A 57,151-nucleotide genomic window follows, 5' to 3' on the forward strand; every position below is an offset into this window, starting at 1 on the left:
ACGGAACCCCGGTCACGGTGGCCGGTCGCAGCCGGGGAGGGCGCGGCCGGCCACCGTCGTGAACCCGGGACAGCGGCGATCCGGCAGCCCCGCGTCCCCGGGCTGCGGCGCCGGTCCGGTACGGGCCGGCGCCGCTGCGCGGACCGGACGTCAGCCCTTCTCCCATGGGCTAGGCACCGGGAAGTAGGTGTCCAGGAAGGGCGTGAGGACCGACAACTGTGCGGCCAGGTCCTCCTCCGTGGAGAACGCGTCGTTGAGACAGAACACGTGCCGGTCCCGCTTCGCGAGCAGATGCGCCAGGCGCGCGGGCGTGTCCGGGTTCGACAGCTCGGCGATGGTGTAGTCCAGCTCGCCCGGCACTGCCCGGCCGGTGTGGAACGCGTAGTAGTGGTGCAGCGACGACGCGACCGAGATGTCCGTGACGCTGCGGAACTGGCTGCCGGCGGTCGTCCGGTGCTGTGCCGCGAAGCTCTCCTCGATCTCGTACAGCACGCTGCGCCGCAACACGTGCGGCATGTGCTTCATCTTCTGCGTCAGCACCGTGCCGAACCGCTCGGCGATCAGCGCCCGGTTGTTCTTGCCGGCCGCGGACGCCGGGATGTCGTCGGCCGCGGGCGGGCCCGGCGGCACCAGCGCGGGCGACGGAAAGAACTTGGTGATGCCGTTGGCCAGGAAGAAGTCCCGGGCAGTGACGTCCCGGCCGAGGAAAACGTCGTCGTTGAAGTAGAGGAAGTGCTCCGACAGCCCGTCGATGTGGTGCAGCTGACTCTCGATGGCGTGCGAGTTGAACGTCGGCAGCACCGACGGGTCGCGGAAGATCTCCCGGTGGCTGACCACCCGCAGCCCGGGGGCCGACAGGTCGAGCCAGGCCGGCACCTGGTCGTCGGTGACCAGGTACACGGTCCGCACCCAGGGCGCGTAGGTGTGCAGGGACCGCAGTGAGTAGCGCAGCTCGTCCCGGCTGAGGAACCGGGCCGCGCTCGCCGACTCCGCGTGGTACGGCGTCCCCGCCACCTCGGCGCGCCGGCGCAGCCACGCCGGATCCGTGCCGTCGACCCAGGTGTAGACGACGTCGACCGGAAACGTCACGTCGTCCGGGCGCCGGATCGCGAACTCCGGCCGGGTTCGGACGGTCACCGTCGGGGTCGCCGGCCCGAGGGCGGTGAACAGGTCGGCGGGCGCGTGGACCACCGGGCCGACCGCCGGCAGTTCCTGCGCCACCAGGTTCCGCCGCGGGGCGACCAGCCGGTCCTCCCGTCGGGTCCAGAACTCCACCTCGCAGCCGTACGGCACACCGAGCACCAGGCGGTGGCGGGGATCCGTCCAGTACCAGGTCAGCCGGAGCACGTCGGCCTCCCGCAACCGCCGCCACGCCTGCGGCTCGAAGCCCGGCAGGGACGACCGCGGCCGACCGTCGGCGACCGCGGCGACGTATCCGGGCGCCCGCCGGCACGCCTCGGCTAGCGCGGCGTGCACCCGCCCCCGATCGGCGGCGTCGACGGCGACCACCGCGTTGCGGTCGGAGCCTCCGCGTACGCAGAAGTGCTCGACCCCGGCCTCGGCGAGCGCCGTGGTGACCGCGGCCAGGTTGCCGGTCCGGGCCGACCAGGGCGATACGTCCGGGCGGACCAGGGCGACGCGCGACCGGCGGTCCACCGTGACCAGGGCACGGTCCGAACCGGCCAGGAGCTCCGGCTGACGGCGGGCGAGTCGGGCGTTCGTCCGCTGGCCGCCGGCCACCTGGGCGACCCACTGCTTCACCTGGTGGCGGGTCTGCGGGCTCAGCCGCCGGGCGATCGCCCGACGGGCCTGCGGGCTGAGCACCCGGCGATAGGTGTCGACGAGCCTCGTCGGCTCGGCGAGGGCCCGGGGCGGGTCCGGCTGCCCTTGCCTCAGGTCGCTCACTTCTGTCCCCTCTTCCCGGACGACTACGGCCGGTCGACGACCACGATCGAGAGTTCGCCGTCGATCGTGTAGTAGGGCCGCACCCGCAGCATCGGCGCCGGATCCTCCTCGACCAGGTCCAGCTCCACCTCCTGGGCCAGGTGGATCTCCGGATAGTTGTAGGTGCGCTTCTTGTCGACCACGTCGTCGAGGAACCGCCCCAGCCGGACCTCGTCGAGGCCGCCGCGCTGCCGGAGGAGGATGTCCCAGTCCTCGTAGCGGCCCAGTCGGAGGTCGGTCAGCGGCGCCAGCGGCACCACCATGGTCAGGGTCCCGTCGGTCGCCGACGCGACCGGCACGGTGAGCGAGTCCGGCCGGTCACCCCGGCGACGGAGCACCGCGCCGTCCGGAGTGCCCGGCCCGTGCCAGGTGAACGCGATCGTGATGCTCTCGCCGTCGAGAGTGATCCCGCGTACCTCGCCGTGGGCGGTGCGTACCCAACTGCGGACCGCGAGGTAACCGTCGGTGGTGCGATAGGGCACATGCGCCCGCACCCCGGACCGCTCCCCGGTGAGGCCGCCGTCCGACCCGCCGGCGAGGACGCGACTGTCGAGGCGCCGCGGCCGTACCCGGTGCCGCGCCCCCTTCCCGTCCGCCAGGTGGACGTTCCACCGGCCCTCCCCGAGGCCGGCCGCGTCGAGCGTGGCGACGTACCGGAGACCGTCGAGCGACGGGGCCAGCGCGACCTGCACGACCTCCCGGGTGTCGCGGTTGCGCAGCACGACCGACGCGTCGGGCGAACAGGCCGCGGCGTCGAGCGACAGTCGCAGCCCGAGGTCCGGCAGTACCAGGCAGTCGACGACCGGGCTGTCGGCCGGGGCGGAGACCCGCCGGCGAATCGCCTGCTGCAGCCGGGTACTGGTGCCACGGGCCCGCCGGACCCGGGCCAGCCGCACGAGAGCCCCCATGCTGGCCCGCCGGGCGAAATCGTGCCCCGCGATCCCGCGCAGCACCGGATCGGCCAGCGCTCGGACCAGGTCCGGCTCCCGGAGCAGCCCGCCACCTCGGGCGAGGACGGACCGGGTGAGGGCGGTCCTCGGGGTGCGGGGTCGGACCCGCCGGGGCCGGGGCGTATCGCCGCGCCGGCGGGCCAGCACCTCGGCGCAGTGGCGGGCGAACTGGGCGGCCAGGTGGGCCGGATCGAAACGGGCGGAGTTGGCCAGGGCCATCTTGGCCATCCGGACGCGCAGGTCGTCGTCCCGCATCAGCGCGCGCAGCGCGACGACGTACGCGTCGAGGTCGTCACTGGGGACCAGCAGGCCGTCCTCGCGGTCGTCGATGATCTCGCGCGGGCCCACCGGGCAGTCGGTGCTCACCACGGGCAGGCCGAGCCGCATGGCCTCGACGATCGTCATGCCGAACGACTCACGCGCGGAGGAGACGGCGGCGATGCTGCCCTTCACCCACTCGGTCGACATGTCGTCCCGGCGACCCATCAGCTGGACCTGGCCGTAGACGCCAAGCTCCCGGATCAGCGCGGCGAGCGCCGACCGCTGCTCCCCGTCACCGTAGATCCGCAACTCCCAGCCGGGGCAGTCCGCCGCCGCCCGGGCGAAGGCGGTGATCAGCCGGTCGTACCGTTTGATCGGGTCGAGCCGGCCGGCCGCCACCACGATCCGACTCCGTCCGTCAGCGGGCGGCACCCCGGGTGGGGGCGAGCTGTTGGGCAGCACCTCGATCCGGGTGTTCGGCACCGGGTTGCCGGAGTGGAAGGCCGCCGCGTCCGCACTCGTCACCGTGTACGCCAGGTCGATCCGCGAGTAGCACCTGCTGATCTCGGCCTTCAGCTCGTCGTCGATCAGGTCCTGCGTCATGTGCTCCTGCGCGACGCGCACGGCGTGCTCCGGGCCGTGCATGGCCACCGCGAGGTTGAGCCCCGGGCGGGTCCCCACGACGACATCGGCGTCGGTGGACCGGAGGTAGGCGACGATCCGCTCATCGGTCAACCGGCTGTAGTGCAGGTGGAACTCCTCGCTCGCCGGGATGAGTGTCGAGGGCTCCCGGTGCGCCGGATGCGACCGGTCGGGCCGCCGTGGCCTGGTGTCGACCAGCGGTACGACGGTGATCCGGTCGTCGACGTCGAACATGGTCCGGTCGAGCCGGCGGAAGACCGAGGCGACCTCGACCTCGTGACCGTCCTCCACCAGGGCGGTGGCCAGGTTCAGTACCGCTCGGTTCGTGCCACCCACACCGTAGAAATTGTGGATGAGGAAGGAGAACTTCACGGCCGGCCTGCCGACTCGTACGGGCTGGGCACCGGGAAGTACGCCTCGAGGAACGGCTCCAGGATGGCCATCTGTTGCTGGAGCTGCTCGTACGTGGAGAAGGCGTCGTTGATGCAGAAGGTGTCCCAGTCCCGCCGGGCCTCGGCGCGCTTCAGCCGCGCGACGAGATCCGGCACCGCGAGCTGGACGTAGCCGTAGTTGACGTGACCGGGCAGGGCGCGCCCGGTCAGGAATGCGTAGTAGTGGTGCAGGGAGTAGGTGATGGTGAGGTCGGTGGCGCTGCGGAACCTGCTGTGCACCGTCGCGGCGTGCTCCGCGGGGAACTCGCGCTCGATCTCCGCGAGGATGCTACGTCGCAGCGGGTAGGGCACGTGCTGGCTGCCCTGGGTCAGGGTCCGCCCGAACCGCTCCTCGATCAGCCGCCGGTTGTTCTTGATCATCGCGTCGACCGGGCTGTCGAGATCGGTGATCGGGCCGATCGGGATCCGGTTCTGGGACAGGAAGAACTTGGTGTTGCCGTTGGAGAGGAAGAAGGTCTGCGGTGCCAGCGGACGACCGAAGAACATGTCGTCGTTCAGGTAGAGGAAATGCTCGGCGAGGCCGTCGATGTTGTGCAGCTGACTCTCGATGGCGCAGGAGTTGTACGTCGGCAGCGCGCTCCGGTCGGTGAAGATCTCCTCGTGGTTGACCAGGAAGATGTTCCCGGCGCTCAGGTCGAGCCAGGGCGGACACTGCCGGTCGGTGACGATGTAGATGTTGCGGACCCAGGGCGCGTTGAGGTGCAGCGACCGCAGCGAGTACTTCAGCTCGTCCCGGTTGATGTACCGCGACTCGCTGGCGGCCTCGGCGTGGAACGCCTCGCCCTTGACCTCGGCCCGGCGGCGCTGCCACTCCGGGTCCGCGCCGTCCACCCAGGTGTACACGACGTCGATCGGGAAGTCGATGTCGTCCGGGAGGGAGTGGTCGAACTCCGGCCGGGTCCGGAAGCGGCGTCCGGGCTTCGCCGCCGAGGCCAGCCGGGTGAACCGGTGCTCGCCGGTGTCCACCGGCACACCGGCCATCGAGACCGCGGGCACCATCCGGTTGCGCCGCGGCCCGCGGAGCACGCCGGCCTTCCGGTCCGGCCGCCAGAACTCGACCTCGCAGCCGTACGCGGCGCCGAGGACCAGCTTCCCCGCCGGGTCGACCCGGAACCAGGTCAGCTTGAGCGCCCGAGCCGTGTGCAGGTCCGCCCAGGCGATCGGGTCGGCGGCATCCCGCAGGGCACTCACGATCGGCGGTTTCGGCAGCACCTGGCTCACATAACAGGGGCCGGTGGCGCCGAGCTTCTCGAGCGCGCCGAGGGCGGCGACCCGGTCCTCCTCGCTGACCCCAACCACCGGCGTCCGGTCATCCATGCCGCGGACCAGGAAGTGGTCCACGCCGTGCGCCTCCAGCGCCGCCGTCACCGCGGCGACGTTCAACTGACGGGCGAGCAGCGGGGTGAGGTTCGCCTGGACGTGCGCCTGCCGGCGCCCCCCGTCCAGCAGCACCTCGCGGACGTCATCGGTCCCGCCCGGGGGGACGGACGGGTCCAACAGCGGCTCAACGGCCGGGGGCGTGGGGCTCACGGTACTTCCTTCATCGACGTGACCGACGACGCCGAGTGCTTCAGCCGAAGCCTGAGCAGTCCGCCACCGGCGGAGACCGCCAGCACCAGCGGCAGTCCGGCGGAGTCGATCGACAGGGCATGGCTGCCGGCGACCGGGGTGGGCTCCCGCAGCCAGGCGCCGCGCGCCCGGCCGTCGAGCCCCACCCAGTTCACGCTCGTCGCCGACTCGTCGTCGCGGACGGCGACCAGCACCGCACCGGCGTCCGGCACGAAGCGGGCGGCGATCGGGCCCGGCCCGCCGTGGCCGCCGAGGTCGACCAGGCTCGACGGGTCCCACGTCCGGCCGTCGCCGCTGGCGCGGAACGACACGACCGAGGCGGAGTCCCGGCACCGGCAGAACAGCATCCGGCTGCCGTCGGGCAGCCGTACCACCGTGGGTGGGCCGGCGGGCGCCTCGGTGGGCACCACCGAGAACTCGGCGGTGAGTTCCGCGGTGGAGACCAGCCAGCGGGCGATCCCGGCGCGTCCCGCGGCGAGCACCTCGACCGACCCGTCATCCAACGCAACCGCGGTCAGGCCGTCCTGGGTGTCCCGACCGCCGAGGTCCCGCCACGGCGTCCAGGACGAGCCGTCGTACAGCCGCCCGCTCAGCCCCTTGCCGGCGTTCCTGACAAGCACCAGCAGCCGGCCGCCGGGTAGCGGGACGGCCTGCGGCATCCCGATGTTCCGCAGCTTCGCCCGGCCGCTGCGCGCGTTGGGGTTGCCCAGCGATTCCCACTTGACGTCCCGGTAGTCGCCGGAGGCCGGCAACAGGATGGTCCAGAGGTCCCGCACGTGCCGGTCGGGGTCGGCGGTCAGGCCCTGCCGCACGGCGAAGAGACGCCATCCCCCGTCCGCGGTCGGCACGACGTCCACGTGCGGCAGCAGCTTGCGCCCCGGCACCTTCCGGCTCGCGGCGAACTCGCCGGGACGGCCCTCCTGCCAGTGCACGACCTGCCCGCCGCGCACGGCGAAGGCCGAGAGCCTACCGTCGACCCCGGGGCCGGCCCAGGACCGCGAGCCGGGATAGCGCAGCGTGGTGCCGGAGGCGTTGCCACGGCCGATCAGGTCCCCGCTGACCTTTCGGTCGCCGAGGCCGGCGGGATCGCCGCTCGGGCGGCTGTCGGCCCAGCCGTACACGTCCTTGTAGCGCTGCTTGCGGGCGCGCCCTTCGGGGCTGAGGTTGGACGGCCAACGCCGCACGTAGTAGCCGCGGAAGGCCTCGACCGACGTGCGGGCGCCTCCCCCGCGGGCGAACCACCGGGTGGCCGCCTCGTGCGCGAACAGACCGGTGACCGTGTGGGAGATGTGATCCGAGTGGTCCCCCGAGTCCGCGTACCGCGGGTTGGCCCCGTCGTGCACCTGCAGGTCCGGGTCCGGGTCCATCGTCCAGAGCAGGGTCGGGGAGAAGCGCTCCAGCAGCAGCACGAGCGACTCGATCAGGCTCTCCCGGGTGTAGCTGTGCACGCCGGACACCGGCGAGCCGAGCGGGATCATGGTCGGGTTCGACTCCGCCTGCCCGGACCACAGGTGGTGCAGCGCACCGGCGCCGGGGGCGGCGCCCGCCGGGGGCGCGCACCACAGGTTGAGCGACACCAGCCGGATGTGCGGGGCGTCGACCAGGATCGACACGTCCGCTTCGGCGCCATCGGCCAGAACGGTCACCTCGCGGCGCCACTTGGCGTCCCGGTCACCCAGCACCATGTCCGCGTACGCGCTGCGCAGCCCGTTGAAGCGGGCGGCCGCGAAGGCTTCGAAGTTCACGGGGGCGGCGTCGTGTTCCCGGGTGCCACCCGGCGCGTTACGGCCATCGGCCTCACCCGCCGTCAGGCAGACCGTCAGGTGTTCCTCGCTGCTGCGCAGCTGGCTCACCAGCAGCGGGTTGAGGAAGTAGAGGTCGTCGTCCTGGTGCGCCATGATCGCCATCGACCGCGGCGCGCTGGCGCGCTCCGCCCGCCTCATGACGTCGCGCGGAAGGCGGACGGCGCGACGGCGGAGCGCGAGCAGCGACTCGGCCCAGTCGGGGCGATCAGGCATCTGGCGCCTCTCCTAACGTGGCAGCGGTTCCGGTCCCGCGTGGTGGGCCGCCCTCGTCGCCGGCGGCCCGGGCGGCCGCGATGCGGACCGAGGGCAGGGTAGGCGCATCCAGCCGGGGGCTGACCCGCAGGCTGGGCGCGGCCGCCCCGTCCGTCTGCACGCCGACCCGGAGCGACGGCGTCGTCGCCGCGTCCACCTGGTTCCGGTTCCGGTCGGCGCCGCGCGCCCGCCGCCACAGCACCGAGGCCCCGATCCTCCGGCGCTCGGCGACCACGTCGTCGGTCAACTCGAACGGCGCGGGGAAGGGCAGGTAGCGCGGCAGGAAGTCGGCCAGCATCCGCTCCTGCTCCGCGAAGGCCCCCGGATCGGAGTCGGTGTCGTTGAGGCAGAACACGTCACGGTGCCGGCGGGCCAGCAGCTCGGCGAGGCGGGCGGGTGTCGACGGGTGGCCGAGGTCCGCGTACTCGTACTCGATCTCGCCCGGCACCGCCTGCCCGGTGAGGTAGGCCCAGTACTGGTGCAGCGAGGAGGGGATCGACAGGTCACCCTGGTGGCGGAACAGGTGTCCGGCCGTCTCCGTCACCTCCGCCTGGAGCACCTGCTCGATCTGGTACATGATGCTGCGCCGCAGCGCGAACGGCGTGTGCTTCATCTTCTGTGTGATGGTCACACCGAACTGCCGCTGGATGTGCCGGCGGTTGTTCTTGCCGGCGGCGTTCACCGGCGGGTCGCTCGGCCGCGCCTCGCCCAGCCCGAACTGGGCCGGGGAGAGAAAGAACTTGGCGATCCCGTTGGCGTGGAAGAAGTGCGTCGGCAGTAGCGGCCGACCCAGGAAGACGTCGTCGTTGAAATAGAGGAAGTGCTCGGCGAGCCCCGGAATCCGGTGCAGCCGGGACTCGATGGCGTGCGAGTTGAACGACGACCGAACGCCGAGGTCGGCGAAGAGGTCGGCGTGAGTCACCACGGTGACCATGGGGTGGGTCGGGTCGAGCCAACTCGGCAGCTGGCTGTCGGTGACCAGGAAGATCTTCCGCAGCCAGGGCGCGAAGCTGTGCAGCGATCGCATCGCGTACCGCAACTCGTCACGATTGTGGTACCGCGAGGAGTTGGCGGCGACCGCGTGCCGCGCCTCGGGCATGGCCAGCGCACCCATCTTGCGGCGCAGCCATTCCGGATCCGAGCCGTCCACCCAGGTGAAGACGGCGTCGATCGGAAAGCCCACCCGGTCCGGCGCGCGCATGGTGAGATCCCGACGGGTGCGGTACGTGTGGTCGTCCGCCTCCGGAACGAAGTGGCTGATCAGCGCCGCCGCCACGCGCACCGGTTCCGCCCGTGCCGGCGCCTCGTCGACCACCGCGTTGTGTCGAGGCGCGCGAACCACGTCCCCCACCCGCGACCAGAACTCGATCTCGCAGGCGAACTGGGCGCCCAGGACCACGGCCGCCCGGACATCGGTCACCGGAAACCACACCTGGATGACCTCGGTGGGCGCGAGGTCGGGCTGGTTCCGCCCGGGCCGCACCTCGACCACCCGGACGTGCGCGCCGGCGAGCACCGGTGCGGAGCGAACCAGGCGGAGCACCTCGGCCCGCCGGTCCTCCAGCACCGCCACCGAGCTGCGCAGGTAGTCGTCGTTGCGCAGGCAGTGGTGGTCGATGCCGGCTGCGGCGAGGGCCGCGGTGACCGCGGTCAGGTTGCGGTGCCACATCTGCAGCGGCGTCGCCGCGGGCACGACCTCGGCCCGGGTCCGTGCGCCGCCGTCGCTGACGGTCACGAAAGAGCCGACCGGGTGCACGGTGTCACCGCCGCCCGGCAGGGTGAGGCTGCGCACGAGGCTGAGCCGCCGCTCCTGGGGCAGCAGCTTGATCAGTCGGCGCCGCGCTCCCTGCGGTAGGGTGCGGTACAGCTTGAGCGCGATCATAGGAGCGGACCGTCAACGCCGACGGCCGCGGCCTTCGCCGCCACGGTTCAGGACCGGTCAGGTGATGTGGGCAAGGTCCGAGTCGTTGCCCGGACAGACACCGGATCAGCACTCATCGCTGACAGCCTTTCTCATTTCTTCCCCGTTGGCCGCCGGAAAGATCCAGGGTCCAGCACGCGATATGGCGCGGAACCGAGACGTCATCACGGCAGCAAAGCGGGACATTAGCAGTCGTTCACGTCTGGAACATCCACTGTTCATCTTTTTCCCGGCAGCATCCGAACCCTTATGCGGCATTTGGTTGCCCGGCAGACGGTTCACGTTCGGCAAGTAGGCCGTTATGGATGACGGGCCGGTGCCGGATCGGCTGATATCCCGTCCGGGCCGTCCGCGTCCGTCCGGCCACTCCACCCGAGCCGCGGCAGTGGCCCCGCCGTACACCTGGCAGAGTGGCGGGGTGACCTCCCCCGCCGCCCGCCGGACGCTGCGTCCCCCGGCCGGCTACCGACTGGCCGCCTCGGTCCGGGCCCTCACCTTCAGCCCGTACGACCCGTGCGCCCGGATCGCCGCCGGCAGCTTCTGGTGGGCCACGCGCACCCCGGCCGGTCCGGCCACCCTCGCGCTGCGCCCCGCCGCGGGTGAGCTGCTCGCCGAGGGCTACGGCCCCGGGGCGGACTGGGTGATGGAGCGGGCCGACGCGGTGGCCGGGCTCCGCGACGACCTGACCGGGTTCGCCGCGCTGGCCGGCGCGCACCCGCTGGTCGCCCGGCTGGCTCGCGAGCACCACGGGCTGCGGATGCCCGCCACCGGCCAGGTCTTCCCCCGGCTGCTGCGCGCCGTCTTCGAGCAGAAGGTCACCGGCAAGGAGGCGTACCGGGCGTACGCGGCGACCGTGCGGCACTTCCGGGAGCCGGCGCCGGGGCCGCTGCAACCGCTGCTGCTGCCGCCCGAGGCCGCCGCGGTGGCGGCCACGCCGTACTGGGTCTTCCACCCGTTCGGGGTGGAGCAGCGGCGGGCCGACACGCTGCGCCGGGCGGCCGCGGTCGCCGACCGGCTGGAACGCTGCGCCGACGCCGCCGAGGCCACCCGCCGGCTCACCGCGATCGCCGGCATCGGGCCGTGGACCGCCGCCGAGGTGGTCCGGATCGCGTACGGGGACCCGGACGCGGTCAGCGTCGGCGACTACCACGTCCCCAACACGGTGGCCTGGGCCCTGGCCGGGGAGCCGCGCGGCGACGACGCCCGGATGCTGGCCCTGCTGGAGCCGTTCCGGGGGCACCGGGGGCGGGTCTGCGTCCTGCTGGAGGCCGCCGGCATCCAGGCCCCGAAGTACGGGCCGCGCGCCCCGATCCGCTCCTTCGCCGGCTACTGACCGGACGTCGCCGGCGACCGGCCGGTGCAGAGCCGGCGCAGGGTCTGCCCCAGCCACCAGGCGTACGCCTGCTGGACGGCCCGGGCGACCGGCCCGGCGGCGCGCGCGTACCACCGGCCCGGCCGGCTGAACGCGGTCACCTCGAACCAGACCCCGCCGGCGGTCCGGGTGACCAGGAACGCCTCCTCGCCGACCTCCGGGTGCCCGGGCAGGGTGCCGTAGCCGAACCCGGCCCGGTCCGGCTCGTCCACCGTCCAGACCACCTCGGCCGGGCCCCAGATCCGCAGCGGGCCGACGCCGAGCCCGGGGGTGACCCGCACGCCCGCGGCGGCGCGGGGCGCGTCGGTGCGCATGACCACACACGCGGCCCGGTGCAGCCGCCAGCCGAGCACCGCGTCGGCGGCGGTCGGGAAGGCGCCGTCGGGCAGCCGGACCCGGTGGCGCAGGTGGTGGTAGCCGGCCGGCAGGCGTCCGTCGCGGGTCGCCCCCACCTCGGGGTACGTCAGCTCGGGCACGTCGGCCTCCTCCTCGCGGGACACCGCCAGGGTACGGCCGGGCCGGGTGGCCCGCCCGGCGCCGGCCCGCCGGGCTGTGGTGGGCTTGCCGGGTGACCGACGAGCTGATCCTCGCCCCGGCCGGTGTCGCGGACGCCGGCGAGATCCTCACCGTGCAGCGCGCCGCGTACCTGGTGGAGGCGCAGCGCTACCGGGACGTGTTCCTGCCCCCGCTGACCGAGACGCTGGAGGAGGTCCGCGCCGCCCTGGCCGGCCCGACCGTGGTGCTGGCCGCGCGGCTCGGGCCCCGCCTCGTCGGCTCGGTACGCGCCCGGATCGACGGCGACACGGCCCACGTCGGCCGGCTCTCGGTCGCCCCGGACCAGCAGGGGCGCGGCATCGGTGGCCGGCTGCTCACCGCGGTGGAGGCCGCCTGCGCCGGCCGGGTGACCCGGTTCGCCCTGTTCACCGGCGCGGAGAGCGCCGAGAACCTGGGCCTGTACGCGCGGCGCGGCTACCGGGTGGTGGCGCACCGGCCGGACGAGAACGGCAACCGCCTGGCGGTGCTGGAGAAGACGGTCGAGCCGGCGGGCGGGGACGCCTGAGCGGTACCCGGGGCGCGCCGGCGGTCAGCCCCGCTCGCAGCGGCGCCGGAGCCCGTCGGCCTCCTGCCGCAGGTAGCGGCGGATGGTCCGGCCGAGGAGCAGCCCGACCGGCCCGGCCAGCGGCCCGGTCTGCGCCATGACCAGCTCGGCGCGGACCCGCCCGTCGTCCAGCGGGACCAGCCGGTGCTCGCCCCGGCTGTGCACGCCCGGGCTGTCGGACTCCCAGACGAAGGCGTACGGCGGGTCGATCTCGGTGACCCGCCAGACCGCCGGGCGCAGCCGGGGCTGCTCCAGCCGGGCCGACGAGCCGAGGGTGACCGGCCCGGGCGCCAGCCAGCGGGCGGACGTGACCGAGGGCGTCCACTCCGGCCAGCGCTCGACGTCGGTCTGCACGGCCCAGACCCGGTCGACGTCGGCGGCGATCTCGACGGACTCCACGAACCGCATGTCGCATTCCCTCCCCGGCACGATCAGGGTCAGGCTACGCCCGGGATCGACGGCGGGTGATCCCGCTCAGGCCGCCTCGCGGAGGTCGGCCAGGCCGACCGGGGCGTACCGCCGGAGCAGCAGCTCCAGCTCGGCCACCGAGGCCACCTCGCCGACGACGTTGGCGCCGCCGCCGTGCTCGGCCGGGTAGCGGTGCACGAGCCGGTAGCGGTAACGCCCGCGGATCAGTTCCACGCTGACCCGCCAGCGCCCGCAGCATCCGCAGCTCCACTCCGGCACGCCGGGAACCGTAGCGCTGACCTGCGGTTTCATCATCCGGTCGCGGGTGACGAAGGGGCCCGGGACGGGACACGCCGCCCGCCGCCGCCGGTGATCTGCCTCACGACCGTCGGTGGGGTCTGATTGACTGGTCGCCGTGGACCTGCCGATCAATCCGCCGGTCGAGCCGATGCTGGCGAAGAGCGTGCCCCAACTGCCCACCGATCCCGGCCTGACCTACGAACCCAAGTGGGACGGCTTCCGCTGCATCATCTTCCGCGACGGCGACGAGGTCGAGTTGGCCAGCCGCGGCGGCAAGACGATGACCCGCTACTTCCCGGAGGTGGTGGAGCAGGCACGCCGCCAGCTCCCGGAGCGGTGCGCGGTCGACGGCGAGCTGATCGTGATCCGCCGGGACGGCCCCTCGGGCCAGCCGCGGCTCGACTTCGAGCTGCTGGCCCAGCGGATCCACCCGGCCGCGTCCCGGGTGAAGCTGCTCGCCGAGACCACCCCGGCCGACTTCGTCGCCTTCGACCTGCTCGCCCTCGACGACGAGCTGCTCACCGACCAGCCCTACCCGGAGCGCCGGGGCCGGCTGGAGAAGGCGCTGGCCAAGGTCCGGCCGCCGGTGCACGTCACCCAGGTGACCACCGACCCGGCGACGGCCCGGCGCTGGTTCGACGTGTTCGAGGGCGCCGGGCTGGACGGGCTCATCGTCAAGCCGGCCGACCTGCCCTACGAGCCGGGCAAGCGGCTCATGTTCAAGGTCAAGCACGCGCGCACCGCCGACGCGGTGGTGGCCGGCTTCCGTTGGCACAAGTCCGGGCCGGTGGTCGGCTCGCTGCTGCTCGGCCTCTACGACGACGCCGGGGTGCTGCACCACATCGGGGTCAGCTCCTCGTTCACGGCGGCCCGGCGCAAGGAGCTGCTCGACGAGCTGGAGCCCTACCGGGAGGTCGGCGGCGACCACCCGTGGGTGCACGGCGACCACGAGCGGGGGCAGCGCATCCCGGGCGGGGTGAGCCGGTGGACCGGCGGCAAGAACCTGGAGTGGGAGCCGCTGCGCCCGGAGCTGGTGGTCGAGGTGGGCTACGACGCCATGGAGGGCGACCGGCTGCGGCACACCGCCCAGTTCGTCCGCTGGCGCCCCGACCGCGATCCGCGCTCCTGCACCTACGACCAGCTGGAGCGCCCGATCCGCTACGACGTCGACCAGGTGCTGCGCGGGGATCCAGCGGCCGTCGGCGACGAGCGCGGCCCGGCGTAGCCTGGCGGTCCACACGATCATGAAGGGCTCCCACGTGACCCGCTTCTCCGACCGGATCCGCCGCCGGCCCACCCTGGCCGGGTTCGTCGCGGCGCTGGTGCTCACCGCCGGCTGCACGCTCCCGGCGTTCGCGCCGCGGGCCGAGAGCGAGGGCGAGGCGGCCGCCCCGGGCACCGCGCCGACCTGGCGCGCCTGCCCGGAGGTGCCGGACGAGCTGGTCGGGCGGGGCGCGGCGGGCATGCGCTACGACTGCGCCCGGATCGCCGTACCCCGCAACTGGGGCACCGGGGCGGCGACCGGCGCGACCGCCGGGCCGGGCGCCGGGGAGACCTTCGAGATCGCGCTGATCCGGATCCGGTCGAACAAACAGCGCGACCGGATCGGGTCGCTGGTGGTGAACCCGGGCGGTCCCGGCGCGTCCGGCGTGGACACCGCCGTCTACCTCTCCTTCGGGCCGGCGTTCGGCGGGCTGCCGGCCGAGGTGACCGACCGGTTCGACATCGTCGGCTTCGACCCGCGCGGGGTGTCCCGGTCCAGCCCGGTGAAGTGCATCCCCGACGCCGACCTGGACGCCAGCTTCGGCTACGACCCCGACCCGGAGAGCCAGGCGTCCTTCGACGGCTTCGTCGCCCTCAACCGGCGGGTCGGCCAGCGGTGCGGCGAGAAGTACGGCGACCAGCTCCCGCTCTACGGCACCGAGCAGGCCGCGCGGGACATGGACGCGGTACGGGCGGCCGTCGGCGACGAGAAGCTGACCTACCTCGGCTACTCCTACGGCACCCTGCTGGGTGCCACGTACGCCCAGCTCTACCCCCAGCGGGTGCGGGCGCTGGTGCTCGACGGCGCGGTGGACCCGCAACAGAAGCTCATGGCCGGCTCGGAGAGCCAGGCGAAGGGCTTCGAGCGGGCGTTCGACAACTTCTCCCGCTGGTGCGCGGCGAACGCGGGCCGTTGCCCGATCGCGCCGGACGCCCGGGCCGCGGTGACCACCGCCATCGACAAGGCCCGGGTCTCGCCGGTGCGCGGCAGGGACGGCCGGGAGGCTACCGCCGGCTGGGTGTTCTACGCGGTGATCTCCTCCCTCTACACGGAGCAGGGCTGGCAGGAGCTGGCCCGGGCGGTCGACGCGTTGCAGGGCGGTGACCCGACCGGCGTGTTCAAGCTCGCCGACGCGTACGCGGGCCGCGAGGACGACGGGCACTACTCCAACCTGTTCGACGCGAACATGGCGGTGAACTGCGCCGACGAGAGCGAGAAGCCGACCCGGGAGCAGATCCGGTCGCTCCAGTCGCAGTGGCGGCAGAAGTACCCGCTGTTCGGCCCGGCGCTGGCGGTCGGGATGCTCGGCTGCGTGGAGTGGCCCGGCGGGCGGGACCCGTACCCGACCGGTAAGGCGGCCGGCGCGCCGCCGATCCTGGTGGTTGGCACCACCGGCGACCCGGCCACGCCGTACGAGCAGACCGCCGCGCTCGCCTCGATGCTGGGCGTCGGCCGGGTGCTCACCTGGGAGGGCGAGGGGCACACGGCCTACCCGCAGACCGCCTGCGTGACGGCCGCAGTTGACGCCTACCTGATCTCGCTGACGGTTCCCGGAGTGGGGCTGCGCTGCCCGGCCCGCTGAACGGCTGACGGATTCGAGCGATGGGCGTCAACGGAACCGGTCGTACTAGCATGAGCCGGGCCGCGGCGCGCCACGCCAGCGCATGATCACCGTCGGCTGCCAGTCGCTGCCGTGCCGTCCCGCCTCGCCGCCCTACTCGTGAAAGCTCCGCCATGCCAGTCGCAGAGTTGCCCCGCCAAGCCGCCCCGAACGATGGCGGCGCCAGTTCCAGGCCCTCCCGGGACGCCTACTTCGACAACGCGAAGCTCCTGGCCACAGCCCTGGTCGTCCTCGGCCACACCTGGGGCCCGCTCGTCGGCTCCCCGACCGAGATGCGCGGCGTGCGGACCCTCTATCTGCTGGTGTACGCCTTTCACATGCCGCTCTTCGTCATGATCAGCGGCTACTTCTCCCGCTCCTTCGCCCAGGACGCCTCCCATCCCGGCCGGCTGCGCAGGCTCCTCACCAGCACCCTGGTCCCCTACCTGATCTTCGCCACCGCATACCAGCTGTACGACAACTACCGCCGGGACGAGTCCAACCCCATTGACCTGGTCACGCCCTTCTACCTGACCTGGTTCCTGGTGGCCCTGTTCGTCTGGCGGATCTCCGCCCCGCTCTGGCTCAACCTGCGCGCACCGGTCACGGTGGCCACGGGCGTCATGCTCGCCTCGGGCGCCGCCTCACTCTCCGGAGAACTGGACCTGGCCCGCATCCTGCAGTTCCTGCCGTTCTTCGTGCTGGGCCTCACCGTCCGGCGCGAACACCTGGAACGGATCCGCGACACCCGGTGGCTGCGCCCCGTCGCCGTCCTGGTGTTCGCCGCAGCCCTGATCGCCGTTTACCGCTACGCCCCGCAGCTGCCCGCCGGTTGGTTCTATCGTCACAACGGGCACGCACAACTGGATGTCAGCTGGGGCACCTGGGCCATCGGAGCACTCGGCTTGGCGGCGGTCGCACTCGTGCTCAGTGTCGCCTTTCTCGCTCTGGTGCCGGCGAAGCGCAATCTGTTCACCCCGCTCGCCACCGGCACCCAGTACACCTACCTGTTGCACGGATTCATCGTTCAGGTCGCGCTCGCCTACAAGTTTCAGAACTCGCCGTTCGTCAACTCCGTCGCCGGACTACTGACCATCAGTGCTCTCGCCGTCCTCGCGACCGGAATCCTGGCCTCCCCTCCCGTCCGGCGGCTGCTCGGTTGGGCCGTGGAACCGAGGATGGGCTGGGCCTTCACCGACGTGCCGGCGGAGAAGTCCGCCGACACCCGACGCGCGGCGGCCGACGGTACAGCGGCACCCTCACCGGCGTCGTCGGCGCTTACCTGATCTCACTGACCGTTCCCAGGGCGGCGCCGCGCTGCCCGGTCCGCTGACCGGCTCGGGGCGGTCCAGCTCGGGCAGCACGATGCCCTGGCGGGTGGCCATCTCCTCGACCAGCGCCCGCAGCCGCCGTACGTCCGCCTTCAGCTCCTCCTGCTCGGCGTGCTCGAAGGCGTCGTCGTCCACGATCAGCCGGCTGGCGAAGTGCGCGGTGATCAGCGGGATGACCAGCAGCACCATGGTGGAGATCAGCAGCGCGGCGAGGAACCGCCCGGCGAAGGAGGTCGGGGAGATGTCGCCGTAGCCCACGGTGGAGGCGGTCACCACGGCCCACCAGACCGAGTCCGCGGCGCTCTTGTGCTCGGCGTGGCTGTACAGCACGCCGGCCACCACGATCATCAGCAGGTACGAAATGATCAACGTGCGCGGCGAGTTGGCGAACCAGACCAGACCGCGGTAGATCCAGCGGAACGGCAACAGCAGGACGTCCATGGCGCACATGCTGCCCGGTGCCGGCAACCGACGCGTGGGCATCGCCCGGCGTGACTGTGGGAAGCTGCCCGGCGTGACCGATGTGATCTTCCGGGAGGCGGTCCGGGCCGACCTGCCCGCCGTCATCGCCCTGCTCGCCGACGACGTGCTGGGCAAGGCCCGCGACTTCACCGAGGTGGACGAGGCGTACGAGCGGGCGTTCGCCGCCATCGACGCCGATCCGCGCAACCATCTCATCGTCGCGGAGACCGGCGGTGAGCTGGTCGGGTGCCTGCAGATCACGTACATCCCGGGGCTGGGCCGGCACGGCGCCGAGCGGTCGCTGGTCGAGTCGGTCCGGGTCCGCTCCGACCTGCGCGGCCGGGGGCTGGGCCGGCAGATGATGACCTGGGTGATCGACCAGGCCCGGCAGCGGGGCTGCGCGCTGGTGCAGCTCACCACCGACAAGAGCCGCGCCGACGCGCACCGCTTCTACCTGGACCTCGGCTTCGTGGCCAGCCACGAGGGCATGAAGCTGGCGCTCTGACGGGGTAGCTTGACGGCGATGGCCGCATCCGGTGCCCCACTGTCCCGCCGACGGCGGGTCGGGGTCGCCGTGCTCGGCGCCGGCGTGCTCGCCATCCTCACCGCGGCGGCGCTGCCGGCCTGGCGCACCGTCTACCCGGACCGGGTCGCCCTGCGGTCAGGCCGGGAGTTGCTGTGGGTCGTGCTGCCGTGGGCGCTGGTGTGCGGCCTGGTCGCCGTGGTCGCACTGGCCCGGGTCGGCCCGTCCCGCTGGCTGTGGCGTGATGTCAGCCGCGGGCTCCTGATCTCGACCGTGCTCGCCGGCGCCGCCGTCACCGCCACCTGGTGGTTGTTCTCCGCCACCGACGCGTACGCGCGGGAGGACGGGATGGTGTCGACCGGCCCCGGCCCGGGGAGGTGGCTGGCGCTGCTCGGCTGCCTGCTCGTCCCGCTGGCGGGAGCGCTGCCGGACGATCCCTCCCCCGGCCGGGGGAGCTGACTCCCCGCTCGCGGGGAGGACCCGGGCCGGGCCGCTCGGCAGGCTGGAGGCAGTTTTCCAGCACCGGGGAGGCCAGATGACCACCGTCACCGTCCACCGTCGCGCCGGCCGTCCCGCGCCGGCCTGGGCGGTCCGCGTCGCCCACCTGATCCCGCTCGTCGTCCTGCCGTCCGGGCTGTGGCGGCTCGCCTTGGTCGCCGGCCTGCCGATCGGCGCGTCGGCGTACGGCGCCCCGGTCGATCCGGGCCTCGGCGAGAGCGTCTACATCGTCTCGCTGAGCCTCGTCTCGGAAGGGCTGGCGCTGCTCGCGCTCGGCCTGGTCCGCCCGTGGGGCGAGGTGTTCGCGGGCTGGCTGCCGCTGGTCGGCGGCCGGCCGGTACCGCCCCGGTTCGCGGTCACCGCCGCCACCACCGGCGCCGTCGCGCTCACCCTGATCTGGGGGTACGCCGCCTGGGGCGTGGTCGTGGACGGCAACGACCTGGCCTTCTCCCCGCCCGGCTTCGCCCTCCTGCTGGCCTGCTACGCCCCCCTCCTCCTCTGGGGCCCCCTGCTCCTCCTGCTCGCGTTCTCCTACCACCAGCGCCACCGACCCGCCCGCCCCGGCGCGGTCGATCATGAAGTTGTCGCCACCCGGCACCGCGTGTCGTGACGACAACCTCATGATCAACGGGGGCGGGGCGGGAGGGCGGAGGGGTCAGTCGGTCACCAGGCGGCCGTCGCGAAGGGTCAGGGTGCGGTCGGCCATGTCGAGCAGGGCGGGGTCGTGGGTGGCGACCAGGGCGGTCATGCCGCGGGCGTGCACCACGGCGCGGAGCAGGTCCATGATGGAGCGGCCGGTCTCCGAGTCGAGCTGGCCGGTCGGCTCGTCGGCGATGAGCAGGTCCGGCTCGTTGGCCAGGGCCCGGGCCACCGCCACCCGCTGCTGCTGGCCGCCGGACAGCTCGTACGGGCGCTGCGCGGCGTGCCCGCCCAGGCCGACCAGCTCCAGCAGCACGGCCACCCGCTGCTCCCGTTCGGCGGCCGGCACCTTGGCCAGCCGCAGCGGCACCCCGACGTTCTCCGCCGCGGACAGGATCGGCACCAGGCCGAAGGTCTGGAAGACGAACCCGACCGTGCCCCGGCGCAGCGCCAGCAGCTCCCGCTCGCTCGCCGCCGTCACCTCGTGCCCGGCCACCCGCACCCGCCCGCTGTCCGGCCGGTCCAGCCCGCCGACCAGGTTCAGCAGGGTGGTCTTGCCGGCCCCGGAGCGGCCCCGCACCGCGACCAGTTCGCCCCGCCCGGCCGTGAAGGAGACGTCCCGCACGGCGTGCACCGCGTGCTCGCCCCTGCCGAAGGTGCGGCTCACCCCCTCGACCCGGACCACCTCGTCGACGGCGACGCGGGCCGGCGGCGCGGTCAGCTGCTCGGTCATCACTCACTCTCCTCGGCGTGCGCCCGGTCGCCCGGCCGCACCTCGACGTGGTCGGGTTCCAGGTTGAGCCGGACCCGGTCGCGCAGGGACAGGGCGTCCACGAAGGACGCCGGCAGCTGCATCCGGCCGGTCCGGTCGAGCACCGCGTACTCCTCGCTGACCAGTTCGGTGCTGCCGTCGGCGGCGACCCGGGCGGTGCGGCGTACCTCGGAGGAGGTCCGGCCGTCGCGGATCGCGACGGTCCGGCGGACCTGGCCGGCCACGGCGTGGTCGTGGGTGACCACCACGATGGTGACGCCCAGTTCGGCGTTGATGGTGCGCAGCGCGGCGAAGACCTCGGCGCCGGTGGCCTCGTCCAGCTCACCGGTCGGCTCGTCGGCGAAGAGCACCTCCGGGTCGTTGGCCACCGACACGGCCACCGCGCAGCGCTGCTGCTCGCCGCCGCTCATCTGGCCGGGGCGGCGGTCCGCGCAGTAGCCCACCCCGACCAGGTCCAGCAGCTGGCGGGCCCGTTCCCGCCGGGCCCGCCGGGAGCGGCCGCCGGCCAGCTTCATGGGCAGCTCGACGTTCTCCAGCGCGGTCAGGTACGGCAGCAGGTTCCGGCCGGTCTGCTGCCAGACGAAGCCGACCACCTGGCGGCGGTAGGCGAGGCGGCGCCGGCTCGACAGGGCGAGCAGGTCGTAGTCGGCGACCCGGGCGATGCCGGCGGTCGGGGTGTCCAGCCCCGAGAGGATGTTCAGCAGGGTCGACTTGCCGGACCCGGAGGCGCCGACGATCGCCACCAGCTCGCCCCGGTCGATGACCAGGTCGAGGCCCTGGAGGGCGACCACCTCCACCCCCTCGGTCTTGAAGATGCGGACCAGCCCGTCGCAGACGATGTGCCCGCGCAGCCGGTCCCGGCCGCCGGCCCGTTCGGCGGCGCGCTCCGCCGCGCGCTGCTGAAGGGCGGCCAGGTCCGGTACGGCGGACGCCTCGGCGATCGCGGTCATCTCAGCTCTCCTCTCCGAGCCGGAGCACCTCGCCGAGGCGCATCCGACGGTTGTTCAGGGCCTCGACGGCGACGGCGAAGCCGAGGGCCAGCACGGCGAGGCCCAGCACCCCGGCCACCAGGCCGGGTTCGAAACGCGCCCGCACGGCCACCCCGCCGGTGAACGCGGGCAGGCCGAGCACCGGGGTGAGCAGCACCGGCAGCAGCGCGCCGACCACCGCACCGGTGAGCACGGAGACCAGCACCAGCGGGGTCAGCTCCACCAGCAGCAGCCCCCGCCACTGCCGGCGGGACAGGCCCATGGTGCGCAGCCGGGACAGCACCTGCCCGCGGCCGCGCGCCCCGGCCAGCACGGCGAAGGCCAGCGCGAGCAGGCCCAGCACGCCGCCGCCGACCGCGCCGATGGCGAAGCCGAAGACCAGCAGCCCGTTCACCCCGCTGCCGCCCAGCTCGGCGCGGACCGCCGAGCGGGTGGTCACCGTGGGCTGGCGGGGCCGCTCCCCGCCGCTGACCGTCCCGGCGCGCTGGTAGCGCTGCTGCCCCTCGTCGACCACCCGGCTCACCGCGGCCGGGTCGACCCGGTCCCCGGCGAGCAGGAAGCCGGTGGGGGCGAGCGGGTGCGGGGCGTCCGCCGGGAGGGCCGGCCAGGGCAGCACCACGAACCGGGTCACGTCGCGGTCGACCAGCGGGAACTCCTCGACGGTGGCGGCGGTGCGCATCGGCAGCCGGTTGCCCTGCACGTCCAGCCAGGCGGGACGCCGGCCGGCCGGGTCGGCCAGCCCGGCGTCCGCGAACTCGTCGGCGAGCGCCGGCGAGACCAGCGCCGGCAGCGGGGTGGTCCCGTCGGTGGTGGCGCGCAGCGGGTCGGGGACGGTCACCGGGACACCCGCGCGGCGGGCCACCTCGGCGAACCGGGCGAGGTCGACCAGCACCACCCGGGTCTCGCCGATCCCGCCGAACCGGCCGGCCTGGTCGACGTACGGGCGCTGGCCGGACTCCACCAGCAGCGGGGCGACGGCGCGGACGCCGGGCAGCGCGGCGAGCGCCTCCGTGGTGTCCGGGGCGAACCGCTCCCCGTCGACCCGGACGTCCCCGGGCACGGCACGGGCGGCGGCCCGGTCCCGGCCGTTCTCGATGCCGGCCGCGACCACCCCGCAGAACGCGGCGGTCGCCACGGCCAGCACCACCACGACCAGCGGGCCGGTGGTGGCGGCCCGGCCGGCACGGGCGGTGCCGAGGAAGGCGACGCTGCCCCGGGCCCGGGCGGCGGCCCGGCTGAGCAGCCGCAGCGGCCACGGGTACGCCCGCAGCGCGACCAGCGCCGCGGCGACCGCCAGCAGCACCGGCACCGAGACCAGCAGCGGGTCCACCGACCCGTCGAGGATGAGGCCCCGCCGGCGCAGCAGGAACGCGCCGAGCGCGGCGACCGCGAGCACGGTCGCCTCGACGGTGAGCCGCACGGCAGGAGACCGGGCGCCGACCAGGTCGGTCCGGCCGCCACCGCCCCGGCCGGCGGTGAGCGCGGCGAGCGGCGGGACCAGGGTGGCGAGCAGCGCGGCGAGCAGCACCCAGCGCAGCTCGCTGCCGCTGCCGGGGAACAGCCCGCCGAGCAGCCAGCCCACACCAGCCGCGAGGGGCAGCACCAGCAGCGACTCGGCGAGGCCGCGGCCCAGCACCGCGGTGGTCGCCCCGCCCCGGGCGCGCAGCAGCGCGTACTCGCCCTGGCGGCGGCGCGCGGCGAGGCGGGCGGCGAGCAGGATCAGACCGGCCAGCGTGGCCAGCAACCCGGCCGCGATGACGGCGAGCAGCGTACGGGCGGCGGCGAGCGACTCGGCGAACTGGCGCAGGGGGATGTCGAAGCCCTGGGTCAGGGTGAGCCCGGCGGGCCGGGTCCGCTGCATCGCGGCCAGCCCGTCGACCAGAGCGGTGAGCTGCCCCGGGGTGACCCGGTCGGCGGCCACCCGGTAGCGCCAGCCGAAGGTGACCGGCCAGCCGGCGGTGGCGGCCGTGTCGAAGCCGGCCTCGGAGGTGTACCCGACGGACAGGAACGGCTGCCCGTCGCCCGTGGGCGCGGCGAGCCGCAGCATCGACGGCAGCGCATCCCAGATCCCGGCGTGCGGGTCGGTGGGCCGGAACACGCCGACCAGGGTCACGGTGCGACGCCGCAGCGGGTTGCCGTCCTCGTCGAGCACGGAGAGGGCGAAGGTGCTGCCGGCGCGGATCCCGAGCGGGCCGGCCACGGTGTCGGCCAGGGCCACCTCGATGACTTCGCCGCGACCGGTGGCACCGGCCGGCCAGCGCCCGTCGACAAGGGTGGCCGCCTCGGGCAGCCCGGTCATCGTGCGCAGGCTGAGATCGATCAGCCCCTTGTCGGCGCTCAGGGTCGGGCCGGTCAACCGGGAGAACGCGGTCTGCGCCGCGTACCACCGTTCGCCGATGGTCCGCCGCACGGCCTGGGGCATCCGCGCCTCGACGGTGGCCAGCTCGGCGGCGCGGGTGGCGGCGACCCGGGAGGCGGTCTGCGGCACGACCACCTGCTCGGTGGTGTACGTCAGGTCGCGCAGCGCCACCGGCTGGGCGGCCACGTGCTCCCGCAGCCCCTGCCCGGTGAGCCGGTCGGCGACCCGGGGCACCGCGGTGATCAGCAGCGCGGTGACCAGGGTCAGGACGGCGAGCAGCAGGAAGTGCCCTCCGTACGCCCGGACCCGCCGCGGCGCACCTGACGGACTCATCGTTCTCCCCCGATCCGGAGCTGTGCGGCGGACACCCGACGCCGGATGCCGGTGGTGATGAGGGCGGCGAAGGCCAGCGCGGCCAGCAGCAGCCCGGCGGCGGTGAGCCCGACCGGCGACCACGGCACGGTGAACACCGCCTCGGGCACGGGCCGGCCGGCGGCCGGGGTGAGGATCACCAGCGGCACCATGGTGGCCGCGACGCCGGCGCCCACGAGCAGCCCGACGCCGACGCCGATGCCGGCCAGGAACGCCTGCTCGGCGAGGAGCGCGCGGGCCAGCAGGCGGGCGTTCGCGCCGAGGGTGTTCAGCACGGCGAACTCGGCGAGCCGGTGCCGGGTGGTGGCCCAGACGTCCACGGCGAGGCCCACCAGGGCGAGCAGCACCGAGCCGAGCGCGGCGGCGAGCAGCCCGGTGCGGGCACCCCGCCAGTACGGGTCGCGGGCCGCCTCCGCCGCCACCTGCCGCCGGTCGAGCAGCGTGGTGCCGCCGAACCCGGCCAGGTGCTCCGCCGCGGCGGCGTGGCCGCCCGCGCCGGCGCCCAGCCACCACTCCGCCACCGGGCGGATCGTGCCCTGCTGCCGCACCAGCAGGTTGGTGGCGGCGGGCAGGTCCAGCAGCACGCCGTCGGCGGCGGTGCCGGGTACGGCGGCCACCTGGCCGACCACCTTCACCGGCAGCGACACGCCGGACAGCGGCAGGGTCACGGTGTCGCCGATGCGGACGTTCAGCGCCGCGGCGGCGCCGGGTGTGACCAGGGCGGGCACGGGCGGGTCGTCCGCGGCGGGCACCACGGCGAACCGGGACGAGGGTTGGCGCGCGAACTGCAGGGCGCCGGCCGGCAGGTCGATGCGGTGGATGACGTCGAGTCCGGTCCCGGTGACTCGGGCCGAGCCGCCCGGCCCCTGCGCCGTGGTGACCCGCCAGCTGCCGCCGACCGGCAGCGGCAGTGGCGCGCCGCCGGCGTCGGTGAGCCGCAGCCCGGTGATCTGCAGCTGGTAGGTGAAGCCGACCGCCGCGCCTCCGTCGGACTCGAACCCGGCCAGCCGCAGCGGGGCGCCGCCGGTCTCGGGCAGCGGCACGGCGAAGCGCACCGGGCCGTCGCCCTCGGTAACCGCCAGCGGCACCCGCCAGGCGACGCCGCTGTCGGTCGTGAGCAGCGCGGACACGGCCACCTGCGGGATCGAGAACGGGGTGTCGACCGGGGCGCGGACAGTGCCGGCGAGGGTGTGCGCGCCGGCCGGCAGGACCGTCCCGGCGGGCGCGACCCGCCCCTTGACCAGCCGGTCCAGCAGGGCGGCGGTGGACGCCCCGCCGGCCGCGTCGTCGAGGGTGAGGACCCCGGTCGCGGCGGCGGCGTCGAGGCCCACCACGGTGGCCGGCCGGTCGTCGCGGCCGAGCCGGACGTCGTCCCGCCACGCGGGCAGCACCCGGTCCAGCCCGGCCGTCGCGGTTAACCGGGCGAGCCGGTCCGCGGGCGCGTCGCCGTTCCGCTCGACCAGCCGCAGGTCGGCGCCGACGGTGTGCCGGGCCTGGTCGCGCTGCGACCGTTCCCAGGAGGCGACGAGCGACCAGGCCAGGGTGCTGCCGCCCACGGCGAGGGCGAGCAGCAGCACCGGACCGGCGTGCGGCCGGCGGCCGGCCTGCCACATGCCGAACATGGTGGCGTTCCACGGCCGCCGGTCGACGAAGCGTTCGGCGACCCGCGTCGCCGGGGGCAGCAGCCGCAGCGCGATCACCGCGCCGGCCAGCACGCCGATGGTGGGCGCGGCGGCGAGCAGCGGGTCGATGCCGAGCCGCCCGCCGGCTCCGGCCAGCGGCGACGAGTACTGCCGCAGCTGGGTCCAGGCGAGCACGGCCAGCGCGACCAGGGCCAGGTCGACACTGGCCCGCTGCACGGCCGCGCCGCGGGTGGGGCGGGACCGGGCCGCCATGTCGGCGACGTAGGTGCCGGCCCGGCGCAGCGCCGGCAGCACCATGGCGAGCAGGCAGCCGATCGCGGTGGCGACGGCGACCACCCAGAGCCGGGCGGCCCCGCCGTCGGCCAGCCGCAGGTCCCCGCCGAGCCGGTGCACGGCCTGCCCGGTCAGCGCCGGGGCGAGCAGCACGGCCGGCGCCACGACCAGCGTCGCCTCGCGTACGGCGAGACCGGCCAGCTGGCCGCGGGCGGCGCCACGGGCGCGCAGCAGCGCGGTCTGCGCCCGGCGGTCCTCGTTGAGCAGCGCGGCGACCAGCACCAGCGCGTACCCGCCGAGCACCACGATGAGCAGCAGCGGGGTGAGCAGGGCGGACCGGCCGACGAGGTCGGCCCGGCCGAGCCGGTCGACCAGGCGGTCCAGCTGGCTGACGGTCTGCGCGGAGGAGCCGAGCCCGGTGGCGTCGGGGATCTCCTCGGTGACGGTGGCCACGGCGGCCGTGACCCCGGTCAGCCGGCTCGGTTCGACCACGGCGAGGTCGGGGGCGACGAGCCAGGCGGCCGAGGTCGAGCCCGGGAAGGTGTGCGCGAAGTCGGCCGGGTCCAGCACGAACGGACCGTACGAGGTGTCCCCGCCGTCGCCCTGGCTCGCGCCGACGCCCGGGGCGAGCCGCCAGTACGCGTCGGCCGGATCGCGGGGTCGCCAGGTGCCGGCCAGCACCACGGCGCCGGCCCGCTCGGCGCTGCGGTCGTAGAGCGGCACCCGCTCACCGACCCGCAGGCCGAGCTGGCCGGCGATCTTCTCGGGGAGGGTGACCTGCAACGGTGTCGCGCCGGGGGCCGGCCAGGACCCGCCGGTCAGCTCGGCGTGCGCCGGCAGGTCGCTCAGCATGGCGAGGCTGGCGAACATGGGGTCGTCGTCGGTGCGGGCGGGACCGAGGTCGCCGGTCAGCTCCCGCCCGGTGCCGTAGCGGGCGGCGGCCACGGTGACCGGCACCCCGCCCAGCCCGTCGGCGAACTGGGCGCGGACCGCGCGGTCCCGGTCGGCGTACGCGGCGGCGTCCTGCCCGCCGGAGCCGCTGACCAGCAGGCTGCGCTCCTCGGCCGGGGCGGCGTCGACCACCGCCCGGGCGCCCGCGTCGACGGCCCGGCGGTTGTAGTCGGAGAGCCCGGTGACCAACGCGACCGCGACCAGGGCCGCGACCGCGGCGGCGAGCAGCAGTCCACGAGCCTCGACCGCCCGCCTCCACACCAGCTTCATCCGACGTCCTCTCCTGGCCCCGGCGGGCCGATGACCAGGTAGACCCGTCGGGGGGCGGGAAAGGTTCGCGCGCGTTACGTGATCGTTATCCGGTCCGGTGGCGCCGATCTGCTTCCATGGCCGCCATGGTGACCGAGATCCTGCTCGTCGCGGTCCTGCTGCTCCTCCTCGGGCAGCTCGCCGGAAGCCGGCGGCCCGGGCCCGAGGAGTACCGGCTGGCGGAGATCGAGCGGCGGCTGGACCTGGTGATGAGGCAGCTCGGCGTGACCGACCCCGGCCGGGAACTGCCCGAGGTGCACGCGCACCTGGCTCGGGGCGAGAAGATCAAGGCGATCGCCGCGTACCGCCGGGCGACCGGCGCGGACCTGCGCAGCGCCAAGGCCGCCGTGGAAGCCCTCGCCGGCCGCCGCTGACCGGCCGGCGACGGCCTCCACCCGGGGAGGACGGCGCCGCTCCGGGCCGGCCCGCAGGGTCCGCTCAGGCGCGCGGCCGGTCGCGGTCCTTGGAGGGCTGCACCCGCTTCGGCTCGCCGGGCATTTTGGGGTATTCCGGCGGGTACGGCATGTCGCCCTGCCCGGCGGCGGCGTCCCGCTCGGCCCAGTCGAGCAGCGGGGTGATGTCCCACGGGGCGTCGTCGATGCCGGCGTGCGGGTCGCCCCGCTCGGCGAACCGGGCCGGCACGCTGCCCAGGTGGAAGTCGTCCGGGTCGACGTCGGGCAGCTCGTCCCAGTCGACAGGGGTGGAGACGGTGGCCCGGCCGTTGGCCCGCAGCGAGTACGCGCAGGCGATGGTGCGGTCGCGGGCCATCTGGTTGAAGTCCACGAAGACCCGGCTGCCCCGCTCCTCCTTCCACCAGGCGGTGGTGACCAGTTCGGGGCGGCGCCGTTCCAGCTCCCGGGCCAGCGCGATGGTGGCCCGGCGCACCTCGACGAACGTCCAGCGTGGCTGGATGCGCAGGTAGACGTGCACGCCCCGGCCGCCGGAGGTCTTCGGCCAGCCGGTCACGCCCAGCTCGTCCAGGAGCCCGCGCAGCTCACCGGCGGCGGTGACCGCGTGGGTGAAGTCGGTGCCCGGCTGCGGGTCGAGGTCGATGCGCAGCTCGTCGGGGCGGTCGACGTCGGCGGCGCGCACCGGCCACGGGTGGAACACCACCGTGCCCATCTGCGCGGCCCAGGCCACGTGCGCGAGGTCGGCCGGACAGAGCTCGGCGGCCTTCCGGCCGCTGGGGAAGCTGATCTCCGCGGTCGCCACCCACGGCGGTACGCCCCGGGCCGGCACCCGCTTCTGGAAGAACGCCTCGCCCTCGATGCCCTCCGGGAAGCGCTGCAGGGTGGTGGGCCGGTCGCGCAGGGCCCGCATGATCCCCTCGCCGACCGACAGGTAGTAGTGGAAGACGTCCGCCTTGGTGAAACCGCGCTGCGGGAAGATCACCCGCTCGGGGCTGCTCAGCCGTACGGTGTGCCCGGCGACCTCGATCTCCTCGACTGCGGCCTTGCTGCCAGCCATTGGGCGACCCTATGCGATGCCACCGACGGCCGACGTACCGTTGACCGGTGAGTCTTTCCGACAATGAACTGCCCCGCACCGAGGACGAGTGGCGGGTCCGGCTGACGCCGGAGGAGTTCCGGGTGCTCCGCGAGGCCGGCACCGAACGCCCCTGGACCGGCGAGTACGTCGACACCAAGACCCCCGGCGTCTACCACTGCCGGGCCTGCGGGGCGGAACTGTTCCGCAGCGAGGACAAGTTCGACTCGCACTGCGGCTGGCCGAGCTTCGACGACGCCATCCCGGGCGCGGTCAAGGAGATCCCCGACAACACGCTCGGCATGCGGCGGGTCGAGATCCGCTGCGCCCGCTGCGACAGCCACCTGGGGCACGTCTTCGAGGGCGAGGGTTTCACCCCGAAGGACACCCGGCACTGCGTGAACTCGATCTCGGTCCGGCTGGAGCCGCAACAGGGCTGACGGCGCGCGGCCGCCGGCCGGTCAGAGCAGCAGGCGGCTGCCCTGCTCGTCGACCGCGTCGGCGGCCTCGTCGTCCAGCCACACGCCGCCGGTGGCCAGGTAGCGGAAGCGGTACTCCCCCGGGCCGAGCCGCACGGTCACCGTCCGGGTGCCGTCGCGGCGGGCCACCAGCTCGTGCCGGCCGGGCTGCCAGTCGTTGAAGCAGCCGACCACGCTGACCGTGCCGGGCGGGGTGTCCCGGGGCAGGCAGAAGGTGACCCGGGTCTGGTTGCCGAAGAGCTTGTTGCGCTTGATCACAGATCCTCCGGGGTTCGAGGCGGTCACCAGGGCTAACGCGCGACACGCCGGGGGCGACTCGCCGTCGAGCCGGATCAGGTTCGCCGGTTTCGGTTGCCGGGGTGTGTCCGTTGGCCGACCCTGGGATGACGGGTCCGTTTTCGGGGGGTTTCTTATGGCTACCTGTGAGGTCTGCGGCAACGACTACTGGATGGCGTTCGAGGTGCGCACGGTCAACGGGGCCACGCACACCTTCGACTCCTTCGAGTGCGCCATCAACAAGATGGCGCCGATCTGCGAGCACTGCCAGACGAAGATCGTCGGGCACGGGGTCGAGGTCTCCGGCCGGTTCTTCTGCTGCGCCCACTGCGCCCGCGCGGTCGAGGGCGCCCAGGGCGCCGAGGTGCGCGACGCGGTCGGCGCCCGCCCCGCCTGAGGCCGCCGGGGGACGGGCCTACCATCGCGGGATGCCTGTCGAGTCCCACCTGGCCAGCTTCGCCGAGCTGGACGCGCGCACCTTCCACGACCTGCTCCGGCTGCGCATCGACGTGTTCGTCGTGGAGCAGTCCTGCCCGTACCCGGAGCTGGACGGCCGGGACGTCGAACCCGGCACCCGGCACCTCTGGCTGACCCGGGACGGCGACGTGCTGGCGTACCTGCGGATCCTGGCCGACCCCGACGGCACGGCGCGGATCGGCCGGGTGGTGGTGGCGCCGGCGGCCCGCGGCGCGGGCCTGGCCGGCGCGCTGATGACGGAGGCCCTCGCGGTGGTGGGCGAGCGTCCGTGCGTGCTGGAGGCGCAGACCCATCTGGTCGGCTTCTACGCCGGCCACGGCTTCGCGGTCAGCGGCCCCGGCTACGTCGAGGACGGGATCCCGCACACCCCCATGCGGCGGGAGGGCCGCACCGCCGCCTGAGCAGACATTGACGGATACCGCCTTCCTGTGGCAGCGTGCCAGGCGGAGCCGCCACACGAGCCGCGGGAGGGGGCAACTCCCGCACCGTCCGGGCGTCGTACACCGACATCCCCACCCCGGAGGCTCACATGTCCACTCCGCACCGCCGCCGCGCCCCACTCGTGGCGGCGATCCTGAGCGTCTGCGCGGTCGTCGCGGCGCTGCTCACCACCGCGCTGTCCGGCCCGGCCTCGGCGCACGGGTCGGTGGTCGACCCGGCGTCGCGCAACTACGGCTGCTGGCAGCGCTGGGGCAGCGACTTCCAGAACCCGGCGATGGCCACCCAGGACCCGATGTGCTGGCAGGCCTGGCAGGCCGACCCGAACGCCATGTGGAACTGGAACGGCCTGTTCCGGGAGGGCGTCGCCGGCAACCACCAGGCCGCCATCCCGGACGGCCAGCTGTGCAGCGCCGGGCACACCGCCAGCGGGCGCTACAACGCCCTCGACACGGTCGGCGCCTGGAAGACCTCGCCGGTGACCAGCAACTTCCGGATCAAGCTGTACGACCAGGCCAGCCACGGCGCCGACTACATCCGGGTCTACGTGTCCAAGCAGGGCTACAACGCGTCGACCACGCCGCTGCGCTGGAGCGACCTGGAGCTGGTCGGCCAGATCGGCAACACCCCGGCCAGCCAGTGGACGCCGGAGTCGCAGGGCGTGTCGATCCAGGTGCCGGCGAACGCGCCGGGCCGGACCGGCCGGCACGTCGTCTACACCATCTGGCAGGCCAGCCACCTGGACCAGTCGTACTACCTGTGCAGCGACGTGGACTTCGGCGGCGGCTCGACCACGCCGCCCAGCACGCCGCCGCCGACCACCACCCCGCCGAGCACGCCGCCCCCGAGCACGCCGAACCCGGCCGGGGCGTGCACGGCGACGTACCGGATCACCGGGCAGTGGGGCGGCGGCTTCCAGGCCGAGGTGCAGGTGACCAACGGCGGGTCGCCGATCCGCGGCTGGTCGGTGAGCTGGAACTACGCCAACGGCCAGCAGGTCACCTCGGCGTGGAACGCCACGGTGAGCACCAGCGGAACGCTGGTCACCGCGCGCAACGCGGCCTACAACGGCACCCTGGCCGCGGGGGCGAGCACCACGTTCGGCTTCGTCGGCTCGTGGAGCGGGAGCAACCCGGCGCCCGGGATCCTCTCCTGCACGACGGTCGCCTGACCGCCGTCCGGCCGGGGTCGCGATCGGCGGCCCCGGCCGGGCGCGGGCTCAGACCAGGCAGGTGACGAAGTCGGCGATCGAGCGGCGGCGGCCCGTGTAGAAGGGGACCTCCTCGCGCACGTGCCGGCGTGCCCGGGAGGCCCGCAGGTCACGCATCAGGTCGACGATCCGGTGCAACTCGTCGGCCTCGAAGGCGAGCATCCACTCGTAGTCGCCGAGGGCGAACGAGGCCACCGTGTTGGCCCGCACGTCCGGGTAGCCGCGGGCCATCTTGCCGTGCTCGGCCAGCAGCTCACGCCGCTCGGCGTCGGGCAGCAGGTACCACTCGTACGACCGGACGAACGGGTAGACGCAGACGTAGGCCCGGGCCTCCTCGTCGGCCAGGAACGCCGGGATGTGGCTCTTGTTGAACTCGGCCGGCCGGTGCAGCGCCATCTGCGACCAGACCGGGGTCAGCGCCCGCCCCAGGGTGGTGCGCCGGAACCGCAGGTAGGCGTCCTGGAGCGCGTCACTGGAGGACGAGTGCCACCAGATCATCAGGTCCGCGTCGGCGCGCAGGCCGGCCACGTCGTACGTGCCGCGGATGGTGACGTCCTTGCCGGCCAGCTCCTCGAAGAGGGACTCGACCTCGGCGACGACGTTCTCGCGCAGCGACGGGAGCGGGCTGGTGGCCCGGTAGACCGACCACATGGTGTAGCGGATGGTCTCGTTGAGCTCCCGCAGCCGGGCCGCGTTGGTCTGCTCCGTCATGCTGCCGATCCCTCCAGTGCAGTGATGATCTCTTCGGCCGCCGCCTCGCCGGAGCGGACGCAGACCGGGATGCCGACGCCGTCGTAGCCGGCCCCGGCCAGGGCCAGCGTCGGGTGGGCGGCGCGCAGCGCCGTCCGGGCCGCCGCCACCCGGCCGAGGTGGCCGGGGGTGTACTGCGGCAGGGCCCCGCCCCACCGCTGCACGTGCCGGGCCACCGGGGTGGGCAGCGGCGTGCCGAGCACCTTCGACAGCTCCCGGTGCACCGTGGCCACCAGGTCGTCGTCGGTGAGCTGGAGCGAGGCCTCGTCGCCGTACCGGCCGACCGAGGCGCGGACCAGGGCGAGCCCGTCGGGCCGGCGCAGGTGGCCCCACTTGGTGGTGAAGAAGGTGGACGCCTTGATCAGCAGCCCCTCGGTGGCCGGCACCAGGAAGCCGGACAGCTCCGGCAGCTCCGGCTCGGGCAGGGCCATGGTGACCAGCGCGACGCTGGCGTAGTCGAGCCCCCCGACGGCCGTCGCGACCTCCGGGGCCGGGCCGGCGAGCAGCCGGGCGGCCGGGCGGGCCGGCACGGCGAGCAGCACCGCGTCCGCCTCGACGAACTCAGGATCGCGGGTGGGACCGACGGTGAGGCGCCAGCCGGTCGGGGTGCGGTGCAGCTCGCGGACGGCGGCGTCCCGGCGGATCGTCGCCCCGCTCTCCCGCGCCGCCGCCTCGACCAGCGTGCTGAGCCCGCCGGCCAGGGTGCCGAAGACCGGGGCGCCCGGGGCGCGGGGCGCGGCGGCCTGCGCGGCGCGGACCGCACCGACCAGGGTGTGCTCGACCCGGGCCGCCCGGGCCAGCGCCGGCATGGTGGTGACCAGCGACAGGTCGTCGGCTCGGCCGGCGTAGACGCCACCCAGCATCGGGTCCACCAGCCGGTCCACCACCTCGTCGCCGAGCCGGTCGCGGACCAGCGCGCCGACCGACACGTCGGCGTCCGGCGGGAGCAGCGGCGCGCCGCCGTCCCGGTCGGCCGCCGCGGCCGGCCGCGCCACCGCCGCCACCTTGTCCAGATCCCCGGGTACGCCCACCAGGGTGCCGCCCGGGACCGGGCGCAGCCCGCCGTCGACCACCAGGGCCGCCTGCCCGACGGTGGGGTGCACGATCGCCCCGGCCAGGCCGAGCCGGCGGGCCAGGGTCACCGCGGCCGACTCCCCGCCGGCCGGGTCGCGCATGAGGAACGACTCGGCGCCGAACTCGACCGGGCCGCCGGCCAGCTCACCGGTGCGCAGCTTGCCGCCGAGGCGGCCGGACTGCTCGTACACGGTGATCTCGGTGCCGGCGGGGGCCCGGTCGCGCAACCGGACGGCGGCGGCCAGCCCGGTGATCCCGCCACCGACGATCGCCACCCGCCACGGTCGCGCCATGGTCGTCCCTCCCTTACGCGGCCGGCCGCGCGGACAGCTCGTGCACCAGCGCGACCACCCGGGTCAGCACCTCGGGGTCGGTCTCCGGCAGCACGCCGTGACCGAGGTTGAACACGTGACCGGGGGCGGCCCGCCCCTCGTCGAGGATCCGGCGCACCGCGGCCTCCACCACCGGCCACGGGGCGAGCAGCACGGCCGGGTCGAGGTTGCCCTGCACGGCCTTGTCCGGGCCGATCCGGCGGGTCGCGACGTCCAGCGGCGTACGCCAGTCCACGCCGACCACGTCGGCGCCGGCCTCGCCCATCGCGCCGAGCAGCTCCGCGGTGCCCACCCCGAAGTGGATCCGGGGCACCCCGGCGCCGGCCAGGCCGGCGAGCACGTGGGCCGAGTGCGGCAGGACGTAGCGGCGGTAGTCGGCCTCGGAGAGCGCCCCGGCCCAGGAGTCGAAGAGCTGCACGGCGGAGACCCCGGCGTCGACCTGCACCCGCAGGAACGAGAGCGTCACCTCGGCGAGCCGCGCGCAGAGCGCGTGCCACAGCTCCGGGTCGCCGTACATGAGCGCCTTGGTCTTGGCGTGGGTGCGCGACGGGCCGCCCTCGACCAGGTAGCTGGCCAGGGTGAACGGCGCGCCCGCGAAGCCGATCAGCGGGGTGTCGCCCAGCTCGGCGACGAGCAGCCGGACGGCCTCGTCCACGTAGGACACGTCGTCCCGGCCGATCGGGTTGATCCGCTCGACGTCGGCGGCGGTGCGGACCGGCTCGGCCACCACCGGCCCGGTGCCGGGCACGATGTCCAGGTCGATCCCGGCGGCGGCCACCGGCACCACGATGTCGCTGAACAGGATCGCCGCGTCGACCCCGTGCCGGCGGACCGGCTGGAGGGTGATCTCGGTGACCAATTCGGGGCTCCGGCACGACTCCAGCATCGGCACGTTGGCCCGGATCTCGCGGTACTCCGGCAGCGACCGGCCGGCCTGGCGCATGAACCAGACCGGGGTGTGCGGGCCCGGCTCGCGCCGGCAGGCGCGGACGAACGGCGAGTCGGCCGGCCCGCCGCGGCGGGGTTCTCCGTCTCGGGCGGCAGTGCCCGTGGTGTCGGTGGTCATCGCGGCAATCGTGCCACGCGGCCGGGCGACCCCCGCCGCCACCGTCACCTTTTGTGACGTGAAAGGAAGGGCCCGTTGTTGACGCCCGCGGTGGAGATGGTTCCCCTTCGCACGCCCTCCCGGCCCGCATGATCGGAAACCGTCCGCCCGGCGCGCCGTCACCCCGCGCGGCGGGCGGCGGGCATAGGCTGCCGTCATGGCCCCCCCGATCGCGCTCCCGGAACCCTTCGCCCGCGCGGTCGCGGGGCTGCGATCGGTGACATGCCGCCCGGAGATCGTGCTGGAGGAGGTCGGCGCCCCGCAGCGCCTGGCCCCGTACGCGTTCGCGCTCTCCGCCGGTGTGCTGCGCGACGGCGACGAGGTGGCGACCGGCCGGCTCATCCTGCTGCACGACCCGGCCGGGCACGAGGCGTGGCAGGGCACCCTGCGGCTGGTCACCTACGTGACCGCGGAGCTGGAGGTCGACCTGGCCAGCGACCCGCTGCTGCCCGGCGTGGGCTGGACCTGGCTGACCGACGCGCTCGACGCGCAGGAGGCCCGCTACCGGGCCATCGGCGGCACCGTCACCCAGACGCTCTCCACCCGGTTCGGCGAGCTGGCCGGGCCGCCCGCCGCGGGCGACATCGAGATCCGCGCCTCCTGGACGCCGCTCAGCACCGACCTGGCCCCACACCTGCTCGGCTGGTGCACGCTGCTGGCCTCGACGGCCGGCCTGCCCCCACCCGGCGTGACCGCGCTCCCCACCCGCCGCCCCGCCGGCGCCGCCTGACCCCCTCCGCACCGTCGCGCCGCCACGGCGGTCGTCGCCGGCGGGACCGTCTCCTGGCGCCGCCACGGCGGTCGTTGCCGGTGGGACCGTCCCCTGGCGCCGCCACGGCGGTCGTTGCCGGCCGACACGGCGACGGGCCGCCCCGGGGTGTCCCCGGAGCGGCCCGTGCCGAGCCTGGTCAGAGGTAGTTCTCGGCCTCGTCGCAGACCTTGTCGAGGCCCTTGTTGGCGGCGTCGAAGGCCGCCTTGTCGCCCCGGGACGCCGCCGCGATGGCCGTGGTCAGCTTGTCCAGGCAGCTCGCGATGACCTTCTTCTGCCGGGCCTGCTCGTCCCGGTCGTTCTTGGTGCCGGTCAGGTCCTGCTGGGTGTCGGCGAGCTTGTCGCGGACCGTCTGGAGGTCGCCCTTGAGCTTGTCGATCTCCTGCCGGTTCGCGGTGATCGTGCCGTCCCGCTGGCTGACCTGCTGCTCGGCCTTGTGCAGCTTGCCGTTGGTGGTGACGTACAGGCCGGTCATCACACCGCCCAGGACCAGCAGCAGCCCGGCGACGATGCCCAGGATGAGGGCGGCCCGCCCCTTGCCGCCGCTCGCCGCGGGTGCCCCGTAGGGCGGCACCGGGCCGGGCGGGGCGGACATCGGGTAGCCCGGCGCGGAGACCGGCGGGGCCGACATCGGATAGGCCGGCGGGACGGAGGTCGGCGGGGCCGACATGGGCTGCGGGTAGCCCGGCGCGGAGCCGGCGCCGGAGACCGGCGGGACGGAGGTCGGCGGGGCCGACATGGGCTGCGGGTAGCCGGGCGCGGAGCCCGGGCCGCCCGGCGGCGGGACCGGGGCGGCGCCCGGCGCGTACTGCCCGGGAACGGGCGCGGTGGGCTGGGGCAGGGTGGGATCGGGCTGGGGCGCCCCGTACTGCGGGGGCTCGGGCTGGGCCGACCCGTACTGCTGGGGCGCGGGCTGGCCCCCGTACGGGCTGCCGTACACGGTGCCCCCCGGCGGCTGGGGCGGGTAGCCGCCCGCTCCGGTCGGTGGCTCGGACATGTCTCTTCCTCCAGGTTTGCTGGTCCCCCGCGGGGTGGCCCGTCAGGGCCGGGGTCTGCGGTCGGCGTGGCCGGGCCTACGCCTTCGACGGTGCGGGCCGGGGTCGGGCCACCGGCGGCGCGCCGGTCAGCAGAGCTTGAACCGGTCGCACGCGGTCTTGATCGGCACGGCCAGGCCGATGCCCTCGGCGTCCCGGGCCTTGGCCGTGGCGATCCCGACGACCTCCTTGGAGCCGTTGATCACCGGCCCGCCAGAGTTGCCGGGGTTGATCGGGGCGTCGAACTGGATCACGGGGCCGGAGCCGCCCTCGTCCTTGCGGAACGCGCTCACCACACCGGTGGTGACGCTGTCCTGGAGGCCGAGCGGCGCGCCGACCACCACGATCTGCTGACCTGACTTGACCGGCGTACGCGCCGCGACCAGGCCGGTGAACTTCGCGGTGGTGCGCAGGTGGGCGAGGTCCTTGTCCTTGTCGACCTCGACGATGGTCGCCTCGAACCGCTGGTCGGTGCGCTCCAGGAAGACCTTGCGCTCGCCGGCGGCGAAGACCGACTCGACGACGTGGAAGTTGGTGAGCAGCGTGGTGCCGCCACCGGCGGGAGCCTTGCCGATGGCGAAGGCCGTGCCGGTGAACTGGCCGGCCCGGACCCGGAACACGCTGGGCAGCACCGCGCTCGCCACGGCCTCTGGGTTGAACGCGGCACCGGCCTGCTTCTCCAGGACCCCCGCCCGCTCCTCCAGGCCGTCGAGCCGGCCGGCGTCCGCGCCCTGCGCCTCGGCCAGCCGCCGGTCGGTGGCAGCGAGCCGGTCGTCCAGCCGGTGGATCTGGTACGCCTGCACGCCCGCCACCAGGGCCAGGACGCCGGCCAGGACGAGCGCCACCACCGACAGCCGACGCCCCCGCCCGGACCTCTCGGCCTGACCGCCGGACGGTCCGGCCAGCGCCGACCCGACGGCCGGCTGCCCGGGGTAGGCCGGGCCGGACGAGGGCTGACCCGGGTAGGCCGGGCTGGACGGCTGGCCCGGGTAGGCCGGGCCCGAGGCCGGCTGGCCCGGGAAGGACGGGGCGGAGGTCGGCTGGCCCGGGTAGGCCGGGCCGGACGCCGGTGCCAGGTAGGACGCACCGGCGGTGGCCTGGGCCGGGTAGGTGGACGCCGGCTGGCCCGAGGGTGCGGGCGCGGCGGCGGGGTTCGAGGCCGGGTGGGCGGCCGTTCCGGCCGGGCCGGCGAACTGTCCGGGGACGGTCGGCTGCCCCGGCGCGGCGCCGGGCTGTGCGGGTGGCCAGCCGCCGGGGGTGCGGGGAGCGGGCGCGGCCGGGCCGCCCCACTGGCCGCTGCTCGGCGCCGCCGACCAGGTGGCCCGGGCACCCGACTGGTCGGCGCCCGGCGCACCGCCTGCCCCCTGGGCGGCGGGCGCGGAGCCGAAGCCGGTGCCGGGTGCGGAGCCGTGGCCCGCGCCGGGTGCGGCCGGCGGGAAGCCGGGGGCGGGGTTCGGGGTCGGCGCGCCGGGGTAGCCGGCCGGCTGGCCGGGGACCGCGGCGTGGCCGGTGGGCGGGACGATGCGCGGCGGCAGGGGCCCCGGCCGGTCGGCTCCGGCCCGTCCCTGGTCGGCCGTCTCGTCGCCCGGCCCCGGCACGCCGTCACCGGCCCCGTAAGCGCCCGTCATATCGCCCTGTCCTCCCCCGTGACCGCCCCGCAGACGCCAGCCGACAGCCCTCGAGGCCGTCCGCGGCTCGATGGACCGTACCTGCGTGAACGGGGTTTGTCTTCCCCGATGTCCGACCCTGCCATCCCGGCGCAACCCGACCCTGTCACGCCATCTCCCGGACATCCCGCCGACACGCGCCCGACCGGCTGCGCACACCGGATCGCCCGGCGCACTAGGGTTGTCAGGTGACCGACGAACCACCCCTGCGCCGTCGGGCCGCCGAAAGCCGTATGGACGAGGCCTCGCCGCATCCGTCGTCGGCCGCGCCGGAGCCGGCGGACGCGGGGACCGAACCCACCGCCGGCGGCCCTGTCCCGCTGACCGCCCCGCGCGAGGGCACACCCGCGCCGGTGGCCGCTCCGAGCGCGCTCGACGAGGTCGTGGCGCGCTTCGCGGCCGGCACCGGCCCGGTGGCCCTGGACGCCGAGCGTGCCTCGGGCTACCGCTACAGCCAGCGCGCCTACCTCGTGCAGCTCCGCCGGGCGGGCTCCGGCACGGCACTGATCGACCCGCTGCCGCTGCCCGACCTCTCCGCGCTCGACGAGGCGATCGCCGAGGCCGAGTGGGTGCTGCACGCGGCCAGCCAGGATCTCGCCTGCCTCGCCGAGCTGGGGCTGCGCCCGCGCCGGCTGTTCGACACCGAGCTGGCCGCCCGGCTGGCCGGCTTCGAGCGGGTGGGCCTGGCCGCGCTGACCGAGCAGTTGCTCGGCTACAGCCTGGAGAAGCACCACTCCGCGGCCGACTGGTCGAGCCGGCCGCTGCCGGAGTCCTGGCTGACGTACGCGGCGCTGGACGTGGAGCTGCTGGTGGACCTGCGCGACGCCCTCGACGAGGAGCTGGACAAGCAGGGCAAGTCGGCGTGGGCGGCGGAGGAGTTCGCCGCGCTGGTGCGCAACGGCGCCCGCCCGCCCCGGGTGCGCGCCGAGCCGTGGCGCCGCACCTCGGGCATCCACCGGGTACGCGGCGCGCGGGCGCAGGCCCGGGTCCGCTCCCTGTGGTACGCGCGGGACCAGATCGCCGCGCGGCGGGACGCCGCCCCGGGCCGGGTGCTGCCGGACTCGGCCATCGTGGCCGCCGCCGAGCTGGACCCGAAGGACGAGAAGACCCTGCTGACCCTTCCCGGTTTCGGCGGCCGTTCGGTGCGCCGGCTGGCGCGTACCTGGTTGGCGGCCCTGGACGAGGCGCGCCAACTGCCGGACGACTCCCTGCCGGTGGCCCCGGTGGTGGAGGGGCCGCCCCCGCCGCACCGGTGGGCGGAGCGGGACCCGGTGGCCGCCGGCCGGCTGGCCCGCTGCCGGGAGGTGGTCGTCGGCACCGCCGCCGCCCACAACCTCCCCGCCGAGAACCTGATCGCCCCGGACTACATCCGCCGCCTGGCCTGGCAGCCCCCCGAGGAGATCACCGACGACACGGTCGCGGAAACCCTCCGCACCTTCGGCGCGAGGGAATGGCAACTAACCCTCCTCCTCCCAGCCCTGACAAAGGCCCTCCACCTCCCCACGTCCTGACCCCCCTTCTGCCGGTTGATCAAGAAGTTTGCGTCAGCAGGACGCCGGTTCCCGACGCAAACTTCTTGATCAACGGGAGCCGGTCGGGTGTGGGGTTGGACACACGGGGGGTGGTGTCGGGTTTGGTTACTGGCGAGTAGCATCCGGGGAAACGCCAGTGCCGGCTAGGAGGCTCCAAGTGCCCCGTGAAGTTCGGGATGTCGTCTTCGTCGACGGCGTCCGCACCCCGTTCGGCAAGGCGGGTGGCATGTACGCCAACACCCGCGCCGACGACCTGGTGATCCGCTGCATCCGCGAGCTGATGCGGCGCAACCCGCAACTGCCGCCGGAGAAGGTGGAGGAGGTCGCCATCGCGGCCACCACCCAGATCGGCGACCAGGGCCTGACCATCGGCCGCACCGCCGCCCTGCTGGCCGGCCTGCCCAAGACGGTGCCCGGCTTCGCCATCGACCGGATGTGCGCCGGCGCGATGACCGCCGTCACGACCGTGGCCAGCGGCATCGCCATGGGCGCCTACGACGTGGCCATCGCCGGCGGCGTCGAGCACATGGGCCGCCACCCGATGGGCGAGGGCGTCGACCCCAACCCGCGGATCATCGCGGAGAAGCTGGTCGACCCGTCCGCGCTGGTCATGGGCGCGACCGCGGAGAACCTGCACGACCGGGTCCCGCACATCACCAAGGAGCGCACCGACGCGTTCGCGCTCGCCTCGCAGCAGAAGACCGCCAAGGCGTACGCCAACGGCAAGCTCCAGGGCGACCTGGTGCCGGTGGCGATCCGCGACCCGGAGGCCGGCTGGGGCCTGGCCACCACCGACGAGGCTCCCCGGGAGACCTCACTGGAGAAGCTCGCCACCCTCAAGACCCCGTTCCGCCCGCACGGCAAGGTCACCGCGGGCAACGCGGCCGGCCTGAACGACGGCGCCACCGCCGCGCTGCTGGTCGCCGAGGAGACCGCCCGCGAGCTGGGCCTGCCGATCGGCATGCGGCTGGTGTCGTTCGGCTTCGTCGGCGTCGAGCCCGAGGTGATGGGTGTCGGCCCGATCCCGTCGACCGAGAAGGCGCTGCGCATCGCCGGCCTGAGCATCGACGACATCGGCCTGTTCGAGCTGAACGAGGCGTTCGCCGTGCAGGTGCTGGCCTTCCTCGACCACTTCGGCATCGCCGACGACGACCCGCGGGTCAACCCGTGGGGCGGCGCGATCGCCATCGGTCACCCGCTCGCCTCCTCCGGCGTCCGGCTGATGACCCAGCTCGCCCGGCAGTTCGCCGAGCACCCCGAGGTCCGCTACGGCCTCACCGCCATGTGCATCGGCATCGGCATGGGCGGCACCGTGATCTGGGAGAACCCGCACTGGGAGGGTGGAGACAAGTGAGCCTCGCCGCACCGAACGAGGTCGTCACCAGGGCGCTGCTGCGCCAGGTGAACGTACCGGGGCTGGACCGTCCCGCCGCCCTCATCACCCTGGACAACGGTTTCGACCACACCAAGCCGAACAGCTTCGGCCCGGGCGGCCTGACCAGCCTGGACGAGGCGATCACCGCCGCCCTGGCCGCGAACCCGGCGTTCATCGCGGTCACCGGCAAGCCGTACATCTTCTGCGTGGGCGCGGACATCACGAGCCTCCCGCAGCTGGAGAACCGCGAGCAGGCGCTGGAGGTCGGCCGGCTCGGCCACCGGGTCTTCGCCCGGCTCAAGGACAGCGAGGTCCCGACCTTCGCCTTCGTCAACGGCGCGGCGATGGGCGGCGGCCTGGAGCTGGCCCTGCACTGCCACTACCGGACCCTGTCGGCGGGCGCGGCGGCCCTGGCGCTGCCCGAGGTCTCGCTCGGCCTGGTCCCCGGCTGGGGCGGCACCCAGCTGCTGCCGAACCTGATCGGCATCCCGGCGGCGACCCAGGTGATCCTGCAGAACCCGCTGATGCAGAACAAGATGCTCAAGCCGAAGCAGGCGGCCGAGATGGGCATCGCGGACGTGCTGCTGGAGCCGGCCGACTTCCTGGAGCGGTCCCTGGAGTGGGCCGCCGGCGTGGTCAAGGGCGAGGTCACCGTGACCCGGCCCGAGGTCGACAAGGACATGTGGGCGGGCGTGCTCTACTTCGCCCGGCAGACCCTCGACCAGCGCCTGCACGGGGCGGTCCCGGCCGCGTACAAGGCGCTGGACCTGCTGGAGACCGCGAAGGACGCGGACTTCGCCACCGGCACGGCGGCCGAGGACGAGGCCCTGGCCGACCTGGTCTTCTCCGAGGAGCTGCGCAGCGGCCTCTACGCCTTCGACCTCGTGCAGCGGCGGGCCAAGCGGCCGGCCGGCGCGCCGGACAAGGGCCTGGCCCGTCCGGTCACGAAGGTGGGCATCGTGGGCGCCGGCCTGATGGCCAGCCAGCTCGCCCTGCTCTTCGCCCGCCGCCTTCAGGTGCCGGTCGTCATGACCGACCTGGACCAGTCCCGGGTGGACAAGGGCGTCGGCTACGTGCACACCCAGATCGAGAAGGCCGTCAGCAAGGGCCGGATGGACAAGGGCACCGCGGCCAAGCTGTACGGCCTGGTCAGCGGCTCGGTCGACAAGTCCGTCTTCGCCGACGCCGACTTCGTCATCGAGGCCGTCTTCGAGGACCTCGGCGTCAAGAAGCAGGTCTGGGCCGAGCTGGAGAAGATCGTCAAGCCGGAGGCGGTGCTCGCCACCAACACCAGCTCGCTGTCCATCACCGAGATGGCCGCCGACCTGGAGCACCCCGAGCGGGTGGTCGGCTTCCACTTCTTCAACCCGGTCGCCGTGCTGCCGCTGCTGGAGATCGTCCGCGGCGAGCGGACCGACGACGCCACGCTGGCCACCGCGTTCGCGGTCGGCAAGCAGCTCAAGAAGTCCAGCGTGCTGGTCAAGGACGCCCCGGCGTTCGTGGTCAACCGGCTGCTGACCCGCTTCCTCGGCACCGTCTTCGCCGCCGTCGACCAGGGCACCCCGCTGGACGTGGCGAACAGCGCACTGGACCCGCTGGGCCTGCCGATGCGCCCGCTCGCCCTGCTCCAGCTGGTCGGCCCGGCCGTGGCGTACCACGTGGGCGGCACCCTGCACGCCGCCTTCCCGGACCGGTTCGGCGTCAGCGAGAACCTCAAGCGGATCGCCGACTCGGGCCAGCCGATCGTGGTCGACGACCAGGTCAACGAGGACGTCGCCAAGCTGCTCGTGGTCGGCGACCAGCCGCTGACCGCCGAGCAGGTCCGGCAGAACGCGCTGGACGCGCTGGCCGAGGAGATCCGGCTCATGCTCGACGAGGGCGTCGTCGCCGAGGCGCAGGACATCGACCTGTGCATGATCCTCGGCGCGGGCTGGCCGTTCCACCTGGGCGGCGTCACGCCGTACCTGGACCGGACCGGCACCTCCGAGCGGGTCACGGGCCGCCGCTTCCTGCCCCGCGGGGTCGCCAGCCTCCGCTGACAACCCCAGCTCGGCGCGTCTGACACCGCGCGGCGACCTGGAGCCGTCAGCCTGACCCCGCCGCTCCCCACGATCGCGGTGGCCGGCCGTCCCTCCCGGACGGTCCGGCCACCGCGATCGGCGTTTCCGCCCCGAACCGGTCACGGCGGCCACCGGGTTGTCACCGGCCGGACACCCTGCGCCCACCGCCGGGACACCGCCCGGACGGCCCGGTCACGACCCGGTTCCGGTTTCGTCACGTCGGCAGCGGGCGGACCATGCCGTGTCGGTGTCGCTCGCTACGATCACGCGTCCGGATTTCTTACAGGAGCTGACACCATGTCCCAGCCGCCGTCCAGTCCCTACCCCGGTTCCTACCCCCCGCCACACCAGCAGCCCGGCGGCTACCAGCCGCCGCAGCAGCCCCAGTACGGCGGCGGCTACCCGCCGGCTCCCCAGCAGCAGCCGCAGTACGGCGGCGGCTACCCGGAGACCAACCAGCCCGGCCAGCAGTACGGCGGCGGCTACCCGGAGACCAACCAGCCCGGCCAGCAGTACGGCGGCGGCTACCCGGGGACCAACCAGCCCGGCCAGTACGGCCAGCAGTACGGCGGCGGCTACGTCGAGACCGGCCAGCCCGGCTACGGCGCCCCGGCCCCGCTGCCGCCGAAGAAGAAGTCGAGCGCCGGCAAGATCGTGCTGATCGTGCTGGCCGTCGTGCTGGTGCTCTGCGTGGGCGGTGGCGCCGCCATCTGGTTCGCCGCGAAGGACGAGGTCGGCGAGGTTGTCACGGCCACCAAGACCCGCCTGGAGGAGCCCGCCACGCTGGCCGGCCGGCCGAAGGTCACCGAGCCGCAGCTCCAGCAGGCCGCCACGCAGATGAAGTCGGAGATCGCCAAGGACGTCCCGAACGCCACCAGCACGGTCGGCGCCTTCTACGGCGAGCCGGAGAAGAAGGACCTGGTCATGATCGCCGGCGCCTCCGGCGTCATCGCGGACCCGAAGAAGGAGATGGCGGACGCCATCACGGCGATCACCCCCGAGCTGGGCGCCAAGGAGTTCAAGACGGTCAACGCCGGCCCGCTGGGCGGCGACGCCAAGTGCGGCGACGGCAAGACCGAGGACATCCCGGTGGCCGTCTGCATCTGGGCCGACAAGGGCAGCCTGGGCATGGTGGTGGTCTACTTCAAGTCCGCGGCCGAGATCCAGTCGGAGTTCGTCACGATGCGCGGTGAGATCGAGAAGCAGGGCTGAGCCCCCGCAGACCCGGAGGACCGGGCCCCCGCCGTGCGGCGGGGGCCCGGTCCCGTTTCACCGGTCAGGCCGACGCGGCCCGCTCGGCCGGGCTGCGGCAGACGCAGAACTCGTTGCCCTCGGGGTCGGCGAGCACCACCCAGCCGGTGCCGTCCGGCCGGCGTTGGTCGGCGACCAGGGTGGCTCCGAGGTCGCGCAGCCGCGCCACCTCCTCGTCCCGGGTCCCCTCGGCCGCGTGCACGTCGAGGTGGAACGCGCCCTTGCCGTGCCGCTCCCCCACCGAGACGAAGAGCAGGTCGGGGCCGTGGCCGTCGGGCGCGACGAGGACCGCCTCCGGGTCGCCGGGGTGGTCGTCGTCGTGCAGCTTCCGGTCGAGCACCCGGGCCCACCAGCTGGCCAGGGCGTACGGGTCGTCGGTCTCGACGGTGACGCAGTGGATCTGTGCACTCACGGTGCTTTCCTCCTGGATCGGAGTGCGCCCCGCGGGAGTGAAGAAGGTCAGCGGGGGTCGCGGGGCGCGGAACGGTTCACGGTGAACATCGACCACACCCCCTTCCACACGTCGGGCTGACGGAACTGATCATGTCACCAGCCGGGGGCGAGGACAAGCCGGCCCGGCCCCGCGAGGCGGGACCGGGCCGGCAGAAAACCGGTCACGGGCCGACGAAGACCGCCTTCGCCCGCCAGTCGACGCCGTCCACCGCCGGGCCGCTGCGCACGGTGAACGCCGCGACGGGCGCACCGCCCGCCCAGTCCGTGGCCGACAGCTCGCCGGTACTGCGGTTGACCTTGTAGAGGGTGCTGCCGGCCAGGAAGACCGACCCGGCGTCGGCGAAGCCGCTCGCCCCGGCGACGGTGAACTTCTCCGCGCCCACCACACCGCTGTCCGGGCTGAACCAGCGCCAGAACAGGCCGCCCTGCCCGGCGAGGGTGTAGTAGAGCCGGCCGCCGCTGTAGAACATGCCGGTGACGTTGGGGATCTCGGGATAGAAGTTGTTCGTCACCCCGGCGTACGTCTGGCCGGCCGGGCCGGAGTCGGTCTCCACCGCGTCCCAGTAGGCGTCGTGGTACGGGTCGACCGCCGACGCGGCGCCGAAGGTGGATCCGTTGAAGGTGCGCCGCCACAGCGACCCGTTCATCCCGTAGAAGAGCGTGCCGCCGACCCAGAACGCGCCCCGCGCGGTGGACCACGCGGTGCCGTCCGGGACCGCCACCGGGGCGGGCGCGCCGACCGTGGTGACGCCGTCGTACGACCGGACCTGCACCTCGTTCCCGGTACCCGCGGGCGGGGCGCCGGTCTTGACGATCTCGATGCCGTCGACCAGCGGGTTCTCCACCACGTGCCGGAAGTCGACGTTGATCGTGCCGTCGCTGACCACGGTGAACGTCCGCATGGTGCCCACGTTGTGCCCGACGCTGGCGGAGAGGTCGAGGTCGTCCAGGACGGTCGTACCCTCCAGGGCCACGTCGAAGACCCGGGACCCGGTGGCGGCGGTGCCGTCGTACCGGTTGGCCAGGTAGAGCCGGACCTGGACCTCGGTGCCCGCGGGCACCGGGAACTGCCAGCTCATCTCCGGGTCGCCGGCGGGGTCCCAGCGCTCGTCGCTGTAGAGCGCGGCCGGCGTGCCGGCCGGCACGGTGGCGTCCACGGCGCCCACCGGCGCGAAGCCCGCGGTGCTGCTGCCGGCGTTGTGGTACGGGCTGGGGTTGCCGCCGTCGTCGGCCGCCCAGTCCGGTCCGCTGTCCGTCGAGGCGACCAGCGGGCCACCCGCGTTGACCCGGTGCAGCACGTTCGTGGGCGCCGGGACACCGGCCTGGTACACGTTCCCCGGGAGGGTGGCCGTGGTGGTCGGGTGCGGCGCCGCGCCGCCGGTCAGCGGGAAGAACGCGATCCGCTCCCGCCGGTACTGGAAGTTGCCGATCCACGAGGTGTCCGAGCCGACCCAGAGGCCGGTCGGGGTGACCAGCATCTCGGAGGCGCCGATGCCGCGCGGGTGCCGCCCAGGGTTCCAGGACAGCGGCAGGCCGGTGCGCGGGTCGAGGGCCGCGATGCTGGCCCGCCCGACCGCGCCGGCCTGGGCGGAGTCGCCGCCGAAGCTGTTGTTCAGCCAGCGGAAGTGGCCACCGACGTAGACCGCCTGCTCGCTGATGCCGACGGAGAGGTACGTGTCGCCTCCGGTGTAGTCGACCCAGGTCGGCTGGAGGTCCGTGCCGGTCGCGCCGGCCTCCCAGCGGGCGGCGGCGTCGCAGAGCGTGCCGCCGTTCGGCGCGCCGGTGGTCACCACCACGAAGTAGCTGCCGTCCGGGGCGAACGCGATGTCCCGCATGTACGAGTCGAACGCCCACCAGGCGCAGCGCGGGGTGTACCGGTTGGTGTTCCAGTCGGCCACGGTGGCCGTGGTGGCGCCCAGGTCCAGCTTGACGATCTGGTCGTGCAGCACCCCGTCGGCCTTCTTGAAGTTGCCGATCACGACGAGCTTCGTGCCGTCCGGGGAAACGGCCAGCTTCTCGGCCCCGACGCCGGCGTTCGCGCCGCTGACCCCGTCGTAGTTGTGGTGCTCGGTGAGCGCGGTGGTGAGGTAGCCGTCCACCGCCCCGGTGCTCGCGTTGAGCGAGGCGAGGCCGCCGCGCGGGTTGGGGTTGCCGGCCGTGGTGAAGATGCCGCCGACCAGCAGCCGGCCGCCGACCAGGGCGACGTCGTTGACCAGCCCGTTGAACGCCGGGCCGGCGAAGCTGGTGACCACGGCGCCGGTGGCGACGTTGAGCAGGGCCACCTTGCGCCGGGTGACGCCGTTGACGGTGTTGAACTTGCCGGCCACGAAGACCGTCCCGGCGGTGGGTCCGGCGACCACCGCGTACACCTCGTTGTCGACGGTCGGCGCGAAGGCGGTGTCCATCGTGCCGGTGGCCTTGTCGAAGGCGAGCAGGTAGTTGCGGGTGATGTCGACATCGGACCCGCGGTTCTGCACCCGGGTGAACGAGCCGGCCACGATGATCTTCGTGCCGGCGTCGTGGATCGCGTTGACCGTGCCGTCCATGATGTCCGGCGAGGCGGTGGAGGGCGTCGCTCTGACCAGCGTGCCGTGGTCGGGCGCGGCGCCGGCGGGACCGGCCGGGGCCAGCCCGGCGGCGGTGAGCGCGACGGCGGCGAGGGCCGCGAGGACACGGCGCCCGAGGGCCGAGGGGTGGGTCACTGGCAGCTCCGGAGGATGGTGCGGACAGGCGTGTCGCAGCAATCACCCTGGGCCACCCGTCACGCGCCGTCCAGCACCGGCCACGCTTTCTGCCCGACCACCGTGGCGCTCCCGCCCGACCACCCGGGGCGGGCGGACGGGACAGCCGGGCCGGCCGCACGAACAGGTGGCTGCCCATGGTGGTTCGGCGGGCGGCGGCCGTCAGGTCGGCGGCGCGGCGCGTACCGTCGGACGGCCGCGCGGACGCCGATCGGTCCCTCAGGTGGCGGCGGGGGCGTCGGCCGACGGCAGGGTGACGGTCACCTCCAGGCCGCCGCCCGGCTGGGCGACCGCCTTCACGGTGCCGCCGTGCGCGTCGCACACCGCGCGCACGATGGACAGTCCGAGGCCGGAGCCGCGGGCGCCGGTGCGTTCCTGCCCGCCGCGCCGGAACGGCTCGAACAACCCCGGCACGTCGGCGGGGGCGACCTCGAAGCCGGTGTTGCCGACCACCAGCCAGGACCGCTGCCCGTCGGCGCCGGTGCGCACCCAGAGCCGGCCGTGCAGGTGGTTGTAGCGGACCGCGTTCTCCACGAGGTTGCCGGCGAGCCGGTCGAGCAGGCCGGGGTCGCCGACCACCGGGGCCGGCCGCAGCGAGGTGTGCACCTTCAGGCCGATCCGCTCGACCTCGCGGGCCATCGCGGAGAGTGCGTTGGCGGTGCCCACGGCGAGGTCGAACTCGGTGCGGCGGGCCAGCCGGCCGCCCGTCTGCGCCTCGCTGCGGGCCAGCACCAGCAGCGCGTCGACCAGCCCGTTGGCCCGTTCCGAGGCGTCCCGGACCACGCTGGCCATCCGGCGGTACTCGGCGAGGTCCGCCTCGTCGTCGCTGAGCGTCACATCGATCTCGGTACGCATCACCGCGAGCGGGGTCCGCAGCTCGTGCGAGGCGTTGGCCACGAACCGCTTCTGCGCCTCGAACGCGGCGCTGATCCGGTCCAGCATGGCGTCGAAGGTCTCGGCCAGCTCGGCCACCTCGTCGTTCGCGCCGGACCAGCCGATCCGCTCGTCCAGGGTGGTCTCGCCGAGCCGGCGGGCGGTGGCGGTGACCTGGTGCAGCGGGCGCAGCGCCCGGCCGGCCACCGCGTACGCGCCGGCGACACCGACCATGCTGATCGCCACCAGCGCCACCAGGCCCTTGACCAGCAGTTCGTCCGAGGCGGCGTCGATCAGTCGCCGCTGCCACTGCCCGGCGTCGAGGGTGCGGCCGTCGGCGAGCACCACCGTGCTGCCGGGCAGCAGCTCGTCGGTGGGGCGCAGCGCGTCCCGGACCAGCAGCCAGGCCAGCAGCACCAGGATCGCTCCGGCGCCGACCAGCAGCACCCCGTTGAGCAGGGTGAGCCGCAGCCGCAGGGTGGGCCGCAACCGGGTACGCCCGCTCATGCGGGAACCTCGCCGATCCGGTAGCCCGCGCCGACCACCGTCTCGATGAGCGGCGGGTCGCCGAGCTTCTTGCGCAGCGTCATCACGGTGACCCGGACGATGGTGGTGAACGGGTCGGTGTTCGCGTCCCAGACCCGCTCCAGCAGCTCCTCGCTGGAGACCACCGCGCCGCGTGCCTTGATCAGCTCGGCCAGCACACCGAACTCCTTGTTGGTCAGGTCGACCGGCTCGCCCCGGCGACTCACCACCCGGCGGGCCGGGTCCAGCACCAGGTCGGCCACCTCCAGCACCGGCGGGGCGGCCGGGGTGGCCCGCCGGCCCAGCGCCTGCACCCGGGCGACCAGCTCGTCGAAGGCGAACGGCTTGGGCAGGTAGTCGTCGGCGCCGAGCTGCAACCCCTCCACCCGGTCGGCGACCGTGCCGCTGGCGGTCAGCATCAGCACCCGGGTCAGCGCCCCGGAGGCGACCAGGTCGGCGCAGATCCGGTCGCCGTGCACGCCGGGCAGGTCCCGGTCCAGGATCACCACGTCGTAGCGGGTGACGAAGGCGGCCTCGTGCCCGGCGTCGCCGTCGTAGGCGACGTCGACCGCCATCCCGCGCTTGCGCAGCCCGCGCGCGATCGCGTCGGCGAGGTTGCGCTCGTCCTCGACCACCAGTACCCGCATCCCGGCCTCCCGCCTCGTGACCTCCCACAACCTAGTGCCGGCCGCCAAGCCCTCCCGCGCCCACCGTCGTTGCAAAAAATCTTCGGGTACGCGATGCTCGCCGGCAGCGAGCGACAACGCCCGGCCACCGGCCCGGGTCCGAGCCGACGGGAGCCCGCATGACCGCTGTCGACCCCGGCCGGGACGTGACGTACCACCGCTTCCGCTTCCCGGCGGACCTGCGCCTGGGCACCGCCGCCGGGGTGGCCGCCGGCCCGGACGGGCTGGTGCTCGACGCGCCTGCCGACCGGGTGGAGCACACCGACCCGCACTCCGGCGACACGTCCGGGTACGACGCGGCGACCTGGACCTCCCCCGTCGTGCCGGTCGGCTTCGCCGCCGCCGAACTGGTCCCCTCCTGGACCGCCGACACCCCGCCCGGCTGCTGGCTGCGGGTGGAGTTGCGCGGCTGGGCCGGGGACGCCGCCACCACCGGCTGGTACGAGCTGGGCCGGTGGGCCGCCGACGACACCGCCATCCACCGCTCGTCGGTGCCCGGCCAGGCGGACGGCGCGGCCCGGGTCGCGGCCGACACGCTGGTCGTGACGGGCGCGACGGTCACCGGCTGGCAGGTCCGGGTCACCCTGCTGCGCCGCCCCGACGCCCCGGCCGGCCCGGTGCTGCGCACGCTCGGCGTGGTCGCCTCGGCCGGCGACGCCCCCGGCCCGCCGGCCACCCGGGCGGGCGCGCCCGGCGGTCCGGTCACCGTGCCGGCCCCGCGGCCCGGCACGGCCGGCGACGCTCGGGGCCGGGTGCTGGACGTGCCCCGCTACGCGCAGCGGCTGCACGCCGGCGGGGAGACCCGCTGGGGCGGCGGCGGGGACTCCTGGTGCAGCCCCACCTGCGTCTCGATGGTGCTCGACTTCTGGGGCGCCGGCCCCACCCCGGACCGGTACGCCTGGGTCGCCCCGCCCGGCCCCCGGCCCGTGGTGGTGCACGCCGCCCGGCACTGCTACGACCACGCGTACGCGGGGGCCGGGAACTGGGCGTTCAACACCGCGTACGCGGGGCTGCACGGGGTGGACGCCTTCGTCACCCGGCTGCGCTCGCTGGCCGAGGCGGAGCGGTTCGTGGCCGCCGGCATCCCGCTGATCGTCTCGGCCGCCTTCACCCGGGGGCAGGTGCCCGGGCTGGACTACGACACCCGGGGGCACCTCATCGTGCTGGTCGGTTTCACGGCCGACGGCGACCCGGTGCTCAACGACCCGTACGCGCCGGACGACGAGGGGGTCCGCCGGACCGTGCCCCGGGCGGCGTTCGAGGCGGCCTGGCAGGGCGGCAGCGGCGGGGTCGTCTACGTGGTGCGGCCGGAGTCGGTGCCGCTGCCCCCGGCGCCCGCGCAGGCCAACTGGTGACTCACCGGCCCACCGGCCAGATCGTCAGCCCACCCGACGGGCGCAGGCAGACCAGCGCCGTGCCCGAGTCGGCGCACTCGTCCCAGGAGCCGGGCAGCACGGCCCGGTTCCGGGCCTCCCCGGCCGCCACGTCCAGCGCGCCGACCAGCGTCCGGTCGCCGGTCAGCCGGCGCAGCCCGAGCAGCCGGGTGGGGTCGCTCTCGAAGCCCGTGGTGCGCCAGCGGCCGAGCCGGGCGACGGCGCGGCCGGTGGCCGGGTCGAGCACCGACAGCTCCAGCTCCAGCCCGACGCCGGGCTCGGCGCCGAGCAGCCGGCCGCCGACCGGCGCCATCCCGACCCACTGGTCGTCCACCCAGCGCGGTTGACCGGTGGCCGGGTCGAGGGCGCGTACCCCGCCGACCTGGTCGCGGATGCACAGCATCCCGGCGCACTCGACGAACCAGACCCCGGCGCGGGGCTCCACCGGCACGTTCCAGCGCCGGTCCAGCCGGTCCAGCCCGTACGCGGTGACCGTGCCCGGCGCGCCGTCGACCAGCAGCAGGTCGGCCACCACCTGGGTGAACCGGTAGGAGACCCGGTCCGCGGCCGGCGGCACCCGGCCGGCGTGCACCAGCGCGCCGGAGTCCGCGTCGTGCACCTCCACCCGGCCGTCCGGGGTGACCAGCACGATCTGCGTCACCCCCCGGTCGCCCGTCCGGTACGCCACCCCGTTGCTGGGCAGCGGCAGCGACCAGCGCACCGCCCCCGAGACCGGGTCGACGGCCAGGACGGTGCCGGTCCCGGCGGCGCGCGGGGTCTCGAACAGCACGCCGCCCGACCCGGTCGACACCGGGTAGCCGGACTGCCGCCAGCGCACCGCGCCGGTCGCCGGGTCGAGCAGGGTGGAGATGGTGTCGCCGGCCCCGGCCGGGCTGCTCGTCACCAGCAGCCCGCCGGCCACGGTGCCGAGCCCGAGCACGTGGTCGCCGGCCGGCAGGATGAACCGCCACAGCGGCTCCCCGCCGGGCAGCCGGTGCCCGGTGACCACCCGACCGCCCTGGCCGACCGTGCCCGGACCGTCGGCCACCACGAGCCGACCCGCCACGACCAGGAAGATGGCGCCCTGCGGGGCGGGCACCCGGATCCCCGCCGGCGGCCGGGCCGGCGGGGTCGCGCCGGCCAGGGTCAGCAGCGCGAGGCAGCCGGCCGCCACCACCCGGGCCACCCGGCCCGGGGGCCGGGCCGGCGCGGGAGCCGGCTCGTCGGCCTCCTCGCCGTGCCGCATCTCACCCAGCTCGATGACCGGGCTCACGGCAGCCGCCACAGCCCGAAACCGCCGTTCGTATGGCGGCAGACGACCAGCTTCGCGCCCATCCGGCAGTCACCGACGGCGCCGACCAGCACCTCGCGCACCTCGGGGCGGGCACCGGCCGGGTCCAGCTCGACGAGGAGCAGGCGGCTGTTCCTTATCCGCCGGACGCCGAACAGCCGGCCGTCGAACTCGTCCTGCTGCACCACTTCCCAGACGCCGAGGTCGGCCACCAGCCGGCCGGTGGCCTCCTCGACCACCGCGAGGGCGGTTCCGCTTCCGGTGTCCGGGGCCACGCCCGTGGTTACCAGGAACCGGCCGCCGGCGGCCGCCAGCGTTCCCGCCCACCGGTCGTCGGTCCACCGCACCGCGCCGGTGGCCGGATCGAGCGCCCACATCCCGCCGGTCTGCTTGCTCGCGCAGAGCAGGTTGCCGCACCGCTCCGCGTAGCCGACCAGCGGGAGCGCGGCCGTCCAGCGCCGCTGGAGGGTGTCCAGGTCGTAGCCGGTGACGCTGCTGCCCGCGTCCCCGATCACCAGCAGCATCCGGGCGGCGAGCAGGGTGCGCTGCCGGGTGGGCAGGTCGCCGGGGCGCAGGTCACGGGCGACCAGCCGGGCGCCGCTGACCGCGTCGTAGACGGCGGTCTCGCCGGCGGCCGGCAGGTAGACCAGCCGGTCCACGCCGGACGGGCCGAAGCTGAGTTCGACGTCGTCCGGCGTGCCGGGCGCCGACCACAGGGTGCGGCCGTCGCTCACCGCCACCCGGCGGATCGGCTGCCGGCCCGTCACCTCGGGCACCTGCATGAGCAGGGCCTCGCCGGCCGGGAAGCCCACCCCGGGCTGGCTCCAGCTCACCCGGCCGGTGCGGGCGTCGAAGCCGACCGTCTCGTACACGGAGTCGTCGCCGGTCCGCCCGACGAGCAGGACCGTGCCGTCCTGCTCCCACACCGCGGTGGCCGTGCCCGCCCCCGGGAGCAGGGTCCGCCACAGTGTCCGGGGTGGACCGGAGCCGGCCCGGTACGCGACGAGCTGCCGGCCCACGCCGAGCTGCGGGTCGGGCGGCTGGACCACGTACACCCGGTCGCCGGAGACGAACGCGACGGCCGCGGGGCTGCCGGCCAGGGTGCGGGCGGCGGGCCGCGCCGGCGGGGCCGCGGCGGCGAGCGTGACCAGCGCCACGAGCAGCACCACGAGGCTCCGGAACGGGCGGCCGGCGGCCCGGGGACGGCGCCTCGCCGGGCGCGGCGGGGCGCCGTCGCGCAGCTCACCCAGATCGATGACGGTCACGACCATCCTCTCTCCGCGCCGCCGCACCGGCGGCCCGGCCGTGACCGGTACGACGACGTGCCGCCTGTACGATGGCCCGTCGTGGCCGTGCCGGTGGTGGACCCCTCGTTGAACTCCTCGCCCGTCGAGACCGAGCCCGTCGTGGCGGACCCGCCGCGCCGGCCTCGACGCCGGCCGGCCCGCGCCGACGTGCTGGCCATCGGAGCCTATGCGGTGCTCGGCGTTCTCGTCTGCCTCAACTATTGGGGCGACGTGCAACACCGGGTCTCCTCGCACCTGCCGACCGACCACAGCTGGTTCGAGTGGCTCTTCGCGCACGGCGCGTACTCGGTGCGTCACCTGGAGAACCCGCTCTTCACCGCCCGGCAGAACGCGCCGGACGGGGTGAACATGATGGCGAACACCTCGCTGCTCGGGGTCACCCTGCCGCTGGCGCCGCTCACCCTGCTGCTCGGCCCGCAGGTGATGTACGCGCTCTACCTCGGCGCGGCGCTCTCGGCGACCGCGGCCACCTCCTACTGGGTGCTGTCCCGGCACCTGGTCCGCTCGCGCGGGGCGGCCTTCGTCGGCGGCGCGTTCCTCGGGTTCGCGCCCGGCATCGTGCACCACGCCAACGGGCAGCCGAACTTCGTCTCCAACTTCCTGCTCCCGCTGATCGTGGCCCGGGTGCTGCGGCTCGGCGAACCGGGCCGGTGGCGGCGCAACGGGATCGCGCTGGGCCTGCTGGTGGCGTACCAGATCTTCATCAACGAGGAGATGCTGCTGCTCACGGCGCTGGCCTGCCTGGTCGTCGTGGTGGCGTGGGTGGTGCAGCGGCCGCGCGCGGCGCGCGAGCGGGCCGGCACCTTCCTCGCCGCCGTGGGCGTGGGCGGCGGGGTGGCCCTGCTGCTGGCCGCGTACCCGATCTGGTTCCAGTTCAACGGGCCGCAGTCCTACCGGGGCCTCCAGGGCGGGGTCTTCCACAACTGGGGCGAGGACCTGATGGCCTTCGTCACCTTCGCGCGGGACACCGTGGCCGGCGACGAGGCGGTGGAGAAGACCATCGGGCTGACCGAGCAGAACACGTGGTTCGGCTGGCCGCTGGTGCTGGTCGCGCTGGTCGCCCTCGTGGTGCTGGTACGCCGCTCCCTGCCGGCCCGGATCGTGGCCGTGCTCGTCGTGGTCTTCTCGGTCGCCGCGATCGGCCCGAAGGTGCGCTTCGACGGGGTGGAGACCGCGGTCGACGGCCCCTGGGCGTACGTGCCGGACGACCTGCCGCTGGTCGAGATGATGATGCCAACCCGGCTGAGCCTCGTGGTGGCCGCCGCGCTCGGCGTGCTGCTGGCGCTGGCCTGGGACGCCCTGTCGGGGCGCGGCCGCCCGCCGGTGCCCGCCCAGCGCACCGGGTCGTCCTCCCCCGGATCGCGCCGGCGCTGGCCCCGCCTCGTCGGGTACGCCGCCATCGTGGCTGCCCTGCTGCCGCTGCTGCCCCGCCCGCTGCCGGCCCAGCAGATCGACCCGCCGCCGCACTTCATCACGGCCGGCGGCTGGCGGCCGTACGTGCCGGACGGCCGGACCCTGGTGCCGGTGCCGATCCCGAGCAACGTGCACGGCCTGCCCACGCTGCGCTGGAGCGCGCTGACCCGGCAGGAGTTCCCCATCCCGGGCGGCTACTTCATCGGCCCGAACGAGGTGGGCGAGGGGGTCTTCGGTGCGCCGAACCGGCCGACGAGCACTCTGATCTACTCCACCATGGACGCGGACCGGGTCCCGCCGCTCACCGACGAGAACCGCCGCCAGGCCCTCGACGACCTGCGCTTCTGGAAGGCGTCGGTGGTGGTGCTCGGCGCGAACCCCCGCGAGGCGGTCCTCCGCGAGCTGATGACCCAACTGCTGGGCGAGCCGCAGCGCGTCGACGACGTCTGGCTCTGGGACGTCCGCGACCGCGTCTGACGGCTTACCGACGGCAGAGGTCAGCCGACCAGGGGGCGGACGTCCCACACGTGGGCGCCGGGGACGTCGCGGCCGGGACCGACCAGGGCGTCCACGGTGGCGCGGACCGGGTCGCCCGGCGTCGAGCCGGCCTGCACCAGCACCGCCGCCCGCCAGTGCCGCAGGTCCGCGACGGCCTGGTGGCGTTCCGCGTCGCCGATCGGCGGCACCTGGCCGGTCTCGGCGGCCCGGCGCAGCAGCAGCGAGGTGGGCAGGTCCGGCGCACCCCAGTGCGCGGCCGGGTCGGCGGCGGAGCGGGGGCCGATGAAGTAGCCGCCCGGCGCGTCGAAAGCCAGGCCGGTCCGCGCCGACCAGAAGGTGGCCGGGCTGACCCCGGACCCGGTGACCGGCGGCACCGGCACCAGCGTCCGCCCCGGCGGCACGTACGCCCGCCAGCCGCCGTCGGCCACGAAGGCCGGCACCGGCATGGCCGGCACGGTGCGGATCGGGGTCGGGGTGAGCGGCAGCAGCGCGGCGGCGACGGCCCCCGCCCACGGCGCCCAGGTCCGGGCCGCGCGGCGCCGGACCCGGTCCAGGGCGAGGGCCAGCAACACCCCGAGCACCGGTACGCAGACCAGCGCGAACCGGGCCGGCACCACCAGGTCGAGCAGCGGCACCCCGGCGAGCAGCCGGTACGGCCCGGGCAGCCCGGTGTCGTGCCGGTTCACCACGATCGTGGTGCCGAGCGAGAGCAGCGCGAACAGCAGCCCGCAGGCAGCGAGGGCCCGGACCAGCGGCCGCCGCCACAGCCGGACCACGATCAGCACGGCCAGCAGCGGCAGGAACGGCCCGAAGAACGAGTTCTCCTCGGTGGCGTTCGGGGAGAGCAGCCCGGCGTGGTGGGCGTCCCCCGCGACGGTCTGCCGGGCGGCGGTGGCGTACGAGGTCAGGTCCAGCCGGTAGCCCCGGGCGTAGAAGGGCATCCCGCGGTAGTGGCCGGGGCCGTGGAACTGGACCCAGAGCGGGTACGCCAGCAGCACCCCGGCGACCAGCGCCCCGATCCCGAGCCGGCGCGCCACCGCGGGCGCCAGCCGGCGCGCCCCGCCCCGGTCCGCGAGGGCGTACGCCCCGGCGAACACCCCGGCCGCGAGTGCCAGGAACACCAGCACCTCCTCACCGAGGAAGACCTGGTACGCGACGGCCAGCCCGAGCAGCACCCCGTCCCGGCGGACCCGGTCGAGAGCCGGCCGGAACACCAGCCCGAGGATCACCGGGACCAGGAACTGGGCGGCCATGTGCAGGTGCGCCCCGGCCTGCGACACGAGGCCCGGGGCGAAGCCGCAGAACAGCCCGCCCACCGCCGCGGCGGCCCGGGACCGGACCAGCCGGCGGGCGAGCAGCGCGTACCAGGCGGTGGCCGTGCCGGCGAGGCAGAGCACCACGGCCACGAGGAAGGCCACCTGGGAGCCGAACAGCGCGGTGACCGGGGTGAGCGGCACGCCCAGCCCGAGCACGGACGTGTTGGCCATCAGGTTGACCCCGTCCGGCACGTTCAGGGCCGTGCTGTGCAGCGGGTTCTCCCCGCCGGTCACCGCCCGGGCGGCCCGCGCCAGCATCCACTCGAAGAGCATCTGGTCGCCGGCCTGGTGGAACAGCCGGTCCGGCCGGCCCCACTGGCCGGCGGTGAGCAGCACGGCCAGGCCCAGGTAGCCGGCGACCACGAGCGCGTCGACCGGGCGCGGCCGCCACCGGCGCCGGG

The 57,151-nt window shown here is 74.6% G+C and carries 48 protein-coding genes (2 of these 48 only partly in view); 21 read left to right on the top strand and 27 right to left on the bottom strand.

Annotated elements, in window-relative coordinates; translation table 11 throughout:
• Nucleotide 1 carries a 1-nt sliver of a COG4315 family predicted lipoprotein gene (locus IEY96_RS05255; protein ID WP_189193671.1) on the top strand. The gene continues 647 nt to the left of window position 1, outside the view, so a 1-nt sliver of its 648-nt coding sequence is all that appears in the window; its start codon lies beyond the left edge, outside the window; the stop codon is cut by the window's left edge — 1 of its three bases falls inside, at nt 1.
• 149 nt (nt 2-150) lie between these two features.
• Here the strand turns inward: IEY96_RS05255 and IEY96_RS33110 are convergent, their stop codons facing one another.
• Genes IEY96_RS33110 through IEY96_RS05280 form a run of 5 tightly spaced genes read right to left on the bottom strand, consistent with a single transcriptional unit; the run spans nt 151 to nt 9,757 of the window.
• Nucleotides 151-1,905 carry a stealth family protein gene (locus IEY96_RS33110; protein WP_268247140.1) on the bottom strand — a complete coding sequence of 585 codons (1,755 nt, stop codon included), beginning with the start codon at nt 1,903-1,905 and terminating at the stop codon, nt 151-153.
• A gap of 23 nt (nt 1,906-1,928) precedes the next feature.
• Nucleotides 1,929-4,169 carry a glycosyltransferase family 4 protein gene (locus IEY96_RS05265; RefSeq protein WP_189193672.1) on the bottom strand — a complete coding sequence of 747 codons (2,241 nt, stop codon included), beginning with the start codon at nt 4,167-4,169 and terminating at the stop codon, nt 1,929-1,931.
• Nucleotides 4,166-5,779: a stealth family protein gene (locus tag IEY96_RS05270; RefSeq protein ID WP_229791408.1), complete on the bottom strand. Its 1,614-nt coding sequence runs from the start codon at nt 5,777-5,779 to the stop codon at nt 4,166-4,168. The genes IEY96_RS05265 and IEY96_RS05270 overlap by 4 nt, the downstream gene beginning before the upstream one ends.
• The gene (locus tag IEY96_RS05275; protein WP_189193673.1) at nt 5,776-7,836 is read right to left on the bottom strand and encodes a PIG-L family deacetylase; all 2,061 of its coding nucleotides are present in this window, start codon (nt 7,834-7,836) and stop codon (nt 5,776-5,778) included. The genes IEY96_RS05270 and IEY96_RS05275 overlap by 4 nt, the downstream gene beginning before the upstream one ends.
• The gene (locus tag IEY96_RS05280) at nt 7,829-9,757 is read right to left on the bottom strand and encodes a stealth family protein (protein ID WP_229791409.1); all 1,929 of its coding nucleotides are present in this window, start codon (nt 9,755-9,757) and stop codon (nt 7,829-7,831) included. Before IEY96_RS05280 ends, IEY96_RS05275 begins: the two co-directional genes overlap by 8 nt.
• 457 nt (nt 9,758-10,214) lie before the next feature.
• On the opposite strand from IEY96_RS05280, the gene IEY96_RS05285 reads away from it, so the two are divergent.
• Complete coding sequence (locus IEY96_RS05285; RefSeq protein WP_189193674.1) at nt 10,215-11,129, top strand: DNA-3-methyladenine glycosylase family protein; 915 nt, start codon at nt 10,215-10,217, stop codon at nt 11,127-11,129.
• Here IEY96_RS05285 and IEY96_RS05290 read toward each other — a convergent pair.
• Nucleotides 11,123-11,668, bottom strand: coding sequence for a DUF1990 domain-containing protein (locus tag IEY96_RS05290; protein ID WP_229791410.1), 546 nt, complete (start codon nt 11,666-11,668; stop codon nt 11,123-11,125). The two genes, IEY96_RS05285 and IEY96_RS05290, sit on opposite strands and share 7 nt — an antisense overlap.
• Nucleotides 11,669-11,736: 68 nt before the next feature.
• On the opposite strand from IEY96_RS05290, the gene IEY96_RS05295 reads away from it, so the two are divergent.
• Nucleotides 11,737-12,228: a GNAT family N-acetyltransferase gene (locus IEY96_RS05295; RefSeq protein WP_189193675.1), complete on the top strand. Its 492-nt coding sequence runs from the start codon at nt 11,737-11,739 to the stop codon at nt 12,226-12,228.
• A gap of 24 nt (nt 12,229-12,252) precedes the next feature.
• Here the strand turns inward: IEY96_RS05295 and IEY96_RS05300 are convergent, their stop codons facing one another.
• On the bottom strand, nt 12,253-12,675 hold the full coding sequence (locus tag IEY96_RS05300) for an SRPBCC family protein (RefSeq protein ID WP_189193676.1): 423 nt from the start codon (nt 12,673-12,675) through the stop codon (nt 12,253-12,255).
• Between the two features lie 66 nt (nt 12,676-12,741).
• Entirely contained in the window at nt 12,742-12,954 is a 213-nt protein-coding gene (locus IEY96_RS05305; protein WP_091311643.1) for a hypothetical protein, read from the bottom strand.
• Nucleotides 12,955-13,090: 136 nt separating this feature from the next.
• Between IEY96_RS05305 and IEY96_RS05310 the strand changes: the two genes are divergently transcribed.
• The 3 genes from IEY96_RS05310 to IEY96_RS05320 all read left to right on the top strand — a co-directional run bounded on the left by IEY96_RS05310 (nt 13,091) and on the right by IEY96_RS05320 (nt 17,125).
• The gene (locus IEY96_RS05310; RefSeq protein ID WP_189193677.1) at nt 13,091-14,200 is read left to right on the top strand and encodes an ATP-dependent DNA ligase; all 1,110 of its coding nucleotides are present in this window, start codon (nt 13,091-13,093) and stop codon (nt 14,198-14,200) included.
• Nucleotides 14,201-14,234: 34 nt separating this feature from the next.
• Nucleotides 14,235-15,821, top strand: coding sequence for an alpha/beta hydrolase (locus IEY96_RS05315; RefSeq protein WP_189194245.1), 1,587 nt, complete (start codon nt 14,235-14,237; stop codon nt 15,819-15,821).
• 152 nt (nt 15,822-15,973) lie between these two features.
• Nucleotides 15,974-17,125, top strand: a complete 1,152-nt coding sequence (locus IEY96_RS05320) for an acyltransferase family protein (protein WP_189193678.1) — start codon at nt 15,974-15,976, stop codon at nt 17,123-17,125.
• Here the strand turns inward: IEY96_RS05320 and IEY96_RS05325 are convergent.
• Nucleotides 17,099-17,611, bottom strand: coding sequence for a potassium channel family protein (locus IEY96_RS05325; RefSeq protein ID WP_189193679.1), 513 nt, complete (start codon nt 17,609-17,611; stop codon nt 17,099-17,101). The two genes, IEY96_RS05320 and IEY96_RS05325, sit on opposite strands and share 27 nt — an antisense overlap.
• 73 nt (nt 17,612-17,684) lie before the next feature.
• Between IEY96_RS05325 and IEY96_RS05330 the strand changes: the two genes are divergently transcribed.
• From IEY96_RS05330 to IEY96_RS05340, 3 genes are all read left to right on the top strand, one after another.
• Entirely contained in the window at nt 17,685-18,137 is a 453-nt protein-coding gene (locus IEY96_RS05330) for a GNAT family N-acetyltransferase (protein ID WP_189193680.1), read from the top strand.
• A gap of 18 nt (nt 18,138-18,155) precedes the next feature.
• A complete protein-coding gene (locus IEY96_RS05335) occupies nt 18,156-18,614 on the top strand; it encodes a hypothetical protein (protein ID WP_189193681.1) in 459 nt (152 codons plus the stop codon).
• A 76-nt stretch (nt 18,615-18,690) separates the two neighbouring features.
• Entirely contained in the window at nt 18,691-19,263 is a 573-nt protein-coding gene (locus tag IEY96_RS05340; protein WP_189193682.1) for a hypothetical protein, read from the top strand.
• Between the two features lie 45 nt (nt 19,264-19,308).
• On the opposite strand, the gene IEY96_RS05345 is transcribed toward IEY96_RS05340, so the two are convergent.
• From IEY96_RS05345 to IEY96_RS05360, 4 genes are read right to left on the bottom strand one after another with little or no spacing between them, the layout of a single operon-like run.
• The gene (locus IEY96_RS05345; RefSeq protein WP_189193683.1) at nt 19,309-20,025 is read right to left on the bottom strand and encodes an ABC transporter ATP-binding protein; all 717 of its coding nucleotides are present in this window, start codon (nt 20,023-20,025) and stop codon (nt 19,309-19,311) included.
• Nucleotides 20,025-21,014 carry an ABC transporter ATP-binding protein gene (locus IEY96_RS05350; RefSeq protein ID WP_189193684.1) on the bottom strand — a complete coding sequence of 330 codons (990 nt, stop codon included), beginning with the start codon at nt 21,012-21,014 and terminating at the stop codon, nt 20,025-20,027. Before IEY96_RS05350 ends, IEY96_RS05345 begins: the two co-directional genes overlap by 1 nt.
• A gap of 1 nt (nt 21,015) precedes the next feature.
• Nucleotides 21,016-23,745: an FtsX-like permease family protein gene (locus IEY96_RS05355; RefSeq protein WP_189193685.1), complete on the bottom strand. Its 2,730-nt coding sequence runs from the start codon at nt 23,743-23,745 to the stop codon at nt 21,016-21,018.
• Nucleotides 23,742-26,921 (bottom strand): FtsX-like permease family protein, encoded by a 3,180-nt coding sequence (locus IEY96_RS05360; RefSeq protein ID WP_189193686.1) that lies wholly within the window; start codon nt 26,919-26,921, stop codon nt 23,742-23,744. The genes IEY96_RS05355 and IEY96_RS05360 overlap by 4 nt, the downstream gene beginning before the upstream one ends.
• A 125-nt stretch (nt 26,922-27,046) precedes the next feature.
• Between IEY96_RS05360 and IEY96_RS05365 the strand changes: the two genes are divergently transcribed.
• The gene (locus IEY96_RS05365; protein WP_229791411.1) at nt 27,047-27,334 is read left to right on the top strand and encodes a hypothetical protein; all 288 of its coding nucleotides are present in this window, start codon (nt 27,047-27,049) and stop codon (nt 27,332-27,334) included.
• A gap of 64 nt (nt 27,335-27,398) precedes the next feature.
• Here the strand turns inward: IEY96_RS05365 and ligD are convergent, their stop codons facing one another.
• Nucleotides 27,399-28,427, bottom strand: coding sequence for a non-homologous end-joining DNA ligase (ligD, locus tag IEY96_RS05370; protein ID WP_189193687.1), 1,029 nt, complete (start codon nt 28,425-28,427; stop codon nt 27,399-27,401).
• Between the two features lie 47 nt (nt 28,428-28,474).
• Here ligD and msrB point away from each other — a divergent pair, with 47 nt between their 5' ends.
• A complete protein-coding gene (gene msrB / locus IEY96_RS05375; RefSeq protein WP_189193688.1) occupies nt 28,475-28,885 on the top strand; it encodes a peptide-methionine (R)-S-oxide reductase MsrB in 411 nt (136 codons plus the stop codon).
• A 21-nt stretch (nt 28,886-28,906) separates the two neighbouring features.
• On the opposite strand, the gene IEY96_RS05380 is transcribed toward msrB, so the two are convergent.
• On the bottom strand, nt 28,907-29,182 hold the full coding sequence (locus IEY96_RS05380) for an isoamylase early set domain-containing protein (RefSeq protein ID WP_148427919.1): 276 nt from the start codon (nt 29,180-29,182) through the stop codon (nt 28,907-28,909).
• Nucleotides 29,183-29,336: 154 nt separating this feature from the next.
• On the opposite strand from IEY96_RS05380, the gene IEY96_RS05385 reads away from it, so the two are divergent.
• The 3 genes from IEY96_RS05385 (at nt 29,337) to IEY96_RS05395 (ending at nt 31,286) form a co-directional block, all read left to right on the top strand.
• Nucleotides 29,337-29,597, top strand: a complete 261-nt coding sequence (locus IEY96_RS05385; protein ID WP_189193689.1) for a metallothionein — start codon at nt 29,337-29,339, stop codon at nt 29,595-29,597.
• A 31-nt stretch (nt 29,598-29,628) separates the two neighbouring features.
• Nucleotides 29,629-30,078, top strand: coding sequence for a GNAT family N-acetyltransferase (locus tag IEY96_RS05390; protein WP_189193690.1), 450 nt, complete (start codon nt 29,629-29,631; stop codon nt 30,076-30,078).
• A gap of 128 nt (nt 30,079-30,206) precedes the next feature.
• Nucleotides 30,207-31,286, top strand: a complete 1,080-nt coding sequence (locus tag IEY96_RS05395) for a lytic polysaccharide monooxygenase auxiliary activity family 9 protein (protein ID WP_189193691.1) — start codon at nt 30,207-30,209, stop codon at nt 31,284-31,286.
• Nucleotides 31,287-31,334: 48 nt separating this feature from the next.
• Here the strand turns inward: IEY96_RS05395 and hemQ are convergent, their stop codons facing one another.
• Genes hemQ through hemE form a run of 3 tightly spaced genes read right to left on the bottom strand, consistent with a single transcriptional unit; the run spans nt 31,335 to nt 34,547 of the window.
• Nucleotides 31,335-32,036 carry a hydrogen peroxide-dependent heme synthase gene (hemQ, locus tag IEY96_RS05400; protein ID WP_189193692.1) on the bottom strand — a complete coding sequence of 234 codons (702 nt, stop codon included), beginning with the start codon at nt 32,034-32,036 and terminating at the stop codon, nt 31,335-31,337.
• The gene (gene hemG, locus IEY96_RS05405) at nt 32,033-33,442 is read right to left on the bottom strand and encodes a protoporphyrinogen oxidase (RefSeq protein ID WP_189193693.1); all 1,410 of its coding nucleotides are present in this window, start codon (nt 33,440-33,442) and stop codon (nt 32,033-32,035) included. The genes hemQ and hemG overlap by 4 nt, the downstream gene beginning before the upstream one ends.
• 13 nt (nt 33,443-33,455) lie before the next feature.
• Nucleotides 33,456-34,547, bottom strand: a complete 1,092-nt coding sequence (hemE, locus tag IEY96_RS05410; RefSeq protein ID WP_189193694.1) for a uroporphyrinogen decarboxylase — start codon at nt 34,545-34,547, stop codon at nt 33,456-33,458.
• A gap of 196 nt (nt 34,548-34,743) precedes the next feature.
• Between hemE and IEY96_RS05415 the strand changes: the two genes are divergently transcribed.
• Nucleotides 34,744-35,316: a DUF3000 domain-containing protein gene (locus IEY96_RS05415; RefSeq protein ID WP_189193695.1), complete on the top strand. Its 573-nt coding sequence runs from the start codon at nt 34,744-34,746 to the stop codon at nt 35,314-35,316.
• A 178-nt stretch (nt 35,317-35,494) separates the two neighbouring features.
• On the opposite strand, the gene IEY96_RS05420 is transcribed toward IEY96_RS05415, so the two are convergent.
• Both IEY96_RS05420 and IEY96_RS05425 read right to left on the bottom strand, forming a co-directional pair.
• Nucleotides 35,495-36,352, bottom strand: a complete 858-nt coding sequence (locus IEY96_RS05420; protein WP_189193696.1) for a hypothetical protein — start codon at nt 36,350-36,352, stop codon at nt 35,495-35,497.
• 126 nt (nt 36,353-36,478) lie between these two features.
• A complete protein-coding gene (locus tag IEY96_RS05425; RefSeq protein WP_189193697.1) occupies nt 36,479-38,017 on the bottom strand; it encodes a trypsin-like peptidase domain-containing protein in 1,539 nt (512 codons plus the stop codon).
• 227 nt (nt 38,018-38,244) lie between these two features.
• On the opposite strand from IEY96_RS05425, the gene IEY96_RS05430 reads away from it, so the two are divergent.
• The 4 genes from IEY96_RS05430 (at nt 38,245) to IEY96_RS05445 (ending at nt 44,235) form a co-directional block, all read left to right on the top strand.
• Nucleotides 38,245-39,567: a ribonuclease D gene (locus IEY96_RS05430; RefSeq protein WP_189193698.1), complete on the top strand. Its 1,323-nt coding sequence runs from the start codon at nt 38,245-38,247 to the stop codon at nt 39,565-39,567.
• Between the two features lie 178 nt (nt 39,568-39,745).
• On the top strand, nt 39,746-40,942 hold the full coding sequence (locus IEY96_RS05435; protein ID WP_189193699.1) for a thiolase family protein: 1,197 nt from the start codon (nt 39,746-39,748) through the stop codon (nt 40,940-40,942).
• Nucleotides 40,939-43,002 (top strand): 3-hydroxyacyl-CoA dehydrogenase NAD-binding domain-containing protein, encoded by a 2,064-nt coding sequence (locus IEY96_RS05440; protein WP_189193700.1) that lies wholly within the window; start codon nt 40,939-40,941, stop codon nt 43,000-43,002. The genes IEY96_RS05435 and IEY96_RS05440 overlap by 4 nt, the downstream gene beginning before the upstream one ends.
• A 318-nt stretch (nt 43,003-43,320) precedes the next feature.
• A complete protein-coding gene (locus IEY96_RS05445) occupies nt 43,321-44,235 on the top strand; it encodes a hypothetical protein (protein ID WP_189193701.1) in 915 nt (304 codons plus the stop codon).
• A gap of 64 nt (nt 44,236-44,299) precedes the next feature.
• On the opposite strand, the gene IEY96_RS05450 is transcribed toward IEY96_RS05445, so the two are convergent.
• The 4 genes from IEY96_RS05450 to IEY96_RS05465 all read right to left on the bottom strand — a co-directional run bounded on the left by IEY96_RS05450 (nt 44,300) and on the right by IEY96_RS05465 (nt 49,513).
• On the bottom strand, nt 44,300-44,686 hold the full coding sequence (locus tag IEY96_RS05450) for a VOC family protein (protein WP_189193702.1): 387 nt from the start codon (nt 44,684-44,686) through the stop codon (nt 44,300-44,302).
• 202 nt (nt 44,687-44,888) lie between these two features.
• Nucleotides 44,889-47,429, bottom strand: coding sequence for a malectin domain-containing carbohydrate-binding protein (locus IEY96_RS05455; RefSeq protein ID WP_189193703.1), 2,541 nt, complete (start codon nt 47,427-47,429; stop codon nt 44,889-44,891).
• Nucleotides 47,430-47,687: 258 nt separating this feature from the next.
• Nucleotides 47,688-48,848 (bottom strand): sensor histidine kinase, encoded by a 1,161-nt coding sequence (locus tag IEY96_RS05460; protein WP_189193704.1) that lies wholly within the window; start codon nt 48,846-48,848, stop codon nt 47,688-47,690.
• Complete coding sequence (locus IEY96_RS05465) at nt 48,845-49,513, bottom strand: response regulator transcription factor (RefSeq protein WP_107078369.1); 669 nt, start codon at nt 49,511-49,513, stop codon at nt 48,845-48,847. Before IEY96_RS05465 ends, IEY96_RS05460 begins: the two co-directional genes overlap by 4 nt.
• A 158-nt stretch (nt 49,514-49,671) precedes the next feature.
• Between IEY96_RS05465 and IEY96_RS05470 the strand changes: the two genes are divergently transcribed.
• Nucleotides 49,672-50,907 (top strand): C39 family peptidase, encoded by a 1,236-nt coding sequence (locus IEY96_RS05470; RefSeq protein WP_189193705.1) that lies wholly within the window; start codon nt 49,672-49,674, stop codon nt 50,905-50,907.
• Between the two features lies 1 nt (nt 50,908).
• On the opposite strand, the gene IEY96_RS05475 is transcribed toward IEY96_RS05470, so the two are convergent.
• On the bottom strand, nt 50,909-52,198 hold the full coding sequence (locus IEY96_RS05475) for an outer membrane protein assembly factor BamB family protein (protein ID WP_189193706.1): 1,290 nt from the start codon (nt 52,196-52,198) through the stop codon (nt 50,909-50,911).
• Nucleotides 52,195-53,481 (bottom strand): outer membrane protein assembly factor BamB family protein, encoded by a 1,287-nt coding sequence (locus tag IEY96_RS05480; RefSeq protein ID WP_189193707.1) that lies wholly within the window; start codon nt 53,479-53,481, stop codon nt 52,195-52,197. The genes IEY96_RS05475 and IEY96_RS05480 overlap by 4 nt, the downstream gene beginning before the upstream one ends.
• A gap of 96 nt (nt 53,482-53,577) precedes the next feature.
• Here IEY96_RS05480 and IEY96_RS05485 point away from each other — a divergent pair, with 96 nt between their 5' ends.
• On the top strand, nt 53,578-55,413 hold the full coding sequence (locus IEY96_RS05485) for a DUF6311 domain-containing protein (RefSeq protein ID WP_189194247.1): 1,836 nt from the start codon (nt 53,578-53,580) through the stop codon (nt 55,411-55,413).
• 20 nt (nt 55,414-55,433) lie between these two features.
• On the opposite strand, the gene IEY96_RS05490 is transcribed toward IEY96_RS05485, so the two are convergent.
• Nucleotides 55,434-57,151 carry the 3' portion of a DUF6311 domain-containing protein gene (locus IEY96_RS05490; protein ID WP_189193708.1) on the bottom strand. It continues 70 nt past the right edge of the window, so the window shows 1,718 of its 1,788 coding nt (coding positions 71-1,788); its start codon lies off the right edge, out of view; its stop codon occupies nt 55,434-55,436.

Source organism: Micromonospora fulviviridis, from assembly GCF_014648395.1.
GTDB classification, from domain to species: domain Bacteria; phylum Actinomycetota; class Actinomycetes; order Mycobacteriales; family Micromonosporaceae; genus Micromonospora; species Micromonospora fulviviridis.

Excerpts from the sequence above, each read along its gene's own strand:
- IEY96_RS05275 (WP_189193673.1), bottom strand. The coding sequence starts at position 7,836 with ATGCCTGATCGCCCCGACTGGGCCGAGTCGCTGCTCGCGCTCCGCCGT.
- IEY96_RS05280 (WP_229791409.1), bottom strand. The coding sequence starts at position 9,757 with ATGATCGCGCTCAAGCTGTACCGCACCCTACCGCAGGGAGCGCGGCGC.
- IEY96_RS05300 (WP_189193676.1), bottom strand. The coding sequence starts at position 12,675 with ATGCGGTTCGTGGAGTCCGTCGAGATCGCCGCCGACGTCGACCGGGTC.
- IEY96_RS05320 (WP_189193678.1), top strand. The coding sequence starts at position 15,974 with ATGCCAGTCGCAGAGTTGCCCCGCCAAGCCGCCCCGAACGATGGCGGC.
- IEY96_RS05325 (WP_189193679.1), bottom strand. The coding sequence starts at position 17,611 with ATGGACGTCCTGCTGTTGCCGTTCCGCTGGATCTACCGCGGTCTGGTC.
- IEY96_RS05335 (WP_189193681.1), top strand. The coding sequence starts at position 18,156 with ATGGCCGCATCCGGTGCCCCACTGTCCCGCCGACGGCGGGTCGGGGTC.
- IEY96_RS05340 (WP_189193682.1), top strand. The coding sequence starts at position 18,691 with ATGACCACCGTCACCGTCCACCGTCGCGCCGGCCGTCCCGCGCCGGCC.
- IEY96_RS05345 (WP_189193683.1), bottom strand. The coding sequence starts at position 20,025 with ATGACCGAGCAGCTGACCGCGCCGCCGGCCCGCGTCGCCGTCGACGAG.
- IEY96_RS05350 (WP_189193684.1), bottom strand. The coding sequence starts at position 21,014 with ATGACCGCGATCGCCGAGGCGTCCGCCGTACCGGACCTGGCCGCCCTT.
- IEY96_RS05355 (WP_189193685.1), bottom strand. The coding sequence starts at position 23,745 with ATGAGTCCGTCAGGTGCGCCGCGGCGGGTCCGGGCGTACGGAGGGCAC.
- IEY96_RS05360 (WP_189193686.1), bottom strand. The coding sequence starts at position 26,921 with ATGAAGCTGGTGTGGAGGCGGGCGGTCGAGGCTCGTGGACTGCTGCTC.
- IEY96_RS05365 (WP_229791411.1), top strand. The coding sequence starts at position 27,047 with ATGGTGACCGAGATCCTGCTCGTCGCGGTCCTGCTGCTCCTCCTCGGG.
- ligD (WP_189193687.1), bottom strand. The coding sequence starts at position 28,427 with ATGGCTGGCAGCAAGGCCGCAGTCGAGGAGATCGAGGTCGCCGGGCAC.
- IEY96_RS05385 (WP_189193689.1), top strand. The coding sequence starts at position 29,337 with ATGGCTACCTGTGAGGTCTGCGGCAACGACTACTGGATGGCGTTCGAG.
- IEY96_RS05390 (WP_189193690.1), top strand. The coding sequence starts at position 29,629 with ATGCCTGTCGAGTCCCACCTGGCCAGCTTCGCCGAGCTGGACGCGCGC.
- IEY96_RS05395 (WP_189193691.1), top strand. The coding sequence starts at position 30,207 with ATGTCCACTCCGCACCGCCGCCGCGCCCCACTCGTGGCGGCGATCCTG.
- hemQ (WP_189193692.1), bottom strand. The coding sequence starts at position 32,036 with ATGACGGAGCAGACCAACGCGGCCCGGCTGCGGGAGCTCAACGAGACC.
- hemG (WP_189193693.1), bottom strand. The coding sequence starts at position 33,442 with ATGGCGCGACCGTGGCGGGTGGCGATCGTCGGTGGCGGGATCACCGGG.
- hemE (WP_189193694.1), bottom strand. The coding sequence starts at position 34,547 with ATGACCACCGACACCACGGGCACTGCCGCCCGAGACGGAGAACCCCGC.
- IEY96_RS05415 (WP_189193695.1), top strand. The coding sequence starts at position 34,744 with ATGGCCCCCCCGATCGCGCTCCCGGAACCCTTCGCCCGCGCGGTCGCG.
- IEY96_RS05420 (WP_189193696.1), bottom strand. The coding sequence starts at position 36,352 with ATGTCCGAGCCACCGACCGGAGCGGGCGGCTACCCGCCCCAGCCGCCG.
- IEY96_RS05425 (WP_189193697.1), bottom strand. The coding sequence starts at position 38,017 with ATGACGGGCGCTTACGGGGCCGGTGACGGCGTGCCGGGGCCGGGCGAC.
- IEY96_RS05445 (WP_189193701.1), top strand. The coding sequence starts at position 43,321 with ATGTCCCAGCCGCCGTCCAGTCCCTACCCCGGTTCCTACCCCCCGCCA.
- IEY96_RS05460 (WP_189193704.1), bottom strand. The coding sequence starts at position 48,848 with ATGAGCGGGCGTACCCGGTTGCGGCCCACCCTGCGGCTGCGGCTCACC.
- IEY96_RS05465 (WP_107078369.1), bottom strand. The coding sequence starts at position 49,513 with ATGCGGGTACTGGTGGTCGAGGACGAGCGCAACCTCGCCGACGCGATC.
- IEY96_RS05470 (WP_189193705.1), top strand. The coding sequence starts at position 49,672 with ATGACCGCTGTCGACCCCGGCCGGGACGTGACGTACCACCGCTTCCGC.